Consider the following 55111-nt stretch of genomic DNA (forward strand, 5'->3'; position numbering starts at 1 on the left):
CCACGAACTTCCGCGACATGCAAGCCAAGCACCCCGGCCGCGCGCTGGAAAAGGCTGTCAAGGGCATGCTGCCCAAGGGCCCCCTTGGCTACGCGATGATCAAGAAACTCAAGGTGTACGGCGGTGCAGAGCATCCCCACACCGCCCAGCAGCCTAAAGTGCTGGAAATCTAAGGAGCCTTGAGATGATTGGTGAATGGAACAATGGCACCGGCCGTCGCAAGTCCAGCGTCGCCCGCGTGTTTCTGAAAAAAGGCTCCGGCAAGATCACGGTTAACGGCAAGGACATCCAGTCCTACTTCGGCCGCGAAACCTCGATCATGATTGCCAAGCAACCGCTGATGCTGACCAACCACGCCGAAACATTCGACGTGATGATCAATGTGCATGGCGGTGGTGAGTCCGGTCAGGCAGGCGCTGCCCGCCACGGTATCACCCGTGCTCTGATCGACTACGACGCGACGCTCAAGCCCGTACTGAGCCAAGCTGGCTTTGTGACGCGTGATGCGCGCGAAGTGGAACGTAAGAAGGTCGGCCTGCGCTCTGCACGCCGCGCCAAGCAGTTCTCCAAGCGTTAAGCTTTTGGTTCTGCGGGATGTCTGCTCTTTGGGGCAGCGTCTCCTGCAAAGCGCACTTTGGTGCGCTTTGCAGAACAAAAACCGCCTTCGGGCGGTTTTTTCGTTTAAGGTGCGCACTTTCTTCCCAATCTGCCTTCCATGATCCGTCTGTCCTTGCCATGCGCCTTCGACTGCTTCGCCGTCGGCTGACCATCAGTGCCCCGCGTGTGGCCATCCGCAGTGCCTTGCCCTGGCCATTTCGATGGTTGGCGTTGGCGGTGGTGTTTGGGTTTTGCGCCGCAGTGGCAGTGTGGGCGTTTGAATTTGGCAAGTCCATTGCAGGCCTGGACTCTGTCTCGCGCGATGAGTTACTGCAGCTACGCGCCGAAGTCACCCGTCTTCGTGATGAGGGCAGCGAGCAGCAAACGGTCGCCCACACCGCCGAGAGCCTTTTGATGGCTGAACGTGCAGCCAAAGAAGGTCTGATGGCCCAGGTGCGGCAACTGGAAGCCGACAACCGCACCTTGCGCGAAGACCTTGGGTTCTTTGAGAAGCTGATTCCTGTCTCCGGCGCAGAAGGGGTGGCCATCCGCAGCCTGCAGGCGGAGGTGCTGGGGGGGATGCAGCTGCGCTGGCAGGTACTGGTAATCCAGGCTGCGCGCAATGCGCCGGACTTCAATGGCAAGCTGGAGCTTGTACTGACTGGAACCCAGGACGGCGCGCCGTGGACGCAAACCCAGCCCCCGCAGGGCCAGTCGCTGCAGGTCAAGCAATACCGCCGTATCGAAGGTGTACTCGATTTGCCCCCCAATGCCGTGGTAAAAACCGTGACCGCCCGCGTACTGGCCGGAGCCACAGTGCGTGCTACGCAAACCATGGTGCTGGATTGAAACGCGTGTCGGCTCCAAGTTATGCATGCTGTGGTGCTCTGCGCCGCCCACTATGGTTTGAGTCTCATTTGCTCTCAAGGCCGCACGTCTTGATGACTCCCTTGGATGTGTCTTACGAAGATGCCTCCAGTTGTTCAATTTCTACCAGCGCACGGCCCCTTGGGCGATGCGTACCCAGGAGTACCCGCCATGTTTTCTCGCAAGAAGCAGCCCCCCATCAAAAGCTTGGTGGCCGAAGGCACCAAGATAGAAGGAGATGTGCAGTTTGCTGAAGGGATGCGCATTGATGGCGAGGTGGTGGGGGACATCCGGGCGGGGTCTGAGCAGCCGAGCATTCTGGTGATCTCCGAGACGGCGCGTGTCGAGGGCGCGGTGCATGCTGACCATGTCATCGTCAATGGCCAGGTGATCGGCCCGGTGCACGCCAAAGAGTTGCTGGAGCTGCAACCTAAAGCACGCATCACCGGGAATGTTCACTACAAGGCGCTGGAGATGCACCAGGGCGCCATGATCGCGGGGCAGATGTGTCCGGCTGCCCAACTGGTGGAGGAAAAGCCCCCACTCAAGTTGGCGTCAAACGGGCAGTGATCTCAATTCCCGAGCGGTTTGCAGTAGTATTCACGCCAAACCTTGAACCCGGAGTACCTCATGAGCGCTGTTGCCGAAAACATCCAGACCGAAATGCCTGCCCCCATCCTGTTCACGGACAGCGCGGCGGCCAAGGTGGCGGACCTGATTGCCGAAGAAGGCAACCCTGACCTGAAGCTGCGCGTTTTTGTGCAAGGTGGCGGTTGCTCCGGTTTCCAATATGGTTTCACCTTTGACGAAATCACCAATGAAGACGATACGACCATGACCAAGAATGGTGTGTCTCTGTTGATCGATGCCATGAGCTATCAGTACCTCGTTGGCGCCGAGATCGACTACAAGGAAGATCTGCAAGGTGCGCAGTTCGTCATCAAGAACCCCAATGCCACCACCACCTGTGGATGTGGATCGAGCTTCTCGGCTTGATGGATACAAGGCTTTGGCCGTAAGGCTGACAAAGACCAGCTAGCCGCCCTTGGGCGGCTTTTTGTTGGGGCAGGTTTCCCCTCGTGGACGGGTGGGACGGGGTCAGGCCGGGTAAATGGCGCCAAGCATCCGCAGGCCTGCTGCACCGGTCACGCCGGGCAAGTTTCCTGGCAGGCCGTTCAGCGACCGGCGTGCCAGCCATGCGAATGCGGCGGCCTCCACTTGAAGCGCCGGCAGGCCCAGCGCATCGGTGGCCACCACGTCAAGGGCTGGGCACGCAGCTTGAAGGCGGTGCATCAAATGTCGATTGAGTGCGCCACCGCCGCATACAGCCAACAAATTACTATTATTTTGATAGCTGCTAGCGCTTGAAGCACAAGCGATAGCTGTGAATTCTGTCAACGTAGCCTGTACATCCACGGGCGCAGCGGACCCGAAGGGCATCAAGTGCGACGAAAGCCAGGCCGGGTTTAACAGATCGCGCCCCGTGCTTTTTGGGGGGGGTCTGTGCAGAAACGGCTCTTGCAGCAGCGACTCCAAAAGGGCGGGCAATACGGCGCCTTGGGCCGCCCAGGCGCCGCCCGCATCGTACGGGTGCCCTGTGTGCAACTGGCACCAGTGGTCCATCAGGGCGTTGCCGGGGCCGCAGTCAAAGCCCAGCACCGTTCCGTCGGCGCCCAGCACGCTCAGGTTCGAGATACCACCGATGTTGAGCACCAGCATGGTTTCGTTGGTACGCCCAAAAACACCTTGGTGGAATGCAGGTACCAGGGGCGCGCCTTGGCCGCCTGCTGCCACATCGCGGCTGCGCAGGTCGGCCACCACGGCAATGCCGGTCAGCTCGGCCAGCAGCGCCGGGTTGCCCAGTTGCAGCGTGTAGCCGGTGCCGTCAAATTCCTGGGGGCGATGGCGCACCGTCTGCCCATGGGCGCCGATGGCCCGCACGGCTGTGGCAGGCAGTCCGCTGTGGTTCAGCAGCGTGCGAACAATATCGGCGTAGGCACGGGACAGCGCATTGCCTGCCAGTGCGGCGCGGTGTAGCTCGTTGTTGCCGGGGGTGTTTAGCGCCATCAGCTCTGCACGGAGCGCTGGCGCAAAAGGGGCGCTGGCGTGGTGTGTCACCACCATTCGCTCGCCGGAGAAATCAGCTAGCACGCCATCAATGCCGTCGAGCGAGGTGCCCGACATCAGGCCGATGTACAGATCGGACATGGCCTGGTGCGGATTGGACCGAGGGCTGTGCTGGGGCGGGTCAGTTCGCGCTGGCTTGCTGAATCAACGCGGCGGCAGACAGTTGCACGCGCATGTTGCTGGCCAGGCGGTCAAACGCGGGACGACCTGCTGCGGACACGGGCGCGGCCGCCTCGCTTTGCGCAACGATGGTCATGGGGTCCTGGTGCTGGCCGTTCACGCGGAACTCAAAATGCAGGTGCGGCCCGGTGGCCCAGCCGGTGGCACCCACGGCACCCAGGGTCTGGCCTTGTTCGATGGACTGGCCTTGGCGCACGTCGATGCGGCTCAGGTGGGCGTAGACCGTGACGTGCTGGTTGCGGTGCTTGACGAAGACCACATTGCCGTAGCCGTTTTGCACGCCGGCAAACTCGACCACGCCATCACCCACGGTACGCACTGCGGTGCCGGTGGGGGCTGCAAAATCGGTGCCCAGGTGGGCGCGCCAGGTCTTCAGGATGGGGTGCATGCGCATCGAAAAACCACTGCTCACCCGCGAGAACTCTACTGGCGATGTGAGGTATGCGCGGCGCATGCTTTCTCCGTCCAGCGTGTAGTAGGCGCCCTTGGCAGCACCGGGCTCCTGGAACCAGACCGCCCCGTGGGTCTTGCCGTTGTTGACGAACTCGGCGCTCAGCACACGGCCGGTGGACAGGGGTTCGCCATCGGCTTCGAGGGTTTCGTACACCACCGAGAAGCGATCGCCCTTGCGCAACGCGCGGCGAAAGTCGATGTTGCCCGAGAAAAGTTCGGCCACTTGCACCGCGACAGCGTCTGGGATGTTGGATGCGTCGGTGGCTGCAAACAGCGAGCTGTTGATGATGCCGCCCGACAGGCGGCTGCTCGTGGTCATCTTGGCGGTTTCGATGCGCGTGGCGAACTTGTCGCCTGTGCGCTCCACGATCAGGCGGCGGAAGTTGCCGCTGTCGTCGGGCACCCAGCGGACTGCCAGGCGGACCAAGCGGTGGTCATCAGTGGTCTCTGCAGACACGATGCGGCCAGTGCGGCCCAGCACATTTTGTCGTACAGGACTGTCACTGCGCAAAAAAGCGGCTGCGGCGGGATCGGCCACGCCCAGGCGCTGCAGCAGCGATTCGGGGGTGTCACTGGTGCGCACCTGCTCCGAGCGGTAGAGCGAAAAACCGGGGGCTTCCAACTGGTCCAGCACCAGGTTATCTGCCAGCGATTCCACCGAGTAGCTCACCATGCGCACGGGCAGCTCAGCGGCATCGGGGGCCAGTGACGCCACGGCGAATGCGCCGCCACCTCCGGTTAGCAGAACGGCTGCTACTGCGGCAGTGATGCGTTTGGGGTGTTGTTGGATCGTGCGGGACAGTCGGTCAAGCAAAGCCGAGCTGGCGGTGGTCAAGCCGTGAATCAATGGTCTATCCCCAGGGTGAGTGTGAATCCATGACCCTTCCCCGGTACAAGTACGGGGCAAGGCAAGGAGCACAGACTGTCAGGCTGCAGCCATTCGACAGCACTAAAAACAAGTCGAAACAGCGGGCCCACTAGAATCCGCCTCTGCAATGTGGGCTGAAGTATAGCGGCGCATGCTGTCTAGACATCCAAAAAAACCCTTATGAATCAATCTGCTGTTACAACAACCCCGGTCTCCGATGGTGTAGGACGGGCCCTTGAAACTTCGCTGCGCGGCGTGCAAGAGCTGCTGCCGCAAGACGAATGGGTCAAAAAACTCGTACGTTCGGAGGCCACAGGCCAGCCGCTGCGCATCAAATTGGGGCTCGACCCCACGGCCCCCGACATCCACATCGGCCACACGGTGGTGCTGAACAAGATGCGGCAATTGCAAGATCTGGGCCACCAGGTGATTTTCCTGATAGGCGACTTCACCACGTTGATCGGCGATCCGTCAGGGCGCAACAGCACGCGCCCGCCGCTCACACCCGATCAGATCAAGTTCAACGCCGAGACTTACTACACGCAGGCCGCCAAGGTGTTGGATCCTTCGCGCACTGAGATTCGCTACAACAGCGAGTGGAGCGACAAGCTGGGCGCGCGCGGCATGATCCAGCTGTCGGCCAAGTACACGGTGGCGCGCATGATGGAGCGCAACGATTTCCACCAGCGGTTCACCGAAGGCAGCTCGATCAGCCTGCATGAGTTTTTGTACCCGCTGCTGCAGGGCTACGACTCCGTGGCGCTCAAAAGTGATCTGGAGCTGGGGGGCACCGACCAGAAGTTCAACCTGCTCATGGGCCGCCATCTGCAGCTCGAATATGGCCAGGAGCCGCAGTGTGTGCTCACCATGCCGCTGCTCGTAGGGCTCGATGGCGTGGACAAGATGTCCAAGTCCAAGAACAACTACATCGGCATCACCGAAGAAGCCAACACCATGTTCGCCAAGGTGCTGTCGATCAGCGACACGCTGATGTGGGACTGGTACACGCTGCTGTCGTTCAAGAGCCTTGCCGACATCGCCGCACTCAAGGCCGAGATCGCGGGCGGGCGCAACCCCAAGGACGCCAAGGTGATGCTCGCCAAGGAAATCACCGCGCGGTTCCACAGTGCCGCGGCGGCCGAGGCGGCCGAGCAGGATTTCATCAACCGCAGCAAGGGCGGTGTGCCCGATGAGATTCCCGACGTGGCCTTGTCGGGTGCCCCGCTGGGTATTGGTGCGCTGCTCAAGCAGGCCAACCTGGCGCCGTCGGGTAGCGAGGCCAACCGTCTGATTGATGGCGGCGGCGTGCGCGTGGATGGCAGCGTGGTCAGTGACAAGGGCCTGAAACTCGACGCGGGCACCTACGTGGTTCAGGTGGGCAAGCGCAAGTTTGCCCGGGTGACTCTGACCTGATTTTTCAGGTCAAATTTGCCACTAGCGCTTGATGGATAAGCGCTGATAGCTATCAAAATAAAAGCGCTGAAGCCGTAAGGAGCAGCGCTTTTTTCATGCCCCGTCCAGGTCGTCGTTCAAATCCGGGTCCGGCACATCCCCAATCGCCTCGCGCGTTGCCTGCGCCTGCAGTTCTAGCCAGGCGCAAAACGCCTTGATCTCTGGCCGCTGCCCGCTGCGGGGCCCCACCATCAGCCAGTAGGCCAGCGGCGAATCAATACGGTGGCCGGGCAGCACCTCCACCAGGTCGCCAGCGGCCAGCGCATCGGCAATCAGCGGCATGCGCGCCAGCGCCAGGCCCTGGCCAGCCAGGGCGGCCTGCACGATCTGGTGCGCGTAGTTGAAGTACAGCCAGCGCTGGGGCTGCAGCTTGGCCAAGTCGCAGGTGTCGAACCAGCGCCGCCAGCTCAGATATTCCAGGTGCTGGCTGCGGTGCGCGTCGCCGGCTTCGATCAAGGTGAACTGCGCCACATCGGCTGGCGTGCGCAGGGGCTTGCCGCTTTTGAGCAGCCAGGGGCTGGCGACCACCGCCAGTTGCTCGCCAAACAGGCGCTGCGCGCCTTGGGTACCCACGCCGGGCAGGGTGTAGCGCAGGGCCAGGTCCACGTCCGAGGTTTCCAGGTCCACCGGCACGTCGCTCGCATCAATGCGGATGTCGATGCCGGGGTTGTCGCGCTGGAACTCCTCCATGCGCGGAATCAGCCACATCGACGCAAAACTGGCCCAGGTCGTGATGGCCACGCTGCGGCGCCCGGCCGTCTGGCGCACCAGGCGCACGGCGGCGTCCATGCGCTCGATGGCGGGGGCCACGGCGCGCTGCAGCTGTGCGCCTGCGCTGGTCAGCTCCACCGCCCGCGTGTGGCGCAGGAAAAGGGCCACGCCTACTTCTTCTTCCAGCGACTGGATCTGGCGGCTGACGGCCGACTGGGTGAGCGCCAGTTCATCCGCCGCAGCGCGGAAGTTCAGGTGCCGCGCCACGGCCAGAAAAGCGCGCCAGTGCCCGGTGGCCACGGGGCGGGTGCGAAGCACGGCGGGGGAATATTCGGCAGAGGCCATGGTAGGTTTCCCAGTGGGCGATTCATGCGTTGATGGAATGAATAGCGTACCGCGTTTTCATTGGACTGTGAACGCCCTCGGGCGCACCATCCAGGCTCTACAACACCTTTTACTGAAGCCAAGGAGCCTGTCATGTCCCCCCGCAACGTTCTGGAATCGCAACAATCCGTCCATGCCGATCTGGCTGGTCGTTCTGCGGCCGGTTGCTGGAAGCTGGCGGCAGGCTGCGCTTTGTCGCTCTACCCGCGCCAGCGCAGCGTGCTGGAGATTGCCCAAGGCCGTGTCTGGCTCACCCTGAGCCCCGCGAGCCCGTCGCACATCCGCCAAAGCGCCGCATCTGCCGTGGTGGACCAGGTGCTGCAGGCGGGCGAGCGCCTGACCATCGAGCCTGGCCAGCACGTGGTGATGGAGGCATGGAGCCAGTCGGGCGACAGAGCGCATGTCGGCCCCGTGGCGTTTCACTGGGACCTGGCGCCCGCCTCCGCTGCTGCCGCGGCGTTGCCCGCAAGCCCGTTTACCCGCCCGTTCGCACAGTCCAGCGCCGCCAGCGAATGGGAGTGTGGCGTCGTCCAGCCGCTGCGCGACCTGGTGCATGCGCTGGGGCAGGGCGGCCGCGCAGTAGGCACCGCACTGGCAGACATGGCGGCTGCGGGCGGGCGTTTTGCGGCGGGCCTCGCCCGGTTTGCTCTGCATCGGATAGCAGCCCCGCTAACGCGCAAGCCAGCCTGACAACTACATGCAGGAAAAGCATCAATCGGTGCCGTGCTTTTCATTGGACGCACTGCGGCACCCCGCGCACCATAGCGATCTATTAGGGTAAACCCGGATAATGCCATGACGACCACTCAAATTCAGAATTTCCAAGCCGCCCGCACCGAAGTGCGCGCCCCCGCCATCACCAGCACGGCTGCGGCAACCAACAAGGGTGTGTGCACCCTGCTGTCCGGCGCCGCCCTCAGCCTCACACCCAACGCGCCCACGGCGCTGCGCATTGCCGAAGGCAAGGCGTGGGTGACGCTGGATGACGGCCCGCACGGGGCGCGGGGCGAAGCGGCCGGTGACGTGTTCTTGCACGCGGGCCAGACGCTGTGGGTGGCCACAGGCCAGCACGCGGTCGTGGAGCCCCTGGGCGGCCGTCGCCTGCAGTACCGCCTGACGGGCCTGGCCGCAGACCAAAGCCGTGCGTCGTGGTGGCACCGTATCTGGGGCGGCGCACCGTCGCAGGGCACCCCCGCGGATGCCTGCTGCGCCTGACGGTCTTAGGTCCGGGTCGGGCCGTCTGATCCGGAATTTCTATTGAAAAGAGCTGCAGGCGCTTGTCATTAAAGCGCTGGCAGCTCCTTTTTTTATAGTGAACGATGGCGAAAGGTGGGGTGCTTCAGGGCACCAGTTCCTTGCGTAGTTCTCCAAACGCAACCACTGCCACTTCGCCATCCAGGTGCTCCATGCGGGCCAAGGCGTCCACGTCCTCGACCGTGCTGAAGGCCAGACTGAATTGCTGGAACCTGCGCCCCGCCAGCGGGCCGTTGTGCAGCACCTCGACATTCACATGGCGGGGGTCGTTGCGGATGCGCTCGATGAGTTTCAGTACCGCCTTCTGCGGGCCTTCCAGCTGCTGGCAAAAGCGCTGGCCGTCAAAGATCAACAAGCCTGTGATGTCCAGTTCGGAATTGACCTGGCGGGCCCGTCCCGCGATTTCTGCCACCACGCTCAAGGGTTGGTCGGGGGCAAGGGTGCTCACATATAAGACCTCGTAGAGGGCCGTACTAAATTTCATACCGCAATGTAGGCGGCGCACCGCGTCAACACAATGTAAAAAGACATAGTGTGGCGTGCGCAGCACCGTCAGAAAATGAGCGCGCTGGCGACCGAGACCCATCGGGGTGATCCCTAAAATCTCGCCACCATGAACGCCCCTTTGACCTCTGCCGTGTGCCCACCCAACTGCCACAATTGCAGGCTGCGACAGACGGGAGCCTTCACCCTGGTCACGCCCGCACAGCTGGATTTCATCGAGGGCTTTCGCACGGGTGTGACGGTGGTGGAGGCGGGCGGCACGCTGGTGCGCGAGAACCAAGTCAATGCCAAGCTGTTCACGCTGTATTCGGGCTGGGCGTTTCGCTACAAGACGATGAGTGACGGGCGCAGGCAGATCCTGAACTTTCTGCTGCCCGGCGACCTGGTGGGCCTGCAGCAGGAGTTTGGCGATGTGTCCACGCATGGCATCGAGGCGCTGACCGATTGCTCGCTGTGTGTCTTTCAGAACGACAGCCTGTGGGCACTGTTTCGCGAACACCCGCGCCTGGGTTATGACATCACCTGGCTGGCCTCGCATGAAGAGGGCCACCTGGACGAGAACCTGCTGACCACCGGCCGCCGCAACGCCACCGAGCGTGTGGCCATGCTGCTCATGCACCTGTACCGGCGCATGGACCGCATCGGGCTGGTGGAAGACGGCACGGCGGAGTTTCCTCTCAACCAGCAGCACATCGCAGACGCCTTGGGTCTGTCGCTGGTGCACACCAACAAGACGCTGCGGCGCCTGTCGCTGCTGGGCCTGCACGAGTTGAAAAACGGGCGGCTGCGCCTGCTGAACACGCGCGCCCTGTCGCGCATTGCCGAGTATTACGACACGCCGCCGCCGCTGATGCCGCTGCTGTAGGCGCTGGTTGCAGCAGAAAAATATTGGATAAAAATGCCCCTAGCGCTTACGGGATAAGCGCTAGCAGCTATGGTTTTAGTAGCGTTTTGCGCCAGACAGGCTGCAGCCGATAATCCACGGCACCCCGCGCAGCGGACTTGCGCACCGGCCCACCACACTCTTTTTTTCATGACCTCACTCGACATCCTTATCATGGCGGCCGGCAAGGGCACGCGCATGAAAAGCCGCATTCCCAAAGTGCTGCAGCGCCTGGCCGGGCGCCCGCTGCTGCACCATGTGCTGGACCAGGCGGCACATTTGCAGGCGCGCAGCGCCATCGTCATCACGGGCCACGGTGCTACAGAAGTAGAAGCTGCTACCGCAGGTGCAGCAAGCGCCACAAGCACAAGGACCGGCACTTTTGACCTTATGTTTGTGCGCCAGGAGCCCCAGCTGGGCACCGGCCACGCGGTGCAGCAGACCGTGCCGCATCTGCGCGACGATGGCACGGTGGTGGTGCTGTCGGGTGACGTGCCCTTGACCCAGGCCGATACGCTGCGCGCCCTGGTGGCCGCCAGCGAAGGCGGCAAGCTGGCCCTGCTGACGGTGACCCTGCCCGACCCCACGGGCTACGGCCGCATCGTGCGCAATGCATCCGATGCGGTGCAGGGCATCGTCGAGCACAAAGACGCCAGCGACGCCCAGCGCGCCATCACGGAGGTCTACAGCGGCATCATGGCCGTGCCCGCGAAGCTGCTGCGTGGCTGGCTGGCGCGGTTGACCAATAACAACGCCCAGGGTGAGTACTACCTGACCGACATCGTTGCCATGGCCGTGGCAGAGGGCGTGCCGGTGGTGGCCCACCGCATCACCGACGCGCTGCAGGTGGCGGGCGTCAACAGCCCGCTGCAGCTGGCCGAACTGGAGCGCGCGCACCAGCTGCGCCAGGCGCGGGCGCTGATGGAGCAGGGCGTGCGCCTGGCCGACCCGGCGCGGTTTGATCTGCGCGACGATGCGCGCACAGGCGTGCGCGGCGAGCTGGTCTGCGGGCAGGACGTGGAGATTGACGTCAACTGCGTCTTCACGGGCCGCGTGGAGATGGGCGAGGGCGTGAGCATTGGCGCCAACTGCTGCATCGCCAACGCGCGCATCGCGGCGGGCGCGGTGATCCACCCCTTCACCCACATCGACGGCGAAAAAGCCGGCGCCACCGTGGGCGAGGGCGCCTTGATTGGCCCCTTTGCCCGCCTGCGCCCCGGTGCGCAACTGGGCCGCGAGGTGCACATCGGCAACTTTGTGGAAGTGAAGAACTCCACCCTGGCCGACGGTGCCAAGGCCAACCACCTGGCGTATCTCGGCGACGCCACCGTGGGCGAGCGCGTGAACTACGGCGCAGGCAGCATCACCGCCAACTACGACGGCGCCAACAAGCACCGCACCGTCATCGAGGCCGACGTACACATCGGCAGCAACTGCGTGCTGGTAGCGCCCGTCACCATTGGTGTGGGTGGCACGGTGGGCGGTGGCAGCACCATCACCAAGAGCACAGCTGCAGGCGCGCTGAGCGTGGCGCGGGGCAAGCAGGTCAGCATTGCCAACTGGTCCCGCCCTGCCAAACAACCCAAGTCATGAACGAGCCAGACGCCAGCGCCGACCACGAACTGCAGCAACTGCAGGGATTGCGCGCGGAGCTGGCCCGCAGCCAGCAGCAGGTGGCCGACATGGCCGCCGCGCAGGAGGAGTTCTTGCGCGCCGTGTCGCACGACCTGCGCGCGCCGCTGCGGCATGTGACGTCGTACGGAACGCTGGTGCGCGAGGTGCTGGGCGACTTACCGTCCGAGGTGCTGCAGGGCGCCGAGGTGCAGGAGGCGCTGGGATTCCTTGCCACCATGGACCAGTCGGCCCGGCGCATGGGGCTGATGATTGACGGTCTGCAAGCCCTGGTACGGGTGGGGCGTGCGCCACTGCGCCTGCAGCCCATGCCGCTGGCACACGCGGTTGCACACGCGCGCACTGGGTTGGCCCCGCAGGAGGAAGGCCGCACCGTGGAGTGGCAGGTGGCGTCCGAACTCCCCACGCTGCATGCCGACGCGAGCCTGCTGCAGGAGCTGCTGGTGCAGCTGCTGGGCAACGCGCTCAAGTTCACCCGCTCGGTGGCCCAGCCCCGCATTGCCGTGCAAGCCGATAAGGCGCCGCCAGGCCAACTCGTCTTCACGGTGCAGGACAACGGCGCAGGGTTTGACCCCGCTCGTGCGGGCACCTTGTTCGGCGTGTTCCAGCGCCTGCACCGCGAGACCGAATTTGAAGGTGTGGGCACCGGCCTGGCGCTGTGCCGGGCAGTCGCGCAGCGGCATGGCGGCAGCATCACGGCGACCGCAGTGCCGGGGCAGGGCTGCACGGTGCGGGTGCAGTGGCCTGCTGCGCTGGCGCTCCCGGGTGTGGATGGTTAAAAAACCGATCAAGGAGGGCTGAGGGCCTATGGCCCTGTCAGGGCTGTTGCGGGAGGTGGCTGAAAGCCGCTGTCGCGCCGCCCTTTTGCATCAGCAGTTACACAGCGGGCGCGAGTTGCGGTTCTATGCTGCCCGCCACGCGGTTGCGCCCGCCGTGTTTGGCGGCATACAGCGCCGCGTCGGCCGCATCGATCCAGGCGCGCAGGCTGCTATGGCGGTGGTCGGCGGGTGCCACGCCAATGCTGCTGGTGATGCGCACGCCCGGCAGGCTGCGCAGGCGCACGCCCTCGGTCTGCTCGCGGATGCGGTGGGCAATGGCGAGGGCGTCCTTGGCCTGCATGCCCGGCAGGATGATGGCAAATTCATCGCCGCCGTAGCGGCCCGCGCAGTCGCCCGCGCGCACATTGCCGCGCACCACGTGCGCCAGCGCACGGATCACTTCGTCGCCCACGGTGTGGCCGTGTTCGTCGTTGATCTCCTTGAAGTGGTCGATGTCCAGCATCAGCATGCAGGCCGGTTCGTCGGTGGTGTGGTGGCGGCGCAGCGCGGCCTCGGCCTGCTCTTGCCAGTGGCCGCGGCCGAACAGGCCGGTGAGCGCATCTACGCGCCGCAATTCGTCCAGCAACTGGTTCTGTTGCGCGGTTTTGCGGATGAGCTGGTAGCTGACGATGCTGACCGACAACGTGTGCAGCGCCATCACCGGCAGGCAGGCCATGATGACGCGCATGGAGGTGTCGGGCGCCCAGTGCAGGCCGGCGAACGCCGCGCCTGCCACCATGCCGCCCAGCATGGCGGGTATGGAGCGCGCCCACAGCCCGCGGATGCCGGTGGTGATCTTGTCCACCATGGTCAGCGTGACCAGCAGCACGCTGGGCAGCAGGTTGAAGTGCATCAGCGGCACAAAGCTGGCGGCCATGGCCGAATCGATGAGCAGGTTGCGCATCTCGGCGCGGTACGGGTCTTTGCTGCGCCGCGTGATCAGGTAGGCCACATGCGGCCACACAAAGGCGGGCAGCGCCATGGCCAGCCACGCGGCAGCGCTGGCCTGCCGCTCCCACAGCACCACAGCCACCACCATGCCGCCCAGCCCCATGCCCAGGATGCGCAGGGGGTAGATACGTCGGGGCATCTGGCGGCGGCGTGTGGGCATAGGTGAATCCAGGGACGAACGAGCGAGCGAGCGAACGGATGGGCGTGTGGCGGAGCGCCGGTGGCGCCACGCGGAGGGCAGGCAGGGCAGGTCAGGGCGAATGGAACGGGTTGGCCGGGGAGCTTACATGCCTCCGTCGGGCGATGCCAGCAACAAATGACCGGATGCGGGGGCGGTTTTTGGGCGTTTTTTGCCCAGCGCAGGATCGTCGCTCGCGGATTACCGGCGTTGGAGATGCCGCAGTTGCTGGCGCAGCGCAGTGACTTCTTCAATCAGGTCGGTGGTGAGCGCCGCCAGGTGGGGGTCGGCGTCAAAGGTCACTTCCAGGTGGGCGATGCGCCGCGCGCGCACCACCGTGGCGCCGCCGAAGCGCCAGGCAGCGGGGTCGCCGCTGGCAGCCGCGCCCGGTTCTAGCAGGCCCTCCTGCAGCCGGGCGGCTACCCAATCAGCGTCCATGCAGCACGCGCGGGCCAGGGCCTCCAGCGTGAGGGCGACGCTGTCTTCGTCCAGCAATTCAGCGGGGGGCGTGGGGGCATGGGCGCTCATGACTGGGCTCCTTGCGCGGCGCGCGGGTTGTAGTGGGGAAAGGCCTGGGCCAGCGCTGCATACGCGGCGCGTTCGGCATCGGTGGCGGCGGGTGGCAGGGCCATGTTCAGCTCCAGAAATAGGTCGCCTGGCGGTTTGCCGGGGATGCCCCGGCCCTTGAGGCGCAGCTTGCGCCCGGCCTTCCAGCCGGAAGGCACGGTCACTTCGATCACCGAGCCGCCGGGTGTGAGCACCTCAACAGACCCTCCCAGTGCCGCCTCCCAGGGCGCCACCATCAGCGGCTGGTACACATCGCGCCCCTGCGCGCGCCAGCGCGGGTCGGGTTTGAACAGCACCTCCAGAAACAGGTCTCCCGCTGGTGCGCCGCCCCAGCCGGGGCTGCCCTGGCCTGCCAGGCGGATGAGTTGGCCCTCGCGCACGCCTTGGGGGATGGTGACGACCAGGTTGCGCTCGTCACGCACCAGCGACCCGTCGTCGCCCTGGTGCGCGCTTTGCAGCGTCAGGGTGCGCTCGGCGCCTTGGTAGGCGTCCGCCAGGTCCAGTTCGATGCGGGCATGGTGGTCGGTGCCACGCTGGGGCTGGGGTGCTTGTGCCTGGGCGCTGCGGCGCGGCCCGCCACGCGCCCTGGCATTGCGCCCAAATAGCTGTTCAAAGAAGTCGCTGTAGTCGCCCTGCGCGCCACCTGGCCCACCCGGGGCCCCCGAGGCGTCGGAAAACTCGAATCCTGCATCCCAGTGCGGTGGCGGGCGGAAGTCCTGCCCGGGCTGCGCACGCGGTTCCTGCGCCAGCCGGTCGTACGCGGCCCGTTTTTCGGGGTCTGACAGCACCGCATTGGCCTCGTTCAGCGCCGTCATGCGGGCAACGGCGTCGGGCTCCTTGCTCACGTCAGGGTGGTACTTGCGCGCCAGCTTGCGATAGGCCTTCTTGATCTCGTCTGCGGTGGCGCCGGGGGCGACGCCAAGCGTTTCGTAATAGTCCTTGAACTCCATGCGGCATGGCTCCTGTGTGTCCAAACACTCTATGCCGATGCGCTGGGAAGGCAATAGGACAACGACACCCAAAGGGCTGAATGTCGATATGCTATAAAATATATAGCTAACAACGCTTGCTATTCAAGCGCCAGAGGCACTTTTGTGTCAAATTTTGCCCGCCGGGTGGCAAAGAACGCTTTGACGTTGCGCACATTGGCATCACCCGTGAACAACCGCTGCGACAGCGCCAGGTACCCGGGCATGTCCCGCGTGTGTACCACCAGCACAAAGTCTGGCCCGGGCGACACGCGCCAGCATTGCTGCACGGCGTCGTCGGCCACGGCGCGGGCTTCGAAAGCGTCGAGCTGCTCGGAGCCCTGGCGGTCCAGCGACACCTCAACGATGCAGGCCAGCCCATGCCCCTGCAGCGCGGCCAGCCGGTCGGGCTGCAGGATGGCCACCTGGCGCTCGATCAGCCCCGCATCGTGCAGGCGCTTGACGCGGCGCAGGCAGGTGGGCGGAGAGACGTGCACCTGTTCGGCCAGCGCCTGATTGCTTTGCGCAGCGTCGGTTTGCAAAAGGTTGAGGAGCTGCAGGTCGGTGTGGTCGAGTGATATGGATTCCATAAATTAACCAGATATGGCCAAAAATTTCATGAATTATGAATCGTGAAATTAAAGTCCAATACTTGGTGAATATCAATCGCAAATTTCTTTGTGTGCTGCCTACCATCGCCCCATCGCTTTCAACACCAAGGCAACACCATGTGCGGCATCGTCGGCGCAGTCTCCACGCGCAACATCGTTCCCATCCTCGTCCAGGGCCTGCAGCGGCTCGAATACCGGGGCTATGACTCCTGCGGCGTGGCGGTCCACGCGTCCAGCCTGGACGCCACGCGCCCTGCTGGCTTGCAGCGCGCGCGCAGCACCGCCCGCGTGGCCGAGCTGCTGGAGCAGGTGAGCACCGAGCACATCGACGGCGCCACCGGCATTGCCCACACCCGCTGGGCCACCCATGGCGCGCCTGCGGTGCACAACGCCCATCCCCATTTCAGCCATGGCACGGGGGCGGACTCCCACTCGCAAGCCGCAGGCCGCGTGGCCCTGGTGCACAACGGCATCATCGAAAACCATGAAGAACTGCGCAAGGCACTGCAAGCGCGCGGCTATGTGTTTGTAAGCCAGACCGACACCGAGGTCATCGCCCACCTGGTGGACAGCCACTACAGCGGCGATCTCTTTGATGCCGTGCAGGCCACCGTGGCCGAGCTGCACGGCGCCTACGCCATCGCCGTCATGCACAAGGACGAACCCCACCGCGTAGTGGGCGCGCGCGCTGGATCGCCGCTGATCCTGGGGGTCGGAGCCGGTGGAGCAGAACACTTCCTGGCCAGCGACGCCATGGCCCTGGCGGGTGTCACCGACCAGATCGTCTACCTCGAAGAAGGCGATTTGGTGGACCTGCAGCTGGGCCGCTACTGGATCGTGGGCAAGGACGGCACCGCACTGACGCCGGCACAGCGCCCCGTGCGCACCGTGCTGGCCCACAGCGGCGCGGCCGAGCTGGGGCCCTACCGCCACTACATGCAAAAGGAAATTTTCGAGCAACCCCGCGCCATTGCCGACACGCTCGAAGGCGTGGAAGGCATCGTGCCCGAGCTGTTTGATGGCGCAGGCCAGCACGGCGCACCCGGCACAGCCGCCTGGCGCGTGTTCAAGGAAATCGACAGCGTGCTGATCCTGGCGTGCGGCACCAGCTACTACAGCGGCTGCACCGCCAAATACTGGCTCGAAGATATCGCGGGCATCCCCACTCAGGTCGAAGTCGCCAGCGAATACCGCTACCGCACCAGCGTGCCCAACCCGCGCACCCTGGTCGTCACCATCAGCCAAAGCGGCGAAACCGCCGACACCCTTGCCGCGCTGCGCCACGCGCAGAGCCTGGGCATGCAGCACACGCTCACCATCTGCAACGTGGCCACCAGCGCCATGGTGCGTGAATGCAAGCTGGCGTACATCACCCGCGCGGGGGTGGAGATCGGCGTGGCCAGCACCAAGGCGTTCACTACGCAGCTGGCGGGCTTGTTTTTGCTGACCCTGGCACTGGCCCAAAGCAAGGGCCGACTGACCGAAGCGCAGGAGGCCGAGCACCTCAAGGCCATGCGCCACCTGCCCGTGGCCCTGCAAGCTGTGCTGGCCCTGGAGCCGCAAATCATCAGCTGGGCCGAAGACTTTGCGCGCATGGAAAACGCCCTGTTCCTGGGCCGCGGCCTGCACTACCCCATTGCACTCGAAGGCGCCTTGAAGCTCAAGGAAATCAGCTACATCCACGCCGAGGCCTACCCGGCCGGTGAACTCAAACACGGCCCCCTGGCCCTGGTCACCAGCGCCATGCCGGTGGTGACGGTCGCGCCCAACGACGCCCTCTTGGAAAAGCTCAAGAGCAACATGCAGGAGGTGCGCGCCCGCGCCGGCGTGCTGTATGTACTGGCCGACGGTGACACCCGCATTGAAAGCGGCGAGGGACTGCACGTGATCCGCATGCCCGAGCACTACGGCCCCTTGAGCCCGCTGCTGCACGTGGTGCCGCTGCAGCTGCTGGCGTATCACACGGCTTGCGCGCGGGGGACGGATGTCGACAAGCCCAGGAATTTAGCCAAAAGTGTCACCGTGGAGTGACGTCGGGGGCGGGGTTTTTATTGTGATTACAAGAAATAAAGTTCGTCGGATGCAAATAAAGTTTGTCGGGCATTTCCTGCATTGTGAAATCAACCCACCCGAGTCTTTTCAGTCAATCACAGTGCAGAACACTCGTAGTGGAGGGGGCGCTATGGGTTCACATCCACACGAAAATCCTCCCTGAACTCCAGGTTCTCCATCCCCCCACCCCCGAGCTTGTATCCCCTGGGGTTGGAGGCCACCCGAGTCCCCCGCACCTGGTAGTCCACGCTGTCATGGATATGCCCATGGATCCAGGTGCTGGCCCGCCCCATCAGCGCCTCCAGGTCGCTCGCATAGCAAGGTGCAGCGGGTGCCCCGCAAAGCCCTCGGAAAGCGCCAGAGGGCGCAGCGCATGATGGGTCACCACCACCTTGTTCTCCGGATCCCCCTGGCCCAGCTGTTCTTCCAGCCACAGTCTGCTCTCTTGGTGCCGACGCGCAGCCATCGCAGGAAACAGCCGGTGCTTGCGCTGCCAGTACATCTCCGGCTGCGGAGAAATCTTGATCCGCTTGTAGTCATTCATGCGCTGGCGCGCTGCGCTCATCGCTTCCAGCTTGGTGTCCGCACCGTGTAGCGCAAAGTCCGTCCAGAGCGCGCAGCCCATAAACCGTACTCCGCCAATCACGACGTCATCGTTCTACAGGTAGTGGATATCGTGTTCCCGTGCCAACACGCGCATGGCATCCACGTGCTTGTCCCAGTTCTGCCCGTAAAACTCATGGTTGCCGTCCACATAAATGATTGCCTTGTCCGGGAAGGTCTCGCGCGCCCAGGGCAGGCCCTTGGTGCCTTCGGTGATGTTGCCGGCCAGCACCACCACATCGATCGGTTTGAGGAAGTCGGGGTCCAGCTGCAGCGTCAGAGGACACATATCAGATGCAAGTCCGAGTACACAAGCAGTTTCATGGAGGCTCCATCGGAGAGTTGTGCGGATTCATGGCCGACCCCGGCGGGGCTTCTTGCGCACCTTGGCAGACGGCGTAAAGCCGACCCGCTGAATCCGACTTGAGATCAAGCGTCCGTTCAGTACTGGCCCTGGTTTGATGCTGACCCTGAGTCCCTTGCCAGGACCCTTTAGCGAAAAGTACACGCGGCTCCCCACCTTCCACCCCATCTCCGGTGGTAATGGAAAGCGATAACGGCTATCGATGCAGGTTTGTCCGGAGGGCTCGGATCGTCTTTTGACAGTCTTTGGATTCAGAGGCATACCAATCCTTGTGTGACATCCCACCCCACATTGACGAAGTGGGTGGTCTCGGTCGGTGCCAGCACCTCGCGGTGCAAATGCCCGTGGTAGTTCAGCAGTCGGCCAGCGCTATGGTCGACAGTCGCTGGGTAATGGCTCACAAAGACGTTCTGACCCAGTCCGTCCTTCCAGGCCAGGAAGGGCAACACCGCATCAAACAGCGAACGCTGACCGTCGATGGATCGCTCCGCAAGATAGCGGCATTCGCCATTGCGCTTGAGGTCGTGGTTTCCAAGCACCAGTACCTTGCGCCCCGGGATACGCCGAATCCATTCCATGGCCAGGTGGTGGTCTCCCATGGCCAGGTCGCCCACGATCACCAGCCATTCGTCATCACGAACCTTCCGCGTCTGAGAGACCAAGTGCTCGTTCATCTGCGCGGCATCGATAAAAGGGCGGTTGCAGTACCGGATTACGTTGGCATGGCAAAGATGCAAGTCTGCAGTCATCCAGACCCGCTCACCGCGGGCCAGGGCTTGCTCGATCAGTGTGCTCACCGCGCCGATGGTGCCGGGCCGTGCCAGCGCCAACATGGCCGCGTGCACATCGGGACGACTTCTCTCGGTCTCAAGGGTGCGCTTGAATAGGTCCAGGGCGTCGTCAAAGTCCATGCAGTCCCCGCCAACTCGGAGAAGCATGCTGCTGCGTGGATAACGGTGGGGATCTGAAAGGCATAACGGGCTCCTGATTGCGGAGCCCGATGGGGGTGGCCTGAAGGTGAGGGACCAGGCTCCGCGGTGATGAACTGCGGGCTGCTGGAATCGGAAAAACTAGGTCTTCAACCGGATACCAAACACCGCACGATGGTCGTTTTCACGACTATCGATGCGGTGGATATGAAGAGGGTGCGGCTGGACATGCGGTTCATTATCCCGGAGCGGGAAAGCCTTGTCAACACTGGGTTTGCGGGCAATGGCGAAGGTACTCGTTGAATTGGTTTGTGGTGATATCAAGGTGCAAATCAAATGCCACTGAGTGGTGTTCAACTGTGCCCATGCGCTCCTGTGCGACGACATTCGATGCCAGTGATTTCGTGTTGAGCATTGAATGGGTTGATGTCATAGTGGGCGAAGTTCCTTGCTCGTTCCAACGAAGGGCACACATGATGAATCGCCACTCCGAATCACCGGAAAACGTCCCGACGCCTTCGCACGCCAACGCAGACACAAAGCTCGACACTGCAGTCACCGAGCGCACGCTGCTCCAACGCGACTTGTTTTTGCGCGCTGCCGAAGTGTTCGGCAGCGAGGGCCCCATGTGGATGGCAAAGCCGCATGACCTGCTCAACGGCAAGAGCCCGAAGGAACACGCCACCAACGAAGCCGGTTGCTCAAAGGTCCGCCAGATCCTGAACTCGATCGAATATGGTGGCGTTGTTTGAGCATCGTCGCCTGGTGTCTTGAAAAGACGCAAGGGGACAGAAGGGTCGTGGGCCTTCGCGCAGGTTGAAAGGAATCAGTCGATGAAACTCTACGTGCTCTCGGACCTCCATGCGGATCAAACGGCGTTCACACCCGATCCTGCTGCTATAGAGGCCTGTGACCTGGTGATCCTAGCCGGGGACATTCACACCGGCGGGTTTGTTCCGACCTGGGCGCGCGACAAGTTTGGTGAGGACAAGCCGATTCTCTGGGTTGCCGGGAATCATGAGTTTTACGACCACGACTGGGACCGCTCTCTTGGTGACATGCGCAACGCAGCGCAGCAGCAAGGGGTTCACTTTCTTGAGAACAATTCGATCACGATTGGAGGTGTGGATTTCCTCGGCACAACGCTCTGGACCGATTTTGAGTTGCTGGGCCGTAAAAGCGAATCCATCACCAATGCCAGCCGTTACGTCGCGGACTACAAGGCGATCGCCGGCTGCAACCCTTTCAAGACCATCGAGCGACACCGGGTCAGCCGTGCTTGGCTGGCCAACCAGCTGTCCTCCGAATCGCCAAGGCCTCGCGTGGTTGTGACCCATCACTACCCCAGTCCTCTCTCGACGGATCCGCAGTATGCGGATGAGCCTGCCAGCGCGGCGTTTGGATCGGACCTTCCGCCCGAATTCTTCAAGGGTGTGAACCTGTGGATTCATGGGCATACCCACACGTCGTTTGACTACGAGACCCATGGGTGTCGGGTGGTTTGCAACCCGCGTGGTTACCTGCAGCGCGATGGTAGTTTTGAGAATCCGCACTTCAACCCTGGCTTGCTCTTATGCCTTTGAACAAGCGATGCGATTTGTGGGCCACTGTTGATACAAGCGTTGTGAGTTGACCCCCCCATGCTCCACCAATCAAAAGACCGTAGCCTTCTGCTGCACCAGGAGGCGGTGAGGATGATTCAGGCTGAGCCTGCTCTGACGGACCGCGCTCTCGGGATCCTGAAGCGTTGGGCTGAGCATTCAGAGTGGACACGCAACGCTACTGCGTGACCGCTGGGTCGAGATCATCAAGGCCGGTGACTGGTCGGCTGCGCTCGAAGAGTCCGAGCGCGGAAAGCAGCTCCGCCAGGCGTCCCCCAAGGCCTGCTTGGTGCCCGATGAAGTGCGCATGGAGATCATCCGAAGCGTGAAGGGGAGCGGCAAGCCTACAGGCCTGGAGGTGCTGCAAGAGAAAAGGCGCTGAAGCCTTGGTTGTGCACAGCAAGCCCTTGCGCCCGTTGCAGCGCTGTTTGAACCTCAGACCTTCGCCGCCTGGCGGATCTTCTTATTGGCCTTGACCGGCCCCATCCTCACCACTTCCTCAATCTTCGCGAGCTGCTTGGCACGAGGGTGGGCCTGGCCCTTCTCCCACCTTGAGTACGACAGTGGAGTGACAGCCAGCAAAGATGCCATTTGAAGTTGAGTGGCTCCAAGTGCATTGCGCATCTGGGTGAGAATCTCCGGCGCAAACACGAAGTCCTCGCGCGTAGCCCGTTTCGAAACTATAGGTTGGGGGGAAGGCGAAACTGCTCTTGCCACCTTCGTCTGCCGTTGGGCCGCCTTCAGCTGCGAGGTGAGGCCCTTCACTTCCCGCTTTAAAGCGGCAATCTCCGAACGGTGGCTGGTGATCGCTTTGCGCATACCCTGAAGTTCAGGCTTGAGCTCCTTGCGCGCCATGCGAACAACTTCGGCGCGAAAGGCATTGGAAAACGTATTCATAGGTGCAATGGTACGAGATGCCCACTCCGAGAATTCAAAACACCAAATCGCCGTCCCCACCTCGTAAGATCGTCGCACCATGACCACCAAAGCCACCTGGACACAGGAAACCTTAGAGCAAACGCCCTGGGCGCTGGCGTTCAAGAAGGACGCGCCTGTCAGCTACGTCACGGCTATGCGCTACGCCCTGGAGGAAAGACTGCAGGTATTCATTGAGCACACCACGGAGTCTGGTGAATCGCAATGGGTCATTCGCGTGCTGGACGATCCCTCGTTCTGGATGGACGCCGTGCCCACCAAGACCGCGGCTATCCAGATCAGTCGAGAGATGGGTTGGAAGATTGTCCGCTAGGTACAGTGATCAATCTGCGCGCCATCAATCGATAGGCCATCGGTCAGCATTCCAAAAAAAACCGCCAGAGGCCCAAACCCGTGGCGGTTTTGTTCAAGCGTTGGCCTACTGCGCTGTTCTTACTTCGCAGCCTTGTCGGCCTTGCGCTTTGCAGCCTTGGGATCCACCACGGCCTTGAACTTGGAACCCGCTACAAACTTAGGTACCGTGCTCGCGGGGATCTTCAGCGCTGCGCCAGTCGATGGGTTCTTTCCCGTGCGTGCCGCACGCTTGGCAGACTTGAAGGTCCCAAATCCCACCAGCTGAACGGCATCGCCCTTCTTGACTGCGGTCTGGATGGTGTCGATCAGAGTGTCCAGTACAGCATTGGCTGCGACCTTGGACAGATCATTCTTGGCGGCGAGGATGGCAACGAGGTCAGCACGGTTCATGGATGCTCACAATGCAAAAAAGTTGAAAGGGCCGATTTATAACCCCACCGCTGACACCTGGCTTGCGAATCTCAATGCTGCAGTGCACTCTTTGGCAAGAACTCCACCCCCGTTCTCTTGACCAACTCCTGATAGCTGATCGGCTGGCTCACCGTCTCCTCCTCGGGTTCTCTTGCCAGTGCGCCCAAGCCCGCTTGTCCGTGGCGTCATAGACCAGCTTGTACAGATAGGTGGGCACCTTCACTCCATTGCCTCCAATGCGCGGTCCACTGTCCGTGAACACCGGCCCAGTGATCACAAACACATCCCCCTTGGCCCTTCGCGCATAGCGCCGGGTGTCCTGCTCGATCTTGTTCCAAGCACCCCCGTTGTGCTGGATGTCCTGCGGAACCATGTTGGCCAGGCTGAAGCTCTGCGCCATCGCCGTGGGGGTGGGCATGTCCCCTGCAGGCGCCATATGAAATACCCGGTGATGCAGCATACTCATTGAATGCGGCTCTCAGTGCTCAGGCAAGTGAATGTGGTGTTCAAGCTGCTGATACTTTCGTTGGGCAAGCCACGAAGTGGCGCGTCAGGCCTGAAGGGCGAAGATAGCGGCGGGCCCGCTTGCCACCCCGGTGCAACGCATTGGGCGGCCGCCCACTTGAGGTCGGCTGCGGGGTTGTGCACAGGCTGGCGCGCGCGTGTAGGTGGTGTCGGCATTTCTGCAAAGCTCTGGAGTACCGCTTGATGGTCAGAACCGAGACCGTCGTGGTGCATGACCGCATGCGTGCTGGAGCGCCCACAGCCATGGTCATCGTTGGGGACCAGCCTTTCACGCCGCTCCTGGACTTCTTTCGCGAGCGCGGCCTGTCGCTTTCAGCTGAGCGCGCCTACGCGCAGACGCTGGCGAGGTTCATCGAGTGGCTGTCGGTGCGCGCAGAGGAGTTCTGGCCGCAGGATAGTCGGGGCCTTATCTACACCGCCTTTGCCCATGACTTGCTGTTCGGCACGTACCGGGACGGAGAGGACGCCCTCGGTCTGAACTGGGCCGCCACCAGCCAGAAGAACGTCGCCCGCCTGACGCGCTGCCTTGTCGAGTTCAGCGACTGGCTCACCGATCACCATGGCATACCTTCCCTGAACCCCATGCAGCCCGGCGCGTCGTTCTCCGACCAGCTGTTGTTCTGGCGCCGTTGGAACAAATGGAAAGCGGGGTCTCTGTTGTCGCACATCAAGAGCCGAAATCGGGCTGTGCCGAAGGCTGAAGTGGCAAGGCGCATTGCCACACCAGGCCGACGGAACACGGTACTGCAGGAGACGAAGGCCTTCCCGGCGGAGCAAGTCGATGCCCTGCTCTGGCGCGGCTTCATCAACCCGGGGAAGCAGGATGCGGCCGAGCCTTGGGCGAAGTTCAATCTGCGCGACATCCTAATTACGCTGCTGTGCCTGTATGGCGGTTGCCGTGAGAGTGAGCCGATGCATCTGTGGGTCGATGACGTCTTCGTCGACCCGGATAACCCCGACCTTGCCCTGGTGCTCATCCACGAGCCCCATGACGGCCTGATCGACTACCTGGATCCGATGACAGGGGCCAAGCGCAAGACCAACCGTGCCGACTACCTGCAGCGATTCTGTGGATGCAAGAAACCGCTGACCATGGAGAACGGCCGGAGGCACGCAGGGTGGAAGGGCAACCTGCTCACCCACCTGGACCGCAATGCGTTCCAGGTGTTCTGGGTCGACCGCAACGCCGGTCGTGTCTTCCTGACCCTGTGGCGCCTGTACATCGCGCACGTTCGACCGCCGGCACTCCAGACTCCCTGGGCGTTCCTGACCAAGGACGCCAAACCGCTGGGTGCCGAAGCCTACAGTGACTCGTTCAGCGCGGCCGTTTGCCGCATCGGCCTCACAGCCTCGAAGTGGGGCGGCACCTCGACGCAGGCACTGCGCCACCGGTACGGCCAGTGGCTCAACGAACTCGGCATCGGCGAAAAGGAGGGCCAAGTGGCCATGCACCACCGAAACGTCAAAAGTCAGCAGGTCTACCGGCAGCTCGGTGTGGCCAAGGTGGCCGCAGCGATGGGAGACGGCCAGGTCCTGGAGCTCCCGAACTTCGAAAACAAGCCATGACCCAGCACATCTGGCACCTCGACCGCTACGCAGCCCTCACAAGCGAACTGACGGATCGTACTGTCTACGCCAACGAATCCCCGGACTCGTACCTGATTTCGCCGAACTGGACTCAGGAGTCCGTCCGCGAGGCTGTTGCCAAGTGGGCTGCATGCATCCAAGAGTTGCGGGCCTCGCACCGTCCGCCAGCCCAGCAGCGCGCCGCAGTCATGGAGCTCGCCGCCTGCGACACACCCGAGGCCTTCGGGGCCGGTTTGGATGCGGCGCTGCTGCGTCAGTTCAAGAGCAAGCTCGATAACCCCGTCTACAAGGCCAGCCAGCGGTTCCTGTCGGCCTTGATGCTATCGTTCTGGTCTCGCGGCTTGGTTGCATGGCCTGCGGCCTCGCAAGAGCCCTTTCCTTCAGCCGTACTGTCCCTGGACAACTTCGGATGGGGCGACGCCCAAAAGCGATTCCTCACCAAGGTCCGCGGCTACCTGGACCGCGGCGCCATAGACGACAGCGTGAATTTCCGCTTCTTCGTGGACATGCTGTTGTCGCGCGCCGGCATCGTGGAGTTGGGGGATGTGACGCCGGAGACCATGCAGTACGAGCCCGGGCAGACTCGGCAGGGCAAGCCTCGAGCGATGGCCTTCTCAGGGGTGCTCCAGGCGCTGCGCGAGTCTTACTCGGTGAAGCAGGTGCCGTGGACCCTTGAGTCTTTCGGCTTCTACCGCGCCAAGTCCGGCCACCTGCGCAGGGACGACGACTTTAGCTGGGCGCTCGCCAAGGACCCCGCGCTTAAGGCCTGGGTCAACCTGGCCAAGCAGCACCTGGCCGAGAATCCTGCCAACTTCAAGAAGCGCCGCAGCTCGGTCAACGTGTTCATCAAGCACTTGGCCGAGAACCCGACACTCTCTCGCAGCCCGGCGGGCTACTTCGACGTGCGCCGACGGCCTGAGCCGCAGTTCCACGTCGAGGGGAACAAGGGCCGGCAGACGATGACCGTGACCCATCAGTTCCTCCAGGAGGTGCTGTTGAAGGTCTGCACGCAGGCCGACGACCACGAGCTCCCTATCTTGATGCCGGGCTTCGCCAATCCGTTGGTGCTCCCAATTTACCGCGGCGTGAACAAGGGCGAGACCCACCGCGAGCCGATGCCGACCCGGCTCATCCAGCAGGCCATGAACATCCTCACTGAGAACGACTTCGCATGGGTCCGGGAGGTCGGTCGGCACAAGGACACATTCCGTTGGGAGAACCCCGAGACTGGCAAGTTCGAGACCATCTGGAGTCCCGTCCGGGCCTACGCCCTGCTCGCCAAGCTCATCCTGCCAGCCCGCACCTATCAGGTTCGCCACCTCGACAGCGGAGAGGGCGACTCACTGCGGTACAGCGTGGGTGCCCAATGGGAACTCAACGCCGGTCCACGCGCCCCCGCGCAGGATGGCGTCGAGCGCGGCGTCTTCCGGCAATACAAGCGCAAGGACGGCAGCTTCGGCGCGGTCCTGTACTTCAACACGAACAAGACGGGCGACATTGACAAGGAAAAGGACGACTCCGGCTACGTTATGCCATGGGAGAAGCGTGACGCGCTGGAGTTGTTCGTGCGCCTGCGGGATTGGCAGGAGAAGTACAACCCGGTGCACGGGCCCACCCAGTGGTCCGACATTGTGGAGCTGAAGGCCGCCAAGCACGTTGACGACCTGCTCAAGCTTGGCTCCAACTACTTCCTGTTCCGCGACCCCTGTAACCGGCATCGGCCGGACCTGCCTGTCACTGACGTGCGGTTGCGCAACCTTTGGCTCAAGCTCATGGAGGAACTGGAACGCAGGATGCAGCAGTCTGGCGAGACGCTGGCCAACGGCGAGCCGGTCAAGTTGGTGGCGTCCTACGACAAGGATGGGCAGCCGTCGTCGGCGCTGTTCGACCTGCACGCGCTGCGGGTGACCATGATTACCGCGATGTATGAGGAGGGTGTGCCGCCTGAAATCCTCATGAAAATAGTCGGGCACGCCTCGGTCATCATGACCCTGTATTACACCAAGCTCAATGCAGAGACCATCTCGATGCAGCTGGATGCGGCAGTACAGGAGCGTCAGCGCAATGCGCAGACCGACATGGCCGGCTTCATCTTGCGCGCGAGTCGGCAAGAGCTGGAGCATGCGGTGGCGCGAACCCACGGCTCCGCCTTGGACGCACTGAAGAGTGGTACCGGAACTGGCGTGGTGGTCATGGACCACGGGCTGTGCCCCGTGGGTGCCAAGCGCTGCCATGAGGGTCTGGCGGCAATGGACCCCGGTTCTGGCATGACTCGCTTCCTGGCCGTGCCTGGCGGCGCAAGTAACTGCGTTCGCTGCCGTTTCTTCATCAGTGGACCAGCCTTCCTCTTCGGTCTCGAGGCGCACGTCATCGACCTGTCCTACCGGTTGCGCAAGTCCTCTGCTGCTTTCGAGAAGGCTCAGGCACGCTTCGACACCCTGTCTGACTGGTACGCTGATTCCTTGGAGCAGGGGGAGCCGTTCGTCCATCTGCGCGAGCTTGGTATCGCAGAAACGGCCCTCGAGTCCACCACTGCGGAGGTGGATGGCATCGCGCTGAGCCTGCAGGCGGCCTATGCACTCACCGAGCAGAGCATCCGCATCAACAACCTCGGAGCCGGCCAAGCTGGGACAGGGCTCTCTCTGGTCGTCGTTGGTGGCACCGGGGAGTTGGAGGCGGTGCTCACTGAATCGCACGAGTTCGAGCAGCTCCACCGCATCTGCACAAGCGCAACGCTGTTTGACGGCCTACAAATCAATTGGCAACAGCCCAATCTCGAGCGGGCTCGTCTGTTCGACCGGATGCTGCGCGCGACAGGGCATGAGCCGCATTTCTTGCTCCTCGATGACGACGCCGCGCTATGCGCAGCCAATGAGATGGGCAAGTTTCTCTACGCGCGCCTGGGCCGGAAGACTGTTCACGACCTTATCGACGGCCGCACCACCTTGCGAGCGCTCGGCATTGAGAAGGCCTTTGCCTCCCAACTCGAGTCCGTGGCGCCCAAGCCGCTGAACACTCGTCGCACCATCCTCATCGAGAGCAGCGCATGAAAGCACTGACAACCACGACGGCACCAGACCTGGTTCGCAACGCCAGGCAGCTCTACCAGTCCTACAGGGATGCTGCCAACCGCGAGTCCAAGCAGAAGAACCTCGACCTGCTATGGGAGGTGCTGGAGGCGATTCGGGACGAAGGCGGCCGAGACTATTCGCTGGCCGAGGTTGGGCGCCGCTTGGAATTCGCCGGCGGCCTGAAGACGCAGAGCCTGCGCAACACCCAAGGCGCGCACTTTCGCGATGTCATCGCGGCCTACGCCGCAGCAGTGAGCGGCTCGAAGAAGTACGTCGCCAAGGGCAGGTCACAGGTGGAGGCGGCACTTGAGCTCATCACAGACCTGAGTATCCGCGCCACACTGCGCATGGCCATCGAAGAGGGCAAGCGGCTGAAGGTAGTCAACGACAACCTGCATGCGGCGTTCAAAACGCTACAGGTGGGGTCGATGCCCACGCCCCCGTCGGCGCCAGTTCCTAAAGAAGCAAGTACGACCCAAACGCCCGGCTCATCATTGACGCCGCGCCTCAAGAGTGCCCTCCACAAGGGCGTCGACCGGGCACGCCTTGCAGAGCGTGGCCTCGTAGTCGCGGATGACGGGAGTATTCAAACCGATTCGGGGGAGTCATTGTTTCCGCCGGCTTTTGTGACGGCCATCGAGGCAGCTCTTGGTCGCTTCCCCTAGGCACCGATGGCCGCGCGGAGGGTAGGGAGGCGTTTGAGTATGCACATTGAGTACATCTACTCAAACCATGCTATGGGCAAATTTGGAATTGAGTACGTTTTTTACCGGGTATTGCATGTGGCCTCGGCTGTATCCAGAGTTCTTGTAGTCGTCCAGCTCTGCACGCTCGCCACTCGGAAGTCGCGCATCGGCAAAGAACCGCTTGGCCCGCTGCTCATCGGCATCTTCAACACTCTGCCGGTTCAGCCGTTGCGCCACAAACACCGGCGTTCTCGTCGTCCCACTGTGCAGCACCGCAAAAGCCTCGTAGCAAAGCTCCCGCAGCTGAGGTCGGGGTGTGATGGCAGGCGGCGTCCCATTCGCAAAGAACTGCGGGCACTGAGCAAAGCTGGTCGGCTGCGGTGTGAGCAGGGCCGCACTGTCGAACTGCGGTGAGCGGGCCCAGGAAAGATTCGGACTGACACTGGCCAGCGACAGGACCAGCGCGGTGGCAAAGCGCAGATTGCGCGGCCAGGAAAACAATCGGTTCACAAGAATGGACTGAGCAAAAAATGGAGCCCGATTGGAGCATCCTTCAGCCCCGCACGCAGGGCTGAATGCTCAGAACCCGCAGGGATTTACAGCTGCTTGCAATGCGCTCCTCCAAAACAAAAAGGGCTCCCAATGGGAGCCCAGTTTGCTTGGGTCAGTGCGGGTGTCTTCAGAACACCCCCCATGGCAGCAGCACCCGCACCGCGCGAATGCCACCACCATGGGAAGTCCCGCAACTGCGTCAATTACATGGCGCTGAATTCGCCGTGGGGAATCTTGCCCAAACGCAGAGCTTCAGCAGCCTGGGCACGCACCGCAGCACGGTCAGCCGTGGACGAGTACGTCACCACACGGGAACCAGCAGGTTCTTGGCTACGGGTCTGGGCCACGGTAGCGGCTTCGGCTTGCACTTCAGCACGGGTGCGGTTGGTGTCGAACTTCAAAGCGAATTGCGAGCCATCGGCTTCGTCAGCGTGGGCACCGAAGGCGGTGAAAGCAGTAACAGCAGCGATGGAGAGGAAACGAGCGGTCTTGTTCATGATGCAAATCCTTGGATAAAAAAGCGTCTCAAAAAGCCGGGACAAAAACCATTCCTGAACCGGGTTCGGTGAGTCGCCTTGCGGGTTCGGCTCATCGATGGGTTGAACTGTACGCCGATGGTGTTCAGAGAAAAACCACCCAGTCGCAAACTGACTGTTCCAGTATTGAAAACAATCAATCTGCACAACCGCCCTCGGCGCACCTTTCACAAGGGTTCTTTCTGACATGTATTTTTCCGGAGAAAACTGTATATTAATACAGTGCATCAACACCCCGGAGAAGCCTCATGGAAACCATCGAATCCACCTACACCGTCACCCTGCGCGACTACCCTGAAGAACTGCCCGCCAAGGAGCGCATTGCGGCAGAGACCCGCTACGCCAAGGCATTGGAAAAGCAGCTGGGCGGCCCTGAGCAAGTGGCTGCCGCCCTGGACACTCTGAACAACCTGGAAGAGTCGCCTCCTGAGGTGGTGTCACCCGGAGATCTCACCTTGCTCAAGGCCTGGGGTAAGGCCAGCACTGCGGCCAAGCAGGCGGGGTTTCGGGATCTGGGGGAAGGGGATGGGGCGTACTTTGAAGTGCGGCTGGGATGAAGGTGGAGATATGAAGGTCGAGATCCACTACCGCTGGCGGGTCCAGTCTTCAGCGGGCTGAGGCCCAAACAGCGTTGCTTTCGGGGACACGCGCTCCGGCCAGATCTAGGCGAAGCTGCCTTTCTGGATCTTCAGCAGCGTCGATTGGACCAAGGCCAGTCCTCCGGGCTCTTGCAGCTCATCCCACGGGCGGCGGTTTCCGAAGGGCCATGAGCCATTCAGGGTTTCCTCACCAGCGATCGCAACCACTGGTCCAGATCTCCCAAACTAGGCCTGACGGGAGCATGTTTGCCTACCATGCGCGTGTTAGATAACATGGCCATGTTAGTAACGCCGTCTCCATGTCCTCCTCCAAGACATCTCCACGAACTGCGCAAGCGCTGCAGCGTGTAGCTGGGCTGTTCGAAGCCAAGGGTTGGAAGATCCATGCCGGTGAGCCAGGCAGCACGGGGCCAGACCTCGTCGTTCGGCGGCGGGGGAAACGCTATGGGGTCGTCCTCAAAGCCTCATCAGAGGGGCGGGCCGACCGCGTGACACCACTGCTGTCTCAGGCCGTTCTCCAGGCCCGGGCATATGCCCTTCATTCGCGTGGATCTATGCCCTTGGCCGTGGTGCACGTGGACCGTGCGCCGAGAGCGCTCATTGCCAATGTGATGGCTTTTGCGCAGGAGTTTGCGGCGGAGGTGGCAGTGGGTTTCGTCTCTGCAGAAGGGGCGAGTGAGTTTCTGGGGCCGGGACTGGAATATCTAAATATCTCCGCGCCCTACAGGCCGCGACAGGTCAAAGGCACGCCGATGCGTGCAGACAATCTGTTTTCTGATTTGAACCAGTGGATGTTGAAGGTTTTGTTGGCGCCAGAGTTGCCAGAGGGGATGCTGAACGCTCCCCGAGGCCAGTACCGCAATGGGGTGGAGCTTGCGCGGGCGGCGCAGGTTTCCGCGATGACTGCCTCCAGGTTCTTGCAGCAGCTACGGCGCGAGAGATTCCTGCTGGAGTCTCAAGAGTTCCTCATGCTGGTGCGGAGAGAGGAGCTGTTCGAGCGCTGGAGTTCAGTGGCGCCCTACGGCACGCCAGACGTGCCTGCACGGTTCTTTGTCAACATTCAAATTGAGGAGCGTGTCCGAGAGCTTCTGAGCGAAGTCGAAGGCGATGCCTGCCTGGGGCTGTTTGCGGCAGCGGATGGGCTCCACGTGGGACACGTGAGCGGCGTCCCCAGGTACATCTGCGTTCGCCGCATGCCTCGGTTCAATTTGCCATTACCGGGAAGCAATCCATGGAATGCCCTCCAGCCGTTTCCGCAGGAGGCGCCGCACGTATTGTTGCGGGTGGCGAAGTTTCCGGAATCGACGTTTCGCGGGGCGGTGCGGCGAGACGGGGCTATGGTGGCCGATGTGATTCAGGTCTGGCTGGATGTGTTGAATCACCCGACGCGGGGGCAGGAGCAGGCGGAGCACATATTTAGGAAGGTGCTGCGGCCTTTGGATTAGAGCGACTGTCGGGCACATCGCGAAACACAGGGTAGATTGAACGATCACTTTGCAGCGATTGCTGTCAGCCGATGGTCCTGCGTCAGTGCACGCTCTCGGCCGCACTTTGGGCGTTCAGATGGTCACAAACTCATCGGCCGGTTGCTGCTCTAGGGCAGCGGAGCAACAACATTTCTGACGCCTTGTGCCGCCTTTTAACGGCAACGTGACGAGATGTATCTATGATGAGGGAATAAGGGCGAAGAGACGTTCCAAGCTGTGCTTGGGTGAGCATCGATCGGGAGTAGCCCAGTTCATAGGTGATGTTCTGGGGGACTTTGCTCGGTGAAGATCAGAAAAATAAAAATCAAGAACTTTCGAGGCGTGAAAGAACTTGACTGGAGCCTTCCCAACGCCGACATCTTCTGCCTGATTGGCAAAGGTGATTCTTCTAAGTCCACGATCTTGGAGGCCATCAGATATGCCTTCAATCCGCAGTGGAACCTGACCCTCAGCGACTCTGACTTTCACCAGTGCAAAGTCGCGGATTCAATCGTCATTGAAGTCACCATCGGGGCCTTGACCGAAGCATTCTGCTCTTTGGACAAGTACGGTCAGTACCTCCGTGGCTGGGATGCTGTCACCCTCAAGCTCACTGACGAGCCTGAGGATTACTTGGAGAATGTCCTGACGGTACGGCTGACGGTCGACAAAGATCTCGAGCCCAAGTGGATGGTTGTCTGTGATCGCAACCCTGACGGTGTTCCGTTCAAGCAGGGCGATAGGAACAAGGTCAGTGTCGGCCTCATCGGTGCCTACAGCGAGAAGCAGCTTTCATGGGCTACAGGCACGGCGTTGGCGAAGCTCACCGAAGCGCAGAGTCTGAACGAGCTGCTGGCAAATGCTTCCCGAACAGCCAGGGCTTCATTGGACGGTGATCGGCCTGTCACCCTCAAGAATTTCGATGCGGCGGCTGGGAAGTCGCAGGAGATTGCAAAGCTGTTGGGGGTGCCGGTGTCGGACGCCTACAAGGCTCACCTCGATCTGGCTTCTATCAACCTGAAAGTTGGTGGGTTGGCGCTCCATGACGGTGACATCCCTCTTCGGCAGCTAGGTCTTGGGTCAAGACGAATGCTGCTGTGTGGCATTCAAAAGATGGGTTTGGAAGAGGGTCACATCACCTTGTTTGACGAAGTGGAGTTCGGCTTGGAGCCGCACCGAATCACACGCTTGATCAAGCATGTCCGGGAAGACAAACGAGGTCAATACTTCCTCACCACGCACTCACCCACGGTCCTGCGGGAACTCACCGTAAAAGAGCTGTACGTCGTGCATAGCAAGGGTGGGGTTGTGCAGATCACTTCCGCTGCGAAGGACGGTCTGGAACAGCTTGAAGTGCAGGGAAAGATTCGATCCAGCACCGAAGCATTCTTGGCAAAGAAAGTTGTGGTTTGTGAGGGCGCTACCGAAGTCGGGTTCGTGCGAGGTTTTGACGATCACCAGGTCGGCAAGGGAAAGGACCCACTGTCGTATCACGGCGTTGAGCTGCTAGATGCCAGAGGTGCGAAGAACATAAAGGGTTTGGCTAAAGCATTCAAGGCGCTTGGCTATGAGGTCACAGTCCTTGCAGACGCTGACTCACCTGAGAACTTCTCACCAGCCGACGAAGCCGAACTGGTGAAGCTAGGTGTGCCGGTCGTGGCCTGGGACAACAAGCTGTCCTTGGAAGAGAGGGCGATGAAAGATCTGCCCTGGGGCGCTGTCCTTGCGAGCGTACAACTGGCTCAGACCGAGTTCGCATACCCGGTGCGAGACCAAATTTATTCGAGGCTCGTCGCCAAGACTGAACTTGCTCAGGAGGTAGAAAAATGGGTGGAGTCTGAGAATCTGCGAACTGCCATCGGGCTTGCCGCGAAGAAGTCGGAGTGGTTCAAGAACATTTCCAAAGGGGATCGCTGGTTCAGCGCTGCGGCCCCCAATTTTGAGGACGCTGACTTCGCGAAGAAGGATCTGTCGGTAAAGCTGCATAAGCTCTGGGCGTGGATAGAGCGTGTCTGAAGAACTTGCTCTCAAGCTTAACGACTTCACTACCAAGGGGTATGTGATAGCGCCAGCCGGCTACGGCAAGACGCACCTCATTGCCATGGCCGTTAAAGCTGCCACCAAACGGCAACTGATCTTGACCCACACGTTTGCGGGCGTGAATTCCATCAAGACCAAGATGACCGCTCTTGGTGTGCCTGCTTCCAAGTACCAGATTGACACAATTGCGAGCTGGTCACTTCGCCTCTGTCTGGCCTACCCGAAGACTTCGGGCTGGAAGGTAGAGCACCCCACAAGCAAACAGTGGAACAAGCTCTACGAGTGCTGTTCTGGGTTGCTGGGTAAGCAGTTCGTTCGCCGCGTCGTCGCTGCCACCTATGCCGGCGTCTATGTGGATGAGTACCAGGACTGCTCGGATCTGCAGCATGGCCTTGTCTGTGCCTTTGCTGAGTTCATGCCCTGCCGAATCTTGGGCGATCCGATGCAGGCCATCTTCGACTTTGGTGGTGACGAAGGCAAGCCCGTTGATTGGACGGTAAGTGTCTATCCGACGTTCACTTGCCTCGGTCAGCTAGAGACGCCGTGGCGCTGGAAAACGACTGGTGATCCGAACCTTGGAGCTTGGCTCAAGAAGGCGAGGGAGACCCTGGAAAAGGGGCAGAAGATCGATCTTTCAAACGGCCTGCCTGCCTGTGTGATACGTGCTCACACCACCCCAGAGTTCTTGGAGTCAAAGCAGTATTTTTCGCTCATGGACTTGCTGGGCAATCACGATAGTGTGATTGCTCTGCATGGTGGCGATCAGCAGTCCAAGAACAAGACCCATCTGTTAGCACGAACCATGGGTGGAAAGTTTTCTTCCATTGAAGAGGTTGAAGGCAAGGATCTTCACTCGTTCATCAAGAAGCTGGTTGCAGCCAAAACAACGCAGCAAGGCTTCCTCCTGGCTTTGGATTTTTCCAAGAAATGCTTTACAGGGGTTGGGAAGGCTCTGACCGCTGGAACGCAGAAGGGCGAGGTCGCAAAGCAAAGCAAGGTGACCAAGTATCCGTTGGTCCTGCATGCTGCGAATGCCTACTTGGGCAGTCCAACAAGTGTTCACCTGAGAGCTTTCTTCTTGGCGTTGAAGGACAACCCTGAAACGTCAGCTTACCGTCGTGATCTGCTGTATCGCTTTCTCAACGTGCTGAAGATTCACATTGATGGGGTGGGGGCGAATCTGACGGAAGCTGCGAATAAATATCAGCGCGACATGAGGCACACGGGAAGGCCGATCAGCCACCGCAAGCTCATTGGCACAACGCTGCTGGTGAAGGGGTTGGAGTACGACCATGCGGTCATTCTTGACGCTGACTCACTGGACGCCAAGGATCTGTATGTCGCCATGACACGTGGGGCCAAGACCTTGACCATAGTTGGGGAGCAGCGGAACCTGCCGGCAAGGTAACGAAATGACGAAGAAGCTTTTGCTGGTTGATCTGGAGAATAAGCACAAGGTCGATCTCTCACCGCTGGATGAGAGCTTTCGGGCCATCATCTTCGTGGGGGCCAACCAGAACCCTCCCAAGGCTGCGAAGAAGCCTGCCACGGCCCACAGGTTCAGTCGTGTCGACTTCCTGAAGATTTCAGGCGCTGGCAAGAACGCCTTGGACTTCCACATTGCCTTTGAGCTTGGCCGGACCTTTGAGACGGCTCCAGACACAGAGTGCTTCGTGCTAAGTGGCGACAAAGGCTTTGATCCCCTGCTGAACCACCTGAACAGCAACGGCATGGCGTGCAAACGGGTGGAGAGCATTGCAGAGCTTGTGCCGGCCAACGTGGTGCCGGTGGTTGCCCGTGACCAGGTGGTGTGTCCGTTCTGCAAGAAGGCCAGCACGATTGAGCATCATGGTGGTTACTGGTGCAGCAATTGTGGAAGGTTCGCCAAAGCGCCAGATCCGAAGCTTCTGCCGTCAAACCAGAAGGGCTACAGGGAGCCGGAACGCAACAGATACGAGGACAACGCTATCTACTCCGAATGCGGCTGGTGCCACCAGCGAACTGACATGACGGATGGCATCTACGACGACGGTGAATGGATGTGTGGGGGCTGCATTGCTAGATATGCAAGATAGTCAGGTGCAGTCACTTTGTTTAGAAAACCGCCCCCTTGAACGCCTGCTGCTGAGCAGAGTTGCCACTGCTTCGCCGATGTGTGAACGGCTGTGGTCAGCCTGAAGCGGAAATACACGGCTAAGCGTCATTCGGAATCGGTTCCAAGAGGATTTCCGCCCAATTAAACCGCCCTCGGGCGCTGAATGCCCACGGGACTGTCCCAGTTCTGCGGAGCTACATCCATCAGTCAACTTTGCCCTTTACGACCAGTCACTCGTCGAACTGATCCTTTGTTACGAATGAATTTCGAACCGGTATAGCTGCTGAGGGTTGTCCACAAGTAACTGATCTAGCGCCTTCTTGGAAGGAGCAATTTCTGCCAGTGCATCGACTAACACTCCGTCGTCCGGAATGTGCGTATGGTTGGGATGTGGCCAGTCCGTGCCCCAAACGCAGCGTTCCGGAAAGCGGTCCACCAAAGCGCGAGCGAGCGCAATACCATGCCGGTACTTCTCTGCAGGAGACGCCTTTGCGTCGATACGATCAATACCGCTCACCTTCATATAAAAACGAGGATTGTCCAGGAGTCGCAGCAATGCTTGAAAATCACTGTGCTCGGGACCTTGTGTAGCGTCCACTCGGCCCATGTGATCGATTACCACTGGCACAACACTCAACTGCAGCGGCGCGGCCAACTCGTGCACCAATCTGCTTTCGAAGTGAATTTGAAGGTGCATGCCCACAGCAGCAAGGCGCGGCGTCAGCTTCATTACCTCATCGACCGTGGTGCCATTTTCGATGTGCCGCATGAAATTGAAACGCACGCCCCGAAAGCCTGCCTGGCTTAAGCGCTGCAGTTCGGCATCCGGGACATCTGCTTTCACCAACGCCACCCCCAAGTAGCGGCCTTCACCTGCCGCGATGGCGTCTTCGACGACACGATTGTCCGTACCGTGCATGACGGATTGAACAATGACGCAGCGTTGTATGCCCATGCGCCGATGCAGGGAAAAAAGGGCTTCCTTGGGGGCCTCCATGGGTGTGGATGGACGGTGCTCGGCATATGGAAACTGAGCAACCGGACCAAACACGTGAACATGGCTATCACACGCCAGTGGCGGTAGACGCAGGCGCGTGATGGAGGGGTTCTCTAGGTAAGTCCTTGCAGGGGACAAGGCGCTCGATGCGGCTGTGGCCATGATGAATGTTGTAGGAGTTGCAGAGAAGTGCGAAGGCGGCGATTGAGGGCCGCCCTGGATTCGGCAGGCCACCAGGTCTCGATCAGTGCGAAATGTTCAGCGCCACGAGAAAGCGGGACACCATGTTGTAGGCGGCTACTGTGGCCACCAACTCCACCACCTCGCCGGGTTCCCGACGGGCACTCACACGGGCCATCAGCTCTTCAGGGACCTTTACATCGCGTGTCATTCGGTCGGTCAACTCGAGCAATAGCCGTTCTTCTTCGGTGAAAAGATCACTGATCGTGTGTTCTCGCAGTGCATCAATCTTGTTCTGTGCAAACCCGGCCTTGAGTGCGTGCGGTATATGTGCGTCGAACTCAAATGCTGCGTCGTTGAGCAGTCCTGGCAAATGCTCGCTGTCATACCAGTGCTGAAGTTCAACTTCCCAAGAAGCCTCTGGCGTCATTTCCACCGCATAGTGGAAGTTCGCCTTTTGACCGTGGCTGGCGCCAGGAATGTCAGTCATCAGCGCCAGGCGTGACACCTTCAGCTGTGTTGAACGGCTGACCCCATTGAATTGCGGGGCCAGGGTGCTGAGCGACAAGGCTGTCTGGTGCGGGAGTCTCAGGTAGAGGTAGGCGGTGCTGGACGGTGCTGACCAGGCAGATCTGCAGAGTTCTGTTTGCAGTTCGAGGCAGATAGGCGCTGCAGCCAACCCCTGCGCAAGCGTCGCAAGGTCTGGCTGTTGGCATCGGAGGCGTAGCAGCAGAACGTCGGTAGGCAAGTGAGCAGATGACATGGGATTCTTGAAGGATCTCGGAGTGCTCGGCGCAATGCCATTGAGACCGCCGCGCGCTAACTCGGGAAAATTCAATACCTCTCAACCCCGCTTGCAGAGAAGCCCGCCGTCCACTGGCAACAGCACGCCGGTAATGTAGCGGGCCTCCTCAGACGCAAGGAAGACGGCAGCGTTCGCCACGTCCCAACCAGTTCCCATGCGGTGCATCGGCACCAGGGCCTCACGTTCGGCACGCACCACGTCCTTGGATATGCCCCGCTCCTGTGCTCGTCGCTCGATGGCCATGGGAGTGTCGATCAGTCCAGGCAGGATGGCGTTGGCGCGAATGCCGTGCTCTGCGTTCTCCATCGCCAAGTGCTGCGTGAAGGCATTGACTGCGCCTTTGCTGGTCTTGTAGGTGACCGTTGGGCGTGCCGCTAGCGAGGCCGTAGACGAAACATTGATGATGCTGCCCGCACCCTGAGACACCATATGGGGCAGCACGTGCTTGCAGGTCATGAACATGCCCTTGAGATTCATGGCCATGATCTCGTCCCACATGTCGGAGTCCATGTCGGCCGTGCGCCGATCCCCTCGTGAACGCCCCACATTGTTGTGCAGGATGTCGATTCGGCCGTAGCGCGACATGCAGTCCCGTGCGATGGCGCTACAGTCATCTTCGTGTGTGATGTCGGCGCGCAGCACGCTGGCCGGCTGACCATAGGCGGCAACGGCTTGACGCGTGACTTCTGCAGCAGCTTCGTCAGTGTCCACCAGCAGCAATTGCGCGCCCTCTTGCGCGAACCGCTCGGCCACGGCACGGCCATTGCCGACGGTGTCACCTGCCAGTTGTCCAGCGCCGACAATGACTGCCACCTTGTCGCGCAGTCGACCATTCTTGGTGTTGTTCATGGGTGTAGCCTCGTCAATCGATCGTGACGTTGCCTTCGACCACAACCTTCTTCCAGCGTGTCTCTTCGGCGCGCATGAGTTGGGTCATTTGTGCGGGCGTGTTCACGGCCACGGTGAGTCCCTCATGCGCGAGTCGCTCCTTGTAGGCTGGCGTCTCGGCGGCGGATCGGATCGCCGCGTTGAGCCTGGCAATCACGTCCTGTGGTGTACCTGCAGGCGCGAACACTGCGTACCAGACATCGGCATGGTAGCCCGGCAGGGTTTCAGCGATGGCAGGTACATCTTTGTAAGCAGCAATGCGTTTTTCCGATGTCACGCCCAACGGGCGCATCTTGCCGCTGGCGGCCAGCTTGGCGACGCCACCGGCCGTGCCAAACAATAGGTCTACCTGACCGCCGACGAGGTCGTTGTAGGCAGGGCCTGCACCGCGGTACGGCACATGGATGATGTCGACCTTGGCCATGGTCTTGAATAGCTCGCCGGCAAGATGCACAGCCGAGCCGTTACCAGACGATGCATAGGTCAGCTTGCCGGGAGTTGCTTTGGCTGCGGCGATCACGTCGGCCACGCTCTTGAAGCGACTGTTCTGATGGGTCACGAGCAAGTTGGGGCCGCTGCAGATCAATGCAACTTCGGTGATGTCTTTGTCTGTGTCATACGGCAGCTTTTTGACCAGTGAATCGTTGATCGCGATAGCCGAGGTCGTCAGCAGCAGTGTGTAGCCATTGGCGGGCGCCTTGGCCACGATATCAGTGCCGATGACCGTGCCCGCGCCCGGCTTGTTGTCGATGATCAGTGCCTGACCGAGCGCATTCTGCATACCTATGAGTAGGGCTCGACCCACCACATCCGTGCCGCCGCCCGGCGTGAAGGGCACGACCACCCTTATGGTGCGCGAGGGAAAAGAGTCGTCAGCCCGAGCCCCCAGAGCGAACAATGCCGCGCCTGCTGGTGCCATGGAACTCATGCGCAAGAACTGGCGACGGGTCTTTGAGAAGTCAAGTGGGTGCATGCTGGCAATTCCGGAATATCAAAAATCGATGCGGATGCCGGCTTCCTTGACTGCCTTACCGATCTTGGCCAGGTCCTCCGCGATCAGTTGCTTGAACTGTGCAGGCGTGGACTGCGTGGGGACAAAGGAAAGATCTGCGAATTTGGCTTTGAGCGAGGGCACCTGCAAGGCCTTGCCAATTTCCGCGTTCAAACGATCAGTGATCGCAGCAGGTAGATCTGCCGGGCCCCAGATGCCGTACCACGACAGTAGCTCGAAGCCGGGCATTCCGCTCTCTGCCAGAGTGGGCACGTTGGGCAGCGACGAGATGCGAGCACTACTTGTAACCGCGAGTGGGCGTAGCCGACCTGCCTGCACGAAGGGTGTCACGCCTGGCATGGGCGAGATGGCCGCCGAAACATGGCCGCCAATCACGTCGGTCAATTGCGGTACCGCGCCCTTGTAGGCCACGATTTCCATTTGCAGGCCCAGTGCTCGGTTGACCATCTCCTCACTCAGGTGGCTGGTGGTGCCCAGACCCGATGTTGCCCAGGTGTACTTGCCCGGATTGGCCTTGGCAAGTTGCACGAATTCACCCATGGTCTTGGCAGGTACGTCGTTATTGACGGCGACGATGAGCGGCACGAAACCGATCTGACCGATGGCGGTGAAATCGCGCTCGGCGTCATAGGTTTTCTTGGCAATCACCAGCGGCAGATAGGCTTGGCTGGAGGCATTGAATAGCAGGGTATAGCCGTCGGCCTTGGCTTTTTTGACATTCATTGAACCCAGCAGGCCTGAGGCACCAGGTGTGTTTTCAATCACGATTGGCTGGCCAAGCTGCCGCTGCAATTGATCGGCCACCATACGGCCCACTGTGTCGATGGAGCCTCCCGGCGTGTAAGGAATCACCATCCGGATCGGCTTGTGTGGGTAGTCTTGAGAGCTGGCGAAACTGCATGCGAATAGCGCTGTACCTGCGAAAACGAGTTTCAGGGCGGCGTGAATGAAATGCTTGTTCATGTTGTCTCCTTGTTGTGAATGGGTGTAGCTACTCCACCAACCTGCCAAGTTTGGGCGGTGCCTTCGCGGTGCTGTGCGGTGGGGCTGGGGACTGCCGTCCCGTGGCCTATGCTTCTCGCTGTGCGGGATAGACGCGGTGGGCGAATGCGGCGATAGCATCTGCCATGGCGTGTGGCTGCTCTGGTGCCATGGCGTGCCCCGCATCGCGGATCACCTGAACAGTCACCCGGGTGCCAAGGTAGGCCTGCATGACGTTGGGGATCACCACTGCATCATGTTCTGCCTGCAGGTCCAGGATGGGCACTTGGGTCCCACCCGAGAAGTAGTCGTCCACCGGTGTTGTGATGCGTGCATGGCTTTGCGCCTCATGGGTGGCGGTGCTCCAACCGTCGAGCCAGACGCGGGGGTCGTGGCCCGGCGCGAAGAAAGCGCGCCGCAGGCAATCGACGCGCTGCTCCTCGGACAAAGTGAGGTCGCTTGACCCGTCAATCGCGTCGCGCATCCGGCTGTACGGCTTCTCTGTCGATCCAGGAGGCATCTTTCCTGCGGATGCGGCGGCCATGACGACACCGCGGACTAGGTCTGGCCTGTCTGCGGCCAGCATGCGGGCGGGTTGGCTACCCCAGGCATGTCCCACGACCAGCATTGGGCCAGTGCTCTCATGGTCAAGCACTGCAGCTACGTCAGCGGCAAAGTCGTGAATGCTAAGTTCATCCATCGGCCCAATGCTCTGCCCGATGCCACGTGGTTCGGGCCGGATTACACGAAATCCTTCTTCTTGAAGAAGGTTTGCAACCACGTCATAGTCGCGGCCCGATCGCGCCAGCGAGGGCAAGATGCAAATGACAGGACCAACACCTTGGTCAGAGTATTCAATCTGCACCTCGGATTCAGAGTGCTTTGATTGGTATCGCACCAACTTTCTTGGTGCAGCCCTTGTCTCTGTGGGAGTGTTTTTCATGCCCAGAGTTTGGCGCTCGGCTCTATGCAGAATAAGGACGTGGCGCCTATACCAGCTATGTTTTTTTGCTATTCCCCTCGGGTGGCTTGCTTGGCAATTTTTCGAGCCCCGTCAAACCTTTCTCAACGGCTGCAACACGCCTGCAAAAAAACGGAATCCTGGCACTAACGAAGTTCGGCCCGACGTCTTTTTGGCTTACGTTAAACGGTGTCTCTGCGAAGCACCGCGGCAGCAGATGCTTTCAGAGTCTCTCCAAACCGGCGAATTCAGGACCAATTGCGCAGTTTGCTTGACCTACCCAAATGAGACCATGTGGTCACCTTGTCAAACACTGGTAGGTGCTCTTTCGCTCTCGATCCATAGCGGCAACACAGATGTTGGAAGAGGAACTGCCTGGCCGCACCAGTCCCTACGTCCTCTGGTCTATGCGTCGCGTTAATGGCCCGATATAGTCAGCGTGCGGAGGGCTGGATCGGAGGCTATGTCTGCCTCATCGAAGCGCCAATCAATGACCCGGCCTTGGCTATAGGCCTTCATCTGGTCCGCAAAATGCGGCGATTCCGGATCGGAGGAAACGCCGTAGATCAACATGCCGCGGCTGCGGATCTTTGGGCCAAGCTCGACGAAATAGAAAAGCCCGGTAGCGCCCTTAGCCTCGTAGGTGCCGGCAGTTAATGGTGATACGTCCATGTAGTTGAACACTCCATCATTGGAGGCTCCACCGGGCACCGACATGCGGGCATCGCCACGACGAGCGGTTTGCAGGCTGCCCAGATCTGCATCCAAAGCAATGCCTGAACTCTGAAGGCGAGACACGGCACGCCCCAAAGCCTGAAGGACAACCGGATTGTTGGTGTCCAGTTGGCGCGGTGTAGTGAGAGGTCGCGCCGGGTCCAAGCTATCTGAGAACTGCAGCCCACCTTCCCTGACAAATTCCCTGAAAATGTGTCCGCCCTTGCTGTCCACCTTGTAGGTACGGTCCCATTTGGAGAGGACTGTGCAAGCCTTGCGCAGATCGACTTTGCTGCCATTTTCCAGGGTGAGATCCGGTCGCTGACTACATGCTCTAAGCAGATCATCCAAAACCAGTTCGGCAGAATGCACGCGTGTGCGCAAGAACATCTGTTGTAGATTGTCGAAGCTAAAGCGCCTACCAGGCATGCCGTCGGTGCCAGCCAAGCGCTCACTGATCAGCTGGAGTCCAAGTCGAGAGCGTAAGGTCAGTGGAACTCCAGGCTTTCCGAATACGTCGTCCAGGTGCATCAGCGGATGGTCTGGGTTTGCGTAACGCGGGGGGTTGTTGCTATTGGCGACATATGCTTTTTGATGAACCACTGCGCCACGTTTCGGTCCGAAGATACCTGCTCTGGCAGAGTCTGGATCGGTGCCCAATTCGCACTCCGACCTTGATCCGTCCAGTTGACGAGTAGACCCGCAGCGCTCAATGAGAGCGTTGTCCAAGTGCGGGATATTTCCAATATCAGCAAACAAGGTATTGCCTTGACGATCAATGGCAATGGTGTTCGTGTCCTGCACCTGGTATTTGGATAGGACCTCCAGCACCTGTGAGGTTGATTTCGCGCGATCAAGCGCTAGTTTGTGTTCTTCAACTTTCAATCGCTCAAGAGCTGTCATGACTGAGCGAAGGGTGTAGGCGGTGGACGCATCCCAAAGTCGATCCTTGCTCTGCAGGACGGGGCCAAAGTGCGTCCAATAGAGGGTGCGCCTCTGCAATACGATGCTGCCGTCTCCTTCACGAACACGAACGGCCACTGGATGCCGCTCCATTGCTCTCGACTGACCGTCGTAGAGATAGCGTGTCGGGTCCTTAGGATCAAGCTTCAGCTTGTAGACGACGTCACGCTGCACTGCGGAAACGGTGTGGGTTCGAGCGATGTGCTCGCTATGACCGATTTGTTGTACCGCACTCCCGAGGCGCGATACGCCGATATGGTTGAACTCGCCGGGGATGGTCATGTGCGCCATCGTCACGCGCTGAGCCCAAAAACCTGGTTTGTTGAATGCTGCCCACGGCCAATGCGGGCTGGCAAGCAGCATTGTTGATCCGCTTTGCGTGGTTGTAGGCCCTAGGGCCCAACCGTTGCTGCCATCCACAGTGGCATGTTCATCAGCGGAACTGTCAAAACTGGCCAGCTCGACATTTACATTCTGCGAATCTGCTGCCAATGGGCCTCCCATCACGGGAGGGGCAGCATTTGCGATCTCTGGAACATAGTCGAGCGGGCCTCTTCGGCCTGCAGCCCTGTTCAGAAAGTAGTCAATCTCCGTAATCTCTTTTACCCACGGCTGATTACGACAGGCGGAGGGCAGCTGGGCTGGGGCAGTTTCGCGCACATACTTGTTGTAGCCTGAGACGAATCCGCGAACCAGATCTCGGTAGTCGCGATCCCATGAGATTTTTGGCTCGTTCATTAGAGCAGGGGTCACACCGCTGTCTATAAGGCGTTGCCGATAGAAATCGCTTTCGAGATTGCCACTTCCTGCGCCCCAATAGTAGGAGCGTTCTGCGCGCGCTGTCACATAGAGCTCGGCGAGATCACAGATTCGGTCTTGTGCCTGGGTATAGCCCGCACCAAACCCCAGGTTCTTCCAGTTCTCGGCCTGTATGTGAGGTATGCCAAACTCGGTTCTGCGTATGGTGGCGTTCAGTGACTCAGGAGCTTGAGTGGTAGCGCACCCAGCGGCCAGGCTTGCCACCAGAGCAATCCCTATAGTCGCCCGCATCGTTGGCGCCTTCGTTTGCGGCTTGAAGGACTGGGAAGTTGTTGACTTGGTTTTTGTCATCATTTTTCGATATAGGTTTGTGAGGCACGTGAGATCCCGAACGGCGAGTCTTCGGGAAGCGCTCGCTCAGGTCGCCCGTGGTTCTACGTCAAGCAAGAGGGTGCTCGGGGGGCGGAGCTTCAGGCGTGGCGTTGCGCATGCATTCGCTGCATGGCCACCGATCCCACCAGATCTTTGGAGATCAGAAGACGTGCTTGATCCCGACGGACGCTCCCGTACCACTGCTCTTGAAGCCCGCGCCTTGGTATCCACCCTTCCAACTGGTGTGGTCCAATTCGATGTACGCAAGAGTACGCTTGGAGAGCTTGTACTCAAGGAATGCAATCAGGCGACCAAAACCATCGTCCATGGCATCGCTACGGCTGCGGTCAACGCGGTAGTAGGCGGCAACCAAGTCCAGGTTCCCAGTCAACGGGATGGTGCCGCCAATTCCTAGAGTCTTGTTCCGTGTCGTAGCGGTGGCCGAGGTTTGCGCCTCGTGGCTGCCGTACGTGATCGATAGCTTGCCATTCCCGAGTTTGGCACCCACACCGCCTACATAGCCCTTGAGCGTGAGCCCATTGATGTTCTTGAACTCAGAGTACGCCAGCGCTGCGTTGTAGTTGCCTGCTTGATAACCTGCCCCTAATCCCGAAGAGGAAAGCTTCGATTCGCTGCCGCTTTGCTCACCCAGGGCATGCATCGCTCGCACGCTGAAATTGCCGAATCGACCCACGTACTTGGCAGCGTTGTCGAGGCGATAGGCACCGGTCGAAGCGCCTGCTGGGCCGTACTCTCCGCCAAGTCGATGCGCGCTCAGTGCTGCCGTGCCTATGTTCGGATTGAACCCCGCGTACCGACTTCCCAAGGGGTCTGTCGCAGACACCACATCTGCCAGCAGGGTGGTCTGGCGCCCCAGCGTCAATGTTCCCCAACCACCCTGCAGACCTACCCAGGAGGCGCGGTCAAACTGCTTAGTGGCGTTGGACATTGCACCTGTGTCCACGTTGATGCCAGATTCCAGATTGAAAATGGCTTTAAGCCCACCGCCCAGGTCCTCGCTTCCCCGGAATCCAAGGCGGCTGGTGGTGTTGATGCCACTGTTCAGCGCCGTCGAAGAACCGGCCGAACCATTGTTGGTCGGCTCCAAGCCTCGCGCGTGACGCAGCCCTGCATCCACTACGCCGTAGAGGGTGATGTTGCTCTGTGCATGCGCGATGCCAGAGCCTGCGGCGAGCAAGCCGAACATGGCCGTCAGGCCAAACCTTGGAAGTGATCCCATGTGAAGTCTCCTTTGATTTTGAAGCGATCTCCAACCCCAGGTTCTGCGGCCCAGCTTTGCAGCAGGCAGTTGACGCGAACTGGAGAACGTTGATCTGTGGACTACCTAGTGAGCCCAAAAGGAGTCTAGGGAGAGGGGCAAGTAAAGGCATCCACTCCATTCCAAAGGATGGAACGGGTCAGCTGAACGGCATGCTTTCAAGGCACCCGAGCGCTGCTAAGCCCTCGGGAAATGTTGCACTGCATGTTGCACCGTAGTGACTGGCTGGGCAGGAGAACCCTGCCGTCAGGCTCGCTGCTGGCCTGATAGATTGATTTGCTCCGAGCCCCGCTCAGGGCAGGATTGCAAAGATGCATGCGGCTTCACAGCTTCAATCAAGTCGCCGAACTGAATCGGTTATTTTCTCGGCGAGGGCTTTCAAGGGCGCGCTCAGTTCGGACTCAATCTCCAACACGCTTTGTTGAGTGGTGACACTCATGTTGAGCACGTAGATAGAGCCAACAGGCGTGACGATAGGGATTGCAATGGCGACAACCTCCGGTTGCCAAGATGCTGTGCAATGGCCCTTTCTGGCGAACAGTTGCACCGCAGCAAGTATCTCTTCACGAATGGCCTTCCAGCCGGATAAGCGCTGCTGCCCGATCCTGGTCATTAGCTCGCGTCGTTGAGGCTCGGAAACCGCACAAAGGTAAGCACGCCCCAGAGACGTGAGTTCGATGGGCACACGCTGGCCCGCCACAACGCTTCGAAGCGATACCTTCCTGTTGTATCGGATGGATTCCAGATAGACCATCTCCTCGCGGTCTGCTACTGCCAGTCCCACATTGACGCGTAGCTTCTCCGCCGCAGTGCGCATCATGGGTGCTGCAATTTGCAGTATTGTTGAACCGGACCGCATGGCATGTGCAAAGCTCAATACCGGGGCGGCAAGACGGTATGCGCGATGCGCTGCGTCATGCTCCAGCAGCCCGCATTGAACAAGGGTTTGCGCCAACCTGCTGACGGTCGCCCTGGACAGACCGGTGCGCTCGGCCAGTTCGCCATTTCCGAGCAGATCAGCGCCTGGCCGAAACGCCCTGAGTATCTCAACCCCACGCTCCAACGACCTGTTCAGCGTGGGCTCCTCATGGTTCTTGCGTCTCGCCGCACTGCTGGCAGGTAGGGTCATTTTGATCCGAGTTTAGGAATTTCATTTCCATCCAGTGGAATTCAGGGGGTGCACCGCAGAGGGCGTTCTCTTAATCTTGCCCTGTGAGTGAGGCGGCCGATCATGCCGCTCCTTGAGTCCACTTGCTGTTAGTCAAATCCCTAATAAATGGAGACAAAGAAATGCATAAGTCCTTGCTTTCTGCGCGTTCGCGCTTTACATCGGTCATCGCCGCTGCGGTCGTCTTGAGTGGCTTTTATGCTGCCCCTGCCAGCGCTGCATTTCCCGAAAAACCCGTCCGCATCATCGTGCCCTTCTCCCCGGGTGGAGGCACAGACTTGGTCGCTCGATCCATGACAGTCGTCATGGGTCAAGAACTTGGCCAGCCAGTGATCATTGACAACAAACCAGGCGCTGGAACCATCATTGGTACCGATACCGCAGCCAAGAGCCCACCCGATGGATACACGATGGTGATGGCGACGGTAGCGCATGTGGTCAATCCCAGTATCCAGCCCAAGCTGCCATACAACCACGACACAGCCTTTGCACCCGTAATGCTCGTGGGCGTCTCGCCCAATGTTCTGGTAGTACGGGCCAGCAGCCCCTACAAATCCGTGAAGGACGTCATCGCCGCGGCGAAGGCGTCGCCTGGAAAGCTGTCATTCGCTTCGCAGGGGGCGGGGACTTCAGCACACCTGGCGGGTGAACTCTTCAAGACTTTGACAGATACAAACCTGATCCACATTCCCTACCGCGGTGCTGGACCCGCGCTCACAGATCTGCTCGGTGGCCAAGTGGACGTGATGTTTGCCACAGCCGCGGCTGTGGGCACCATGATTGACAAGGGGCAGTTGCGTGCTTTGGCAGTCACAACTGCGACGCGGTCCAGCTCGCACATCTTGTCCAAAGTTCCTACGGTCGCTGAAAGTGGTGTTCCAGGATATGTGGCCGATAGCTGGTATGGGCTGTTCGCCCCTGCTGGTACCCCGCCCGACATCATCGAGAAGCTCAACAGCGCCGCCAAAAAGGCCGTCAACACAGAGGCATTCCGCAAGAAGCTTGAAGCAGAAGGCCTTGTTGTAAAGGGTAGTACGCCCCAGGAGTTCGACACCTATGCCAAGGGCGAGGAAGCTCGCTGGCGCAAGGTCGTCAAGGACAACAAGATCACCAACGACTAGACAATTCGAAAGCTGAAAATGACCACAGAACTCATTGAACTGACCGTCACCCATGGCATCGCGACGCTCACGCTGAATCGCCCTGAAAAACGCAATGCGATGAGCGACGACATGCGCACCGAGTTCATCGCGGCACTGGAGCATGTCAGCGCGGACAAATCGATCCGGGCGCTGGTCCTCACCGGCAATGGCAAGGGCTTTTGCGCCGGGGGGGACATCTCTGGCATGGAGCGCCGCATGAAGGCACCCTCCGGGGAAATTGCCTTCAACGGCTGGCACCGCCAGCAGCGTGTGCACCACACGCAGACTTTGCTGCACACGATGCCTAAGCCCACCATCGCCGCCGTCAATGGCGCAGCGTCCGGATTGGGAGCAGATACAGCACTTGCGTGCGACTTCATCATCGCCAACGAATGGGCGAATTTCTCCTGGTCCTACATCCACCGCGGCATCATTCCCGATGGCGGTGGCATGTACTTTCTGCCTCGCCGTGTCGGGCTTCCCAAGGCCAAGGAACTGATCTTTACAGGGCGCAAGGTCGACGTAAACGAGGCGCTGTCCATGGGCATCGTAGATCGGAAGACCTCGGCTGAAGCGTTGGTGGCCGATGCGCAGGCCTGGGCGGCAGAACTCAGCAAGGGCTCGGCCACCGCCCTCGCGCTGGGCAAGACGATCCTGGACCAAACCTTCGAGATGTCGGCACAACAGGTATTCGCCCAAGGCAGCCAGGCACAAGGCATCTGCTACACGAGCGCAGAGCACCGCGATTCGGTGATGGCCTTTCTTGCCAAGGCTTCGGCAACCGCCAGCAAAGAGTAATCCCATGAACGCCATCTCCCGACTTCTCCAGCCACGCAGCGTGGCCATCATTGGCGCATCTGCTGATGCCGCTAAAACCGCAGGCCGCCCTGTTTCCTACCTGTTGAAGCACGGCTTTGCCGGCGACATCTACCCGGTCAATCCCAAAGTGGACCGCATCGGTGAGTTGGTGTGCTACCCGGACATCGCGTCGCTGCCGGCAGTGCCTGATGTTGGCATCGTCTTGTTGGGTGCAGAGCGCGCCCACATCGCTGTGCGGGATCTCGCTGCCCGAGGCACTGCGGCGGCCATTGTCCTCGCCAGCGGCTACACAGAAACCGGTGAGGATGGCGCACGCCGACAGAAGCAACTGATGGAGGCGGCGGGGAACATGCGCATCCTGGGCCCCAACACCATTGGCCTCGTCAACTTGACCGACCACATTGTCTTGTCGGCTACCGGTGCGCTGGAGATGGAGCATTTCCCAGTGGGCGGTATTGGTGTCGTCTCGCAGAGTGGTGGCATCCTGGGCGCGCTGCTGTCGCGTGCAGCGGCGCGTGGCGTCGGCTTGTCCAAGTTGATCTCTACCAGCAATGAGGTGGATCTGGAATTGGCCGACTTCATCGACCACTTGGCCGATGACGAAGCCACCAAGGTGATTGCGCTGTATGTGGAAACTGTGCGCGACCCCGCCAAGTTCCGCAGCGCCTGCCTCAAGGCGGCGCGCGCGGGCAAGCCGGTGGTGGCATTCAAGATTGGGCGCTCCGAGGCCGGCGCGAAGGCTGCTGTGTCGCACACTGGCGCGCTGGCTGGGGCCGACCGTATGTACGACGCGCTGTTCAAGCAGGTCGGCGTGATCCGCGCGCAAACCTTCAGTGACCTGCTGGACATCCCTGCGGCCCTGGCCACTGGTCGCAAGTTGCATGGAAAACGCGTCGCCATTTTGACCTCTACCGGTGGCGCCGGTACGCTGGTGTCCGACGATCTGGGCATGGCCGGTTTCGACACACCCGCGCCCGATGCAGCCACAGCTGAGGCGTTGCGCGCACTGCAGACCGGCGACCATGCCGTGCTGGACCGCAACCCCATCGACGTGACGCTGGCGGGCCTTAAGCCAGACCTGCTGCGCGGTGCCATCAATGTGCTGCTCAAGAGCCCGAGCTACGACGCCCTGACCATCATCGTAGGCTCTTCCAGCTTGGCCATGCCTGAGCTGCTGGCTGGCGCGATCCAGGACTGCCTGCCGAACTCTGACAAGCCAGTGATCGCCTACGTCAGCCCACATGCGCCTGAAGTGGGTGCGCTGCTGACGCAACGTGGCGTGCCTGCGTTCTCAGCTGCGGAAAGCTGCACGGCGGCACTGCGTGCCATGTTCCAGGCGGCGGAGTTGAAACCTCAGGTCGAGTCCAGCGCGCCTGCAGCGGCGGTTGCGGTGGACGGTTTGCCGACAGGCTCTCTGGACGAATACCAGGCCAAGCAGCTGTTCACGCGCTTCGGCGTGCCTTGTGCGGGCGAACGCATCGTTGCGTCACCCGCCGAGGCCGAGGCCGCAGCGCGCGAGCTGGGTGGCCGCGTGGTGCTGAAGATTCTCTCGGCCGAGATCACGCACAAGAGCGACGTGGGCGGTGTGGCTGTGAACCTGTCGGCCGAGACCATCGGTGCGCGCCTCACTGCGATGGCGTCGGAGGTCGAGGCCAAGGCTGGCGTCCTTCCAACGCGCTTCCTCGTGCAGGAGATGGTCGGCGGTGGCACCGAGCTGATTCTGGGTATGCACCGCGACGCACTGGGTACAGCCATTCTGTTGGGCATGGGTGGCGTTACGGCCGAGTTGTTCAAGGACACAACCATGCGGCTGCTGCCACCCACCGGCGGGCTGTCGCGTGCCGATGCGCTGGCCATGGCGCAGGAGCTCAAGACCTGGCCGCTGCTGGACGGCTTCCGTGGCCGGCCCCTGGCCGATGTCGATGCGCTGGTCACAGCCATTGTGGCTTTCTCGCACATGGCGGCCCAGCTTGGCGAACGCTTGGTCGAAGCCGAGATCAACCCGGTGTTCGTGCTGCCCCAAGGCCAAGGCGTCCGCGCGGCCGACGGCGTGGTGGTGCTGGCCTGATGGCCTCCAACCCAACGGCCCAGGTTCGCCTGGAGCGAGATGGCGATGTCGCCATCATTTGGATCGATAACCCACCGATCAATGCAGGCTCTGCGGTAGTGCGTGCAGGACTTTTGAAAGCCATCGACGAGGTGGTGCTCGACGAGCGCATCGCGGCCGCAGTGCTGATCGGTGCGGGCACCACCTTCATCGCGGGATCGGACATCCGAGAATTTGGTCAACCGCTGGCAGAGCCGCAGTTGCCCACGGTGATCGCAGCCATAGAGGCCTGCCCCAAGCCCTTCGTCGCAGCGCTGCACGGCGCAGCGTTGGGTGGCGGCTTCGAGCTGGCGTTGGGCTGTGATGCCCGCATCGCAGCACCCGAGACCGTCGTAGGACTGCCTGAGGTTACGCTGGGGATCATCCCTGGAGCGGGGGGCACACAGCGGCTGCCACGCCTGGTGGGTGTGCCACGTGCGATAGCGATGGTTTGCAGCGGCGAGCGCGTGAAAAGCGCCGCAGCACTTACCGCTGGCCTTGTCGATCAGATTGCCGCCAGCGACCTGTGCGCTGCAGCCGTGGCGCATGCGCGAAACCTGGCCGGGCGCAAGCAGCGGGTGCGCGAACTCACAGTCCCTGCCAGTGAAACCCAGGCCGTGGCCGACGCAGCAGCGGTTGCGCTGAAGGCGGGCAAAAACCGCCCGGCTGTGGTGGCAGCGATTGAGTCCATCAGGGCGTCGGCCTTGCAAGACTTCGACACTGCGCTGGCCGGTGAACGCGCGGCCTTCCAGCAGCTGCGTACCTCGCGCGAGGCTTCGGCGCTGCGCCACCAGTTCTTTGCTGAGCGCGAAAGTGCCAAGCACCCGGAGCTGGTGGGTGCAGCACCCCGCGCGGTGCAGACCCTCGCTGTGATCGGCGCAGGCACCATGGGAACGGGCATCGCGATCGCCGCGCTGGACGCTGGCTACAACGTGCGACTGCTGGAACAGGATGGCGCAGCGCTGGACCGCGGTGACGCCCGTATCCGCGAGCATTACGCCGCCCGCGTGAGCGCCAGAAAGATGGCATCCGATGTTGCTCAGTCGCGCCAGGACCGTTTGCGCATCAGTCTGCAATGGAATGACATCGCCGCGGCCGATCTGGTGATCGAGGCTGTGTTCGAGGACCTGGTTGTCAAGCGCGAGGTGTTCGCGCGCATCGATGGCCTGGCCCGTCCCGGTGCTGTGCTGGCAAGCAACACGTCCTATCTGGACCTGGACGCCATCGCTGCCGCTACATCGCGCCCGCAAGACGTGATTGGTCTGCATTTTTTCAGCCCAGCCAATGTCATGCGCTTGATGGAGGTGGTGCGCGGCCAGGCCACCGCGCCCGATGCGCTGGCTACAGGTTTGGCAGTGGCCAAGAAGCTGGGAAAACTGCCGCTGCTGACGGGTAATGCCTTCGGCTTCGTCGGCAACCGGCTGTACGCAGCCTACCGCCGCCAGTGCGAGTTTCTGGTCGAGGAAGGTGCTTGGCCTGAGCAAGTGGATGCGGCGCTGCAGCACTTCGGTTTTGCGATGGGGCCTTTTGCTGTGGCCGATTTGTCGGGCCTGGACATTGCCTGGCGTATGCGGCAGGCACAGGCCGGAACACGCGACCCTGCAGCACGCTATGTGCACATCGCCGATCGGCTGTGCGAAGCTGGTCGCCTGGGACGCAAAACCGGAGCAGGTTACTACCGCTATGCCGAGGGCAACAAGCCCATGGTGGATGCGGCCGTGCATGCGCTGATCGAACAAGCACGTGCCGAAAAGGGCATCACGCCGCGCATCATTTCCGATGAAGAGATCGTTCGCCGTGTCTTGCTAGCGCTGGCCAACGAGGCCTCCCTGCTGCTGGCCGAAGGCGTGGCCTCCCATGCTACCGACGTGGACCTGGCCCTGGTCAACGGCTACGGCTTTCCGCGCTGGGAAGGCGGCGTGGTGTTCTGGGCCCGCGAACGGGGTGAGGTCGCGCTGAGTGCCGACTTTGCGTGGCTCGCTGAGATCAGTGGTCCTGGCTCAAGGATCGGTGACCCGCGCGTCTTGCTCCCATCCGAAAGCTGACGCGGCAAGCTACTGCGCAACGACACCAGACTGCCCCAGGCAGCACAGCCCAAGGAGACATCCAGATGCCAGTTCAACACCTTCACCATCCATCCCGGCGCTCACTGCTGACGTGGCTACCCGCTGGCGCAGCCTGCGTTTCCGTGCCAGCCTGGGCACAACAAGTCGGGGCGGGCTCCGAGCTGCCACCGCCAGCCCTGTCCAGCTACCGCTTCCTCGTCGGTTTCGGCGCGGGCGGCGTACCCGATGCGGCGGCGCGTCTGATCGCAGCCACGATGTCCGAGCGCTGGAAATTGCCCGCGATGGTGGAAAACAAGACAGGTGTGGGTGGCACGCTGGCTGCCCGCGCTGTCCTGGCGGCAACAGCCGACGGCAGTACCTTGCTCAGCGTATCCCCTGCCCATGCCACGGCACCCGCGGTGTTCCGCAACCCGGGCTACGACACGCTGCGCGACTTCGCCCCTGTCACTTTGATCGGCGACGGCCCCGCCTTGATCGTGGTGCCCAAGGACTTGCCAGCCAAGAACTTGGCAGAAATGGTGGCGCAGGCCAAGGCGCGGCCAGGGGCTTTGAGCTATTCGTCGGCGGGGGTTGGCAGTAGTTCTCACTTTGCTGCGGCACTGTTCTGCGAGCAAGCGGGCACCCTATACGCTGGATGAACTGGCTGGAGACGCCGCGCAATTGATGGATCACCTCGGCATTGAGGCCGCCACCTGGATCGGCTTCTCGATGGGCGGCATGATCGGGCAGACCTTTGCGCTGAAGTATCCGCAGCGCATTGAGGCGATGGTCCTGGCGGATACCACCAGCCAGCACGGCGCCACGCCCCAGTCGGTGTGGGACGAACGCATCCGCGTCGCGCGCGGACAAGGCGTGGGGCCGCTTGTGCAACCTGCGATTGGCCGCTGGTTCACCGCAGACTTTCGCGCCTCTCAGCCCGCCGCAGTAGCGGCAGTGGCACAAGTGATCGGGTCAACCCATGTGGAAGGCTGGACGGGGTGCTGCGCTGCCATCGCGTCCGTGCACACCACCGATGACCTGCATCGCATCGGCTGCCCGGCGCTCGTTATGGTGGGCGAGCACGACATCGGCACACCGCTGGCGGCGTCGTTGGAGATGCATCGCCGTCTACCGAACTCGACGCTGGCCGTGATTGCGGATGCGGCACACATGACCTGTATCGAGCAGCCCGAGCGCTTCAACCGCGTGCTGCGCATGTTCCTGGACGGCACCGTGGGTGCGTCCTCCGAAGCCCTTTAAGCCTGGAGCCATCATGACCCGCCATGCCTTCATCTGTGACGCTGTGCGCACCCCCTTCGGGCGCTACGGCGGCAGCTTGTCTTCTGTGCGCGCCGACGACCTGGGCGCTGTGCCGCTCCAGGCCCTGATGGCACGCCATCCGAACCTGGACTGGGAGGCCGTGGCCGATATCGTCTACGGCTGCGCCAACCAGGCCGGCGAAGACAACCGCAACGTAGCCCGCATGTCTGCGTTGCTGGCGGGACTGCCCGTGGGCTTGCCCGGCAGC

Annotated in this window: 54 protein-coding genes and 2 pseudogenes (1 of these 56 cut by a window edge); 31 read left to right on the top strand and 25 right to left on the bottom strand. The window is 61.2% G+C overall.

From position 1 onward, the window contains the following. The 5 genes from ACK4OE_RS07665 to erpA all read left to right on the top strand — a co-directional run. On the top strand, positions 1 to 173 hold a 173-nt coding region (locus ACK4OE_RS07665), incomplete at its 5' end, for an uL13 family ribosomal protein (protein ID WP_409884174.1). An 11-nt stretch (positions 174 to 184) separates the two neighbouring features. Continuing rightward, on the top strand, positions 185 to 577 hold the full coding sequence (gene rpsI / locus ACK4OE_RS07670; RefSeq protein WP_100409161.1) for a 30S ribosomal protein S9: 393 nt from the start codon (positions 185 to 187) through the stop codon (positions 575 to 577). Between the two features lie 158 nt (positions 578 to 735). Next, positions 736 to 1446: a DUF6776 family protein gene (locus ACK4OE_RS07675; RefSeq protein WP_409884106.1), complete on the top strand. Its 711-nt coding sequence runs from the start codon at positions 736 to 738 to the stop codon at positions 1444 to 1446. Positions 1447 to 1635: 189 nt separating this feature from the next. Further along, positions 1636 to 2034, top strand: coding sequence for a polymer-forming cytoskeletal protein (locus ACK4OE_RS07680; RefSeq protein ID WP_409884107.1), 399 nt, complete (start codon positions 1636 to 1638; stop codon positions 2032 to 2034). A 60-nt stretch (positions 2035 to 2094) separates the two neighbouring features. Continuing rightward, positions 2095 to 2460 carry an iron-sulfur cluster insertion protein ErpA gene (gene erpA, locus ACK4OE_RS07685; protein ID WP_008907234.1) on the top strand — a complete coding sequence of 122 codons (366 nt, stop codon included), beginning with the start codon at positions 2095 to 2097 and terminating at the stop codon, positions 2458 to 2460. A 102-nt stretch (positions 2461 to 2562) separates the two neighbouring features. Here erpA and ACK4OE_RS07690 read toward each other — a convergent pair whose 3' ends face one another. Together ACK4OE_RS07690 and ACK4OE_RS07695 are read right to left on the bottom strand one after the other, a co-directional pair. After that, complete coding sequence (locus ACK4OE_RS07690; RefSeq protein ID WP_409884108.1) at positions 2563 to 3672, bottom strand: anhydro-N-acetylmuramic acid kinase; 1110 nt, start codon at positions 3670 to 3672, stop codon at positions 2563 to 2565. 40 nt (positions 3673 to 3712) lie between these two features. Next, positions 3713 to 5071 (bottom strand): peptidoglycan DD-metalloendopeptidase family protein, encoded by a 1359-nt coding sequence (locus ACK4OE_RS07695; RefSeq protein ID WP_409884111.1) that lies wholly within the window; start codon positions 5069 to 5071, stop codon positions 3713 to 3715. Between the two features lie 201 nt (positions 5072 to 5272). Here ACK4OE_RS07695 and tyrS point away from each other — a divergent pair, with 201 nt between their 5' ends. Then, positions 5273 to 6505, top strand: coding sequence for a tyrosine--tRNA ligase (tyrS, locus tag ACK4OE_RS07700; protein WP_409884112.1), 1233 nt, complete (start codon positions 5273 to 5275; stop codon positions 6503 to 6505). A 93-nt stretch (positions 6506 to 6598) separates the two neighbouring features. Here tyrS and ACK4OE_RS07705 read toward each other — a convergent pair whose 3' ends face one another. Continuing rightward, on the bottom strand, positions 6599 to 7600 hold the full coding sequence (locus ACK4OE_RS07705; RefSeq protein WP_409884113.1) for a LysR substrate-binding domain-containing protein: 1002 nt from the start codon (positions 7598 to 7600) through the stop codon (positions 6599 to 6601). A gap of 132 nt (positions 7601 to 7732) precedes the next feature. Between ACK4OE_RS07705 and ACK4OE_RS07710 the strand changes: the two genes are divergently transcribed. Then, entirely contained in the window at positions 7733 to 8329 is a 597-nt protein-coding gene (locus tag ACK4OE_RS07710) for a DUF2917 domain-containing protein (protein ID WP_409884114.1), read from the top strand. 105 nt (positions 8330 to 8434) lie between these two features. Beyond that, positions 8435 to 8854, top strand: a complete 420-nt coding sequence (locus tag ACK4OE_RS07715) for a DUF2917 domain-containing protein (RefSeq protein ID WP_409884115.1) — start codon at positions 8435 to 8437, stop codon at positions 8852 to 8854. A 124-nt stretch (positions 8855 to 8978) separates the two neighbouring features. Here the strand turns inward: ACK4OE_RS07715 and ACK4OE_RS07720 are convergent, their stop codons facing one another. Then, a complete protein-coding gene (locus ACK4OE_RS07720; protein ID WP_409884116.1) occupies positions 8979 to 9377 on the bottom strand; it encodes a BLUF domain-containing protein in 399 nt (132 codons plus the stop codon). A 129-nt stretch (positions 9378 to 9506) separates the two neighbouring features. On the opposite strand from ACK4OE_RS07720, the gene ACK4OE_RS07725 reads away from it, so the two are divergent. The 3 genes from ACK4OE_RS07725 to ACK4OE_RS07735 all read left to right on the top strand — a co-directional run bounded on the left by ACK4OE_RS07725 (position 9507) and on the right by ACK4OE_RS07735 (position 12691). Further along, entirely contained in the window at positions 9507 to 10262 is a 756-nt protein-coding gene (locus ACK4OE_RS07725; RefSeq protein ID WP_409884117.1) for a Crp/Fnr family transcriptional regulator, read from the top strand. Positions 10263 to 10430: 168 nt separating this feature from the next. After that, positions 10431 to 11873: a bifunctional UDP-N-acetylglucosamine diphosphorylase/glucosamine-1-phosphate N-acetyltransferase GlmU gene (gene glmU, locus ACK4OE_RS07730; RefSeq protein WP_409884118.1), complete on the top strand. Its 1443-nt coding sequence runs from the start codon at positions 10431 to 10433 to the stop codon at positions 11871 to 11873. Continuing rightward, entirely contained in the window at positions 11870 to 12691 is an 822-nt protein-coding gene (locus ACK4OE_RS07735) for a sensor histidine kinase (RefSeq protein ID WP_409884119.1), read from the top strand. The genes glmU and ACK4OE_RS07735 overlap by 4 nt, the downstream gene beginning before the upstream one ends. Positions 12692 to 12788: 97 nt before the next feature. Here ACK4OE_RS07735 and ACK4OE_RS07740 read toward each other — a convergent pair whose 3' ends face one another. The 4 genes from ACK4OE_RS07740 to ACK4OE_RS07755 form a co-directional block, all read right to left on the bottom strand. Then, a complete protein-coding gene (locus ACK4OE_RS07740) occupies positions 12789 to 13841 on the bottom strand; it encodes a diguanylate cyclase (RefSeq protein WP_409884120.1) in 1053 nt (350 codons plus the stop codon). Between the two features lie 219 nt (positions 13842 to 14060). Then, entirely contained in the window at positions 14061 to 14387 is a 327-nt protein-coding gene (locus ACK4OE_RS07745) for a MerR family transcriptional regulator (protein ID WP_409884121.1), read from the bottom strand. Then, positions 14384 to 15376, bottom strand: a complete 993-nt coding sequence (locus ACK4OE_RS07750) for a DnaJ C-terminal domain-containing protein (RefSeq protein WP_409884122.1) — start codon at positions 15374 to 15376, stop codon at positions 14384 to 14386. The genes ACK4OE_RS07745 and ACK4OE_RS07750 overlap by 4 nt, the downstream gene beginning before the upstream one ends. A gap of 119 nt (positions 15377 to 15495) precedes the next feature. Then, a complete protein-coding gene (locus ACK4OE_RS07755; protein ID WP_409884123.1) occupies positions 15496 to 15984 on the bottom strand; it encodes an Lrp/AsnC family transcriptional regulator in 489 nt (162 codons plus the stop codon). 138 nt (positions 15985 to 16122) lie between these two features. Between ACK4OE_RS07755 and glmS the strand changes: the two genes are divergently transcribed. After that, positions 16123 to 18036 carry a glutamine--fructose-6-phosphate transaminase (isomerizing) gene (glmS, locus tag ACK4OE_RS07760; protein ID WP_409884124.1) on the top strand — a complete coding sequence of 638 codons (1914 nt, stop codon included), beginning with the start codon at positions 16123 to 16125 and terminating at the stop codon, positions 18034 to 18036. 313 nt (positions 18037 to 18349) lie between these two features. Here the strand turns inward: glmS and ACK4OE_RS07765 are convergent, their stop codons facing one another. The 3 genes from ACK4OE_RS07765 to ACK4OE_RS07775 all read right to left on the bottom strand — a co-directional run bounded on the left by ACK4OE_RS07765 (position 18350) and on the right by ACK4OE_RS07775 (position 19935). Then, positions 18350 to 18682 carry a hypothetical protein gene (locus ACK4OE_RS07765; RefSeq protein WP_409884127.1) on the bottom strand — a complete coding sequence of 111 codons (333 nt, stop codon included), beginning with the start codon at positions 18680 to 18682 and terminating at the stop codon, positions 18350 to 18352. A gap of 33 nt (positions 18683 to 18715) precedes the next feature. Next, positions 18716 to 18949 (bottom strand): hypothetical protein, encoded by a 234-nt coding sequence (locus tag ACK4OE_RS07770; RefSeq protein WP_409884129.1) that lies wholly within the window; start codon positions 18947 to 18949, stop codon positions 18716 to 18718. Between the two features lie 326 nt (positions 18950 to 19275). Continuing rightward, complete coding sequence (locus tag ACK4OE_RS07775; RefSeq protein ID WP_409884130.1) at positions 19276 to 19935, bottom strand: metallophosphoesterase; 660 nt, start codon at positions 19933 to 19935, stop codon at positions 19276 to 19278. Positions 19936 to 20064: 129 nt separating this feature from the next. Between ACK4OE_RS07775 and ACK4OE_RS07780 the strand changes: the two genes are divergently transcribed. From ACK4OE_RS07780 to ACK4OE_RS07790, 3 genes are all read left to right on the top strand, one after another. Next, positions 20065 to 20256 carry a hypothetical protein gene (locus ACK4OE_RS07780; protein WP_409884132.1) on the top strand — a complete coding sequence of 64 codons (192 nt, stop codon included), beginning with the start codon at positions 20065 to 20067 and terminating at the stop codon, positions 20254 to 20256. 173 nt (positions 20257 to 20429) lie between these two features. Further along, positions 20430 to 20705: an antitoxin Xre/MbcA/ParS toxin-binding domain-containing protein gene (locus ACK4OE_RS07785; protein WP_409884133.1), complete on the top strand. Its 276-nt coding sequence runs from the start codon at positions 20430 to 20432 to the stop codon at positions 20703 to 20705. 81 nt (positions 20706 to 20786) lie between these two features. Beyond that, the gene (locus tag ACK4OE_RS07790; protein ID WP_409884134.1) at positions 20787 to 21536 is read left to right on the top strand and encodes a metallophosphoesterase; all 750 of its coding nucleotides are present in this window, start codon (positions 20787 to 20789) and stop codon (positions 21534 to 21536) included. Between the two features lie 453 nt (positions 21537 to 21989). On the opposite strand, the gene ACK4OE_RS07795 is transcribed toward ACK4OE_RS07790, so the two are convergent. Continuing rightward, positions 21990 to 22451: a helix-turn-helix domain-containing protein gene (locus ACK4OE_RS07795; protein WP_409884135.1), complete on the bottom strand. Its 462-nt coding sequence runs from the start codon at positions 22449 to 22451 to the stop codon at positions 21990 to 21992. Positions 22452 to 22530: 79 nt separating this feature from the next. Between ACK4OE_RS07795 and ACK4OE_RS07800 the strand changes: the two genes are divergently transcribed. Beyond that, positions 22531 to 22803 (top strand): hypothetical protein, encoded by a 273-nt coding sequence (locus ACK4OE_RS07800; protein ID WP_409884136.1) that lies wholly within the window; start codon positions 22531 to 22533, stop codon positions 22801 to 22803. Positions 22804 to 22922: 119 nt separating this feature from the next. On the opposite strand, the gene ACK4OE_RS07805 is transcribed toward ACK4OE_RS07800, so the two are convergent. Together ACK4OE_RS07805 and ACK4OE_RS07810 are read right to left on the bottom strand one after the other, a co-directional pair. Beyond that, positions 22923 to 23234, bottom strand: coding sequence for an HU family DNA-binding protein (locus ACK4OE_RS07805; protein ID WP_409884137.1), 312 nt, complete (start codon positions 23232 to 23234; stop codon positions 22923 to 22925). A gap of 71 nt (positions 23235 to 23305) precedes the next feature. Next, positions 23306 to 23694 (bottom strand): annotated as a pseudogene (locus ACK4OE_RS07810) (DNA/RNA non-specific endonuclease); the annotation flags it as partial. Between the two features lie 269 nt (positions 23695 to 23963). Between ACK4OE_RS07810 and gmtY the strand changes: the two are divergent. From gmtY to gmtX, 3 genes are read left to right on the top strand one after another with little or no spacing between them, the layout of a single operon-like run. Next, complete coding sequence (gene gmtY / locus ACK4OE_RS07815; RefSeq protein WP_409884175.1) at positions 23964 to 25346, top strand: gamma-mobile-trio recombinase GmtY; 1383 nt, start codon at positions 23964 to 23966, stop codon at positions 25344 to 25346. Continuing rightward, positions 25343 to 28417, top strand: a complete 3075-nt coding sequence (locus ACK4OE_RS07820) for a VPA1269 family protein (RefSeq protein ID WP_409884138.1) — start codon at positions 25343 to 25345, stop codon at positions 28415 to 28417. The genes gmtY and ACK4OE_RS07820 overlap by 4 nt, the downstream gene beginning before the upstream one ends. Beyond that, positions 28414 to 29103: a gamma-mobile-trio protein GmtX gene (gene gmtX / locus ACK4OE_RS07825; protein WP_409884139.1), complete on the top strand. Its 690-nt coding sequence runs from the start codon at positions 28414 to 28416 to the stop codon at positions 29101 to 29103. The genes ACK4OE_RS07820 and gmtX overlap by 4 nt, the downstream gene beginning before the upstream one ends. Before the next feature lie 114 nt (positions 29104 to 29217). On the opposite strand, the pseudogene ACK4OE_RS07830 reads toward gmtX, so the two are convergent. Further along, positions 29218 to 29514: pseudogene (locus ACK4OE_RS07830) on the bottom strand (DNA/RNA non-specific endonuclease); the annotation flags it as partial. 365 nt (positions 29515 to 29879) lie between these two features. Further along, positions 29880 to 30173: a DUF4148 domain-containing protein gene (locus ACK4OE_RS07835; protein ID WP_409884140.1), complete on the bottom strand. Its 294-nt coding sequence runs from the start codon at positions 30171 to 30173 to the stop codon at positions 29880 to 29882. A 287-nt stretch (positions 30174 to 30460) separates the two neighbouring features. Between ACK4OE_RS07835 and ACK4OE_RS07840 the strand changes: the two genes are divergently transcribed. The 5 genes from ACK4OE_RS07840 (at position 30461) to ACK4OE_RS07860 (ending at position 36392) form a co-directional block, all read left to right on the top strand. Further along, positions 30461 to 30769, top strand: a complete 309-nt coding sequence (locus ACK4OE_RS07840) for a hypothetical protein (protein ID WP_409884141.1) — start codon at positions 30461 to 30463, stop codon at positions 30767 to 30769. 602 nt (positions 30770 to 31371) lie between these two features. Beyond that, positions 31372 to 32256 (top strand): hypothetical protein, encoded by an 885-nt coding sequence (locus ACK4OE_RS07845; protein ID WP_409884142.1) that lies wholly within the window; start codon positions 31372 to 31374, stop codon positions 32254 to 32256. Between the two features lie 324 nt (positions 32257 to 32580). Continuing rightward, the gene (locus ACK4OE_RS07850; protein WP_409884143.1) at positions 32581 to 34293 is read left to right on the top strand and encodes an ATP-dependent nuclease; all 1713 of its coding nucleotides are present in this window, start codon (positions 32581 to 32583) and stop codon (positions 34291 to 34293) included. Continuing rightward, positions 34286 to 35725 (top strand): hypothetical protein, encoded by a 1440-nt coding sequence (locus tag ACK4OE_RS07855; RefSeq protein ID WP_409884145.1) that lies wholly within the window; start codon positions 34286 to 34288, stop codon positions 35723 to 35725. The genes ACK4OE_RS07850 and ACK4OE_RS07855 overlap by 8 nt, the downstream gene beginning before the upstream one ends. A 4-nt stretch (positions 35726 to 35729) precedes the next feature. Next, positions 35730 to 36392, top strand: coding sequence for a PIN domain-containing protein (locus ACK4OE_RS07860; RefSeq protein ID WP_409884146.1), 663 nt, complete (start codon positions 35730 to 35732; stop codon positions 36390 to 36392). A 273-nt stretch (positions 36393 to 36665) separates the two neighbouring features. Here the strand turns inward: ACK4OE_RS07860 and ACK4OE_RS07865 are convergent, their stop codons facing one another. The 9 genes from ACK4OE_RS07865 to ACK4OE_RS07905 all read right to left on the bottom strand — a co-directional run bounded on the left by ACK4OE_RS07865 (position 36666) and on the right by ACK4OE_RS07905 (position 47452). After that, entirely contained in the window at positions 36666 to 37571 is a 906-nt protein-coding gene (locus ACK4OE_RS07865; RefSeq protein ID WP_409884147.1) for an amidohydrolase family protein, read from the bottom strand. A gap of 82 nt (positions 37572 to 37653) precedes the next feature. After that, on the bottom strand, positions 37654 to 38157 hold the full coding sequence (locus ACK4OE_RS07870) for a carboxymuconolactone decarboxylase family protein (RefSeq protein WP_409884148.1): 504 nt from the start codon (positions 38155 to 38157) through the stop codon (positions 37654 to 37656). 276 nt (positions 38158 to 38433) lie between these two features. After that, on the bottom strand, positions 38434 to 39243 hold the full coding sequence (locus ACK4OE_RS07875; protein ID WP_409884150.1) for an SDR family NAD(P)-dependent oxidoreductase: 810 nt from the start codon (positions 39241 to 39243) through the stop codon (positions 38434 to 38436). Between the two features lie 13 nt (positions 39244 to 39256). After that, positions 39257 to 40255 (bottom strand): tripartite tricarboxylate transporter substrate binding protein, encoded by a 999-nt coding sequence (locus ACK4OE_RS07880; RefSeq protein WP_409884151.1) that lies wholly within the window; start codon positions 40253 to 40255, stop codon positions 39257 to 39259. A gap of 18 nt (positions 40256 to 40273) precedes the next feature. Continuing rightward, entirely contained in the window at positions 40274 to 41257 is a 984-nt protein-coding gene (locus ACK4OE_RS07885) for a Bug family tripartite tricarboxylate transporter substrate binding protein (RefSeq protein ID WP_409884152.1), read from the bottom strand. 106 nt (positions 41258 to 41363) lie between these two features. Beyond that, positions 41364 to 42218, bottom strand: coding sequence for an alpha/beta fold hydrolase (locus ACK4OE_RS07890; RefSeq protein WP_409884153.1), 855 nt, complete (start codon positions 42216 to 42218; stop codon positions 41364 to 41366). A gap of 435 nt (positions 42219 to 42653) precedes the next feature. Then, on the bottom strand, positions 42654 to 45023 hold the full coding sequence (locus ACK4OE_RS07895) for a penicillin acylase family protein (protein ID WP_409884154.1): 2370 nt from the start codon (positions 45021 to 45023) through the stop codon (positions 42654 to 42656). 181 nt (positions 45024 to 45204) lie between these two features. Continuing rightward, a complete protein-coding gene (locus tag ACK4OE_RS07900; RefSeq protein ID WP_409884155.1) occupies positions 45205 to 46284 on the bottom strand; it encodes a porin in 1080 nt (359 codons plus the stop codon). A gap of 370 nt (positions 46285 to 46654) precedes the next feature. Continuing rightward, complete coding sequence (locus ACK4OE_RS07905; protein ID WP_409884156.1) at positions 46655 to 47452, bottom strand: IclR family transcriptional regulator; 798 nt, start codon at positions 47450 to 47452, stop codon at positions 46655 to 46657. Positions 47453 to 47613: 161 nt separating this feature from the next. Between ACK4OE_RS07905 and ACK4OE_RS07910 the strand changes: the two genes are divergently transcribed. The 7 genes from ACK4OE_RS07910 to pcaF all read left to right on the top strand — a co-directional run. Next, positions 47614 to 48612 (top strand): Bug family tripartite tricarboxylate transporter substrate binding protein, encoded by a 999-nt coding sequence (locus ACK4OE_RS07910; protein ID WP_409884157.1) that lies wholly within the window; start codon positions 47614 to 47616, stop codon positions 48610 to 48612. A gap of 18 nt (positions 48613 to 48630) precedes the next feature. Next, a complete protein-coding gene (locus tag ACK4OE_RS07915; RefSeq protein WP_409884158.1) occupies positions 48631 to 49431 on the top strand; it encodes an enoyl-CoA hydratase/isomerase family protein in 801 nt (266 codons plus the stop codon). 4 nt (positions 49432 to 49435) lie between these two features. Further along, positions 49436 to 51520 carry an acetate--CoA ligase family protein gene (locus tag ACK4OE_RS07920; RefSeq protein WP_409884160.1) on the top strand — a complete coding sequence of 695 codons (2085 nt, stop codon included), beginning with the start codon at positions 49436 to 49438 and terminating at the stop codon, positions 51518 to 51520. Then, positions 51520 to 53583 (top strand): 3-hydroxyacyl-CoA dehydrogenase NAD-binding domain-containing protein, encoded by a 2064-nt coding sequence (locus tag ACK4OE_RS07925; protein WP_409884161.1) that lies wholly within the window; start codon positions 51520 to 51522, stop codon positions 53581 to 53583. Before ACK4OE_RS07920 ends, ACK4OE_RS07925 begins: the two co-directional genes overlap by 1 nt. Before the next feature lie 65 nt (positions 53584 to 53648). Then, the gene (locus ACK4OE_RS07930) at positions 53649 to 54242 is read left to right on the top strand and encodes a tripartite tricarboxylate transporter substrate-binding protein (protein ID WP_409884162.1); all 594 of its coding nucleotides are present in this window, start codon (positions 53649 to 53651) and stop codon (positions 54240 to 54242) included. Further along, complete coding sequence (locus tag ACK4OE_RS07935) at positions 54193 to 54843, top strand: alpha/beta fold hydrolase (protein WP_409884163.1); 651 nt, start codon at positions 54193 to 54195, stop codon at positions 54841 to 54843. The genes ACK4OE_RS07930 and ACK4OE_RS07935 overlap by 50 nt, the downstream gene beginning before the upstream one ends. Positions 54844 to 54856: 13 nt before the next feature. Next, positions 54857 to 55111, top strand: the 5' end (the start) of a protein-coding gene (gene pcaF / locus ACK4OE_RS07940; protein WP_409884164.1) for a 3-oxoadipyl-CoA thiolase. It continues 951 nt past the right edge of the window; only the first 255 of its 1206 coding nucleotides appear in the window; the start codon lies at positions 54857 to 54859; its stop codon lies off the right edge, out of view.

Origin of the sequence: Acidovorax sp., from assembly GCF_046314175.1 — a bacterium.
Lineage (GTDB): Bacteria > Pseudomonadota > Gammaproteobacteria > Burkholderiales > Burkholderiaceae_C > Acidovorax.

What these genes read in the sequence shown, in the direction of transcription:
- ACK4OE_RS07750 (WP_409884122.1), bottom strand. Translation starts at nt 15,376, where the DNA reads ATGGAGTTCAAGGACTATTACGAAACGCTTGGCGTCGCCCCCGGCGCC.
- glmU (WP_409884118.1), top strand. Translation starts at nt 10,431, where the DNA reads ATGACCTCACTCGACATCCTTATCATGGCGGCCGGCAAGGGCACGCGC.
- ACK4OE_RS07770 (WP_409884129.1), bottom strand. Translation starts at nt 18,949, where the DNA reads ATGTGTCCTCTGACGCTGCAGCTGGACCCCGACTTCCTCAAACCGATC.
- ACK4OE_RS07835 (WP_409884140.1), bottom strand. Translation starts at nt 30,173, where the DNA reads ATGAACAAGACCGCTCGTTTCCTCTCCATCGCTGCTGTTACTGCTTTC.
- ACK4OE_RS07785 (WP_409884133.1), top strand. Translation starts at nt 20,430, where the DNA reads ATGAATCGCCACTCCGAATCACCGGAAAACGTCCCGACGCCTTCGCAC.
- ACK4OE_RS07690 (WP_409884108.1), bottom strand. Translation starts at nt 3,672, where the DNA reads ATGTCCGATCTGTACATCGGCCTGATGTCGGGCACCTCGCTCGACGGC.
- ACK4OE_RS07910 (WP_409884157.1), top strand. Translation starts at nt 47,614, where the DNA reads ATGCATAAGTCCTTGCTTTCTGCGCGTTCGCGCTTTACATCGGTCATC.
- rpsI (WP_100409161.1), top strand. Translation starts at nt 185, where the DNA reads ATGATTGGTGAATGGAACAATGGCACCGGCCGTCGCAAGTCCAGCGTC.
- ACK4OE_RS07820 (WP_409884138.1), top strand. Translation starts at nt 25,343, where the DNA reads ATGACCCAGCACATCTGGCACCTCGACCGCTACGCAGCCCTCACAAGC.
- ACK4OE_RS07915 (WP_409884158.1), top strand. Translation starts at nt 48,631, where the DNA reads ATGACCACAGAACTCATTGAACTGACCGTCACCCATGGCATCGCGACG.
- ACK4OE_RS07680 (WP_409884107.1), top strand. Translation starts at nt 1,636, where the DNA reads ATGTTTTCTCGCAAGAAGCAGCCCCCCATCAAAAGCTTGGTGGCCGAA.
- ACK4OE_RS07860 (WP_409884146.1), top strand. Translation starts at nt 35,730, where the DNA reads ATGACGAAGAAGCTTTTGCTGGTTGATCTGGAGAATAAGCACAAGGTC.
- erpA (WP_008907234.1), top strand. Translation starts at nt 2,095, where the DNA reads ATGAGCGCTGTTGCCGAAAACATCCAGACCGAAATGCCTGCCCCCATC.
- gmtX (WP_409884139.1), top strand. Translation starts at nt 28,414, where the DNA reads ATGAAAGCACTGACAACCACGACGGCACCAGACCTGGTTCGCAACGCC.
- ACK4OE_RS07805 (WP_409884137.1), bottom strand. Translation starts at nt 23,234, where the DNA reads ATGAACCGTGCTGACCTCGTTGCCATCCTCGCCGCCAAGAATGATCTG.
- ACK4OE_RS07800 (WP_409884136.1), top strand. Translation starts at nt 22,531, where the DNA reads ATGACCACCAAAGCCACCTGGACACAGGAAACCTTAGAGCAAACGCCC.
- ACK4OE_RS07765 (WP_409884127.1), bottom strand. Translation starts at nt 18,682, where the DNA reads ATGGGCTGCGCGCTCTGGACGGACTTTGCGCTACACGGTGCGGACACC.
- ACK4OE_RS07715 (WP_409884115.1), top strand. Translation starts at nt 8,435, where the DNA reads ATGACGACCACTCAAATTCAGAATTTCCAAGCCGCCCGCACCGAAGTG.
- ACK4OE_RS07775 (WP_409884130.1), bottom strand. Translation starts at nt 19,935, where the DNA reads ATGGACTTTGACGACGCCCTGGACCTATTCAAGCGCACCCTTGAGACC.
- tyrS (WP_409884112.1), top strand. Translation starts at nt 5,273, where the DNA reads ATGAATCAATCTGCTGTTACAACAACCCCGGTCTCCGATGGTGTAGGA.
- ACK4OE_RS07795 (WP_409884135.1), bottom strand. Translation starts at nt 22,451, where the DNA reads ATGAATACGTTTTCCAATGCCTTTCGCGCCGAAGTTGTTCGCATGGCG.
- ACK4OE_RS07875 (WP_409884150.1), bottom strand. Translation starts at nt 39,243, where the DNA reads ATGAACAACACCAAGAATGGTCGACTGCGCGACAAGGTGGCAGTCATT.
- ACK4OE_RS07780 (WP_409884132.1), top strand. Translation starts at nt 20,065, where the DNA reads ATGAACTGCGGGCTGCTGGAATCGGAAAAACTAGGTCTTCAACCGGAT.
- ACK4OE_RS07745 (WP_409884121.1), bottom strand. Translation starts at nt 14,387, where the DNA reads ATGAGCGCCCATGCCCCCACGCCCCCCGCTGAATTGCTGGACGAAGAC.
- ACK4OE_RS07885 (WP_409884152.1), bottom strand. Translation starts at nt 41,257, where the DNA reads ATGAACAAGCATTTCATTCACGCCGCCCTGAAACTCGTTTTCGCAGGT.
- ACK4OE_RS07865 (WP_409884147.1), bottom strand. Translation starts at nt 37,571, where the DNA reads ATGGCCACAGCCGCATCGAGCGCCTTGTCCCCTGCAAGGACTTACCTA.
- ACK4OE_RS07905 (WP_409884156.1), bottom strand. Translation starts at nt 47,452, where the DNA reads ATGACCCTACCTGCCAGCAGTGCGGCGAGACGCAAGAACCATGAGGAG.
- ACK4OE_RS07710 (WP_409884114.1), top strand. Translation starts at nt 7,733, where the DNA reads ATGTCCCCCCGCAACGTTCTGGAATCGCAACAATCCGTCCATGCCGAT.
- ACK4OE_RS07925 (WP_409884161.1), top strand. Translation starts at nt 51,520, where the DNA reads ATGGCCTCCAACCCAACGGCCCAGGTTCGCCTGGAGCGAGATGGCGAT.
- ACK4OE_RS07900 (WP_409884155.1), bottom strand. Translation starts at nt 46,284, where the DNA reads ATGGGATCACTTCCAAGGTTTGGCCTGACGGCCATGTTCGGCTTGCTC.
- ACK4OE_RS07675 (WP_409884106.1), top strand. Translation starts at nt 736, where the DNA reads ATGCGCCTTCGACTGCTTCGCCGTCGGCTGACCATCAGTGCCCCGCGT.
- ACK4OE_RS07930 (WP_409884162.1), top strand. Translation starts at nt 53,649, where the DNA reads ATGCCAGTTCAACACCTTCACCATCCATCCCGGCGCTCACTGCTGACG.
- ACK4OE_RS07895 (WP_409884154.1), bottom strand. Translation starts at nt 45,023, where the DNA reads ATGACAAAAACCAAGTCAACAACTTCCCAGTCCTTCAAGCCGCAAACG.
- ACK4OE_RS07880 (WP_409884151.1), bottom strand. Translation starts at nt 40,255, where the DNA reads ATGCACCCACTTGACTTCTCAAAGACCCGTCGCCAGTTCTTGCGCATG.
- ACK4OE_RS07740 (WP_409884120.1), bottom strand. Translation starts at nt 13,841, where the DNA reads ATGCCCACACGCCGCCGCCAGATGCCCCGACGTATCTACCCCCTGCGC.
- gmtY (WP_409884175.1), top strand. Translation starts at nt 23,964, where the DNA reads ATGGTCAGAACCGAGACCGTCGTGGTGCATGACCGCATGCGTGCTGGA.
- ACK4OE_RS07725 (WP_409884117.1), top strand. Translation starts at nt 9,507, where the DNA reads ATGAACGCCCCTTTGACCTCTGCCGTGTGCCCACCCAACTGCCACAAT.
- glmS (WP_409884124.1), top strand. Translation starts at nt 16,123, where the DNA reads ATGTGCGGCATCGTCGGCGCAGTCTCCACGCGCAACATCGTTCCCATC.
- ACK4OE_RS07735 (WP_409884119.1), top strand. Translation starts at nt 11,870, where the DNA reads ATGAACGAGCCAGACGCCAGCGCCGACCACGAACTGCAGCAACTGCAG.
- ACK4OE_RS07790 (WP_409884134.1), top strand. Translation starts at nt 20,787, where the DNA reads ATGAAACTCTACGTGCTCTCGGACCTCCATGCGGATCAAACGGCGTTC.
- ACK4OE_RS07705 (WP_409884113.1), bottom strand. Translation starts at nt 7,600, where the DNA reads ATGGCCTCTGCCGAATATTCCCCCGCCGTGCTTCGCACCCGCCCCGTG.
- ACK4OE_RS07840 (WP_409884141.1), top strand. Translation starts at nt 30,461, where the DNA reads ATGGAAACCATCGAATCCACCTACACCGTCACCCTGCGCGACTACCCT.
- ACK4OE_RS07920 (WP_409884160.1), top strand. Translation starts at nt 49,436, where the DNA reads ATGAACGCCATCTCCCGACTTCTCCAGCCACGCAGCGTGGCCATCATT.
- ACK4OE_RS07755 (WP_409884123.1), bottom strand. Translation starts at nt 15,984, where the DNA reads ATGGAATCCATATCACTCGACCACACCGACCTGCAGCTCCTCAACCTT.
- ACK4OE_RS07720 (WP_409884116.1), bottom strand. Translation starts at nt 9,377, where the DNA reads ATGAAATTTAGTACGGCCCTCTACGAGGTCTTATATGTGAGCACCCTT.
- ACK4OE_RS07890 (WP_409884153.1), bottom strand. Translation starts at nt 42,218, where the DNA reads ATGAAAAACACTCCCACAGAGACAAGGGCTGCACCAAGAAAGTTGGTG.